We start from the raw sequence: 43,443 nt of genomic DNA, 5'->3' as shown, positions 1-43,443 counted from the left end.
CGCCACAGTTACAACGGTTACCACTCACCTGTAGCAGCGGAAAAGCTGGCGGCGTGAGAACCGAAAAAAATGTCCAAAATTACTGGACCAGTTCAAGCCCGCTCCCACAGGGTTAAAGCGTCAATGTGCCGCTGATGCAGGTCACCACCGAACCGCCAATCCAGATCTCATCCCCCACCTGCTCCACCTGAATGCGTCCGGCGCGGCCCATTGTCAGGCCCTGGCTGACCACGTAGCACGGCGGCGCCAGACCTTCAGCAAGCAACCACTGCGCAATCCCGGCGTTCAGGCTTCCGGTGGCCGGATCTTCCGGCATGCCGTCGCCGGAGATGAACGCACGCACTTCAAACTGCGCATCATCGCCGTCGCGCTCGGGGTGCCATGGCGCGATCACGCCGACGGCCAGGCCCAGCATCTGTGAATGATCCGGTTGCAAATCCAGCACCTGCCGGCGGTCCTCGACCATCACCGCCAGCCAGCCAGCGCCATTATCGACCCACTGAGCCCGGACAATCGCCCCCGGCTCCAGTCGCAGCCCACGGCGCACGCGTTCGACTACGTCGGCGTCCACCGGCCCGGTCCTGATCAGTGGCGGTGCAAGAAAAGCCAGCTCCGCGCCTTGCCTGCGGACCCGCACCAGACCGACACCGCACTCCTGAATGATCTCCTCGCCCATGGGCACGCCACCGGCCTCAAGCCACGCATGGCAAGTGCCCAAGGTCGGGTGACCGGCGAACGGCAACTCGTTGAGGGTGGTGAAGATCCGTACCCGATAGTCGGCGCGAGGGTCGCGCGGTTCGAGGATGAACGTGGTTTCGCTGAGGTTGGTCCAGGTCGCGAACGCCGCCATGCGTTCATCGCTGAGCCTGTCTGCGCCGAACACGACCGCCAACGGATTGCCCTTGAGCGCAACCCGGCTGAAGACATCCACTTGTTTGAAATCGAATGAGCTCATTGCCTGCCTTGGTCTTGAGAGAGTCGAAGAGATTTACTTGGGAATTTCCAGCCCGCGTATCACCGCCGGCCGCGCCAGGAAGCGTTCCAGCACGCGTGTGACATTGGGGAAATCCTTGATGCCCACCAGATCGCCAGCCTCATAAAAGCCGATGAGGTTGCGCACCCACGGAAAGGTCGCGATGTCGGCGATGGTGTAGCGTTCGCCCATGACCCAGTCGCGTCCTTGCAGACGGCCATCCAGCACCTTCAGCAGGCGTTTGCTTTCGTCGACGTAACGGTCACGCGGACGTTTGTCCTCGTAGTCCTTGCCGGCGAATTTGTTGAAAAAACCGAGTTGGCCAAACATCGGCCCGATGCCGCCCATCTGGAACATCAACCACTGGATCGTCTCGTAACGCGCCGCCGATTCCTGCGCCAGCAACTGGCCACTCTTGTCGGCGAGGTAAATCAGGATCGCCCCGGATTCGAACAACGGCAGGGGTTTGTCATCAGGGCCGTGGGGGTCGAGGATCGCAGGGATCTTGTTGTTGGGGTTCAGCGACAGAAACGCGGGGGACATCTGATCGTTGGTGTCGAAGCCCACGCGATGGGGCTCGTAAGGCAGACCGATCTCTTCGAGCATGATCGACACCTTGACGCCATTGGGGGTCGGCAAGGAGTACAGCTGGATCCAGTCCGGGTAGTGGGCCGGCCATTTTTGGATAATCGGGAACGCGGACAGATCGGTCATGGGAAGCATCCACAGGGAAAAACAAGCGCTGATCATAATGGAGGAGCCGGGTCTTTTGCGTATCAATCTTGCTGATGAACAAGATCAAAACATTGCAGTCTTTGTGCGGCACCTCTACGTGTACCGTGTCCATAAATCCGCAACATCCTGTCGATAACCTCTGCTCCAACCCATGCAAGGTTACCGGTACGTTGCTGCGCACCCGCCGGAATCGAACCAAATGGGCGTCAGAGGACTCTGAGAACTGCCCTTTCGGAAACGGACCGGCCCAACGACATGGAAAACACCCGATGCTGGGAGCTCGTGGTGTAAAGGTTTGTCAGCCTTAACCGAATACGCTGAAGATCACCTATTAGATGATGAACCTTTTTAAATTTGCCAAACGCTTCAAGCAACGCGCGTATGTCGTCCTGCCCTCCCTGCTGGCGGTAAGCGCGTTGTTTTTGTCGCTGGAGTCCAGTGAAAGCCGCGCCCAACCGGCAGACGGCACCCAGACCCTGGTGTTCCTGCGTCACGCGGAAAAACCCGCAGGCGGCCTGGGTCAGCTCAACTGCCAGGGCCTGAACCGCGCCATCGACCTGGCCACCTTGTTGCCGGAAAAATTCGGCAAGGCCAATTACGTATTTGCCGCCAACCCGACACGTAATGTCGAGGAAGGCGAGCTGGACAATTCCTACAGCTACATCCGCCCGCTGATGACCATCAGCCCCAGCGCGATCAAGCTCGGCTTGCCGGTGAACATCAACTTCTCGGCCAACGACACCAGCGACCTGGCAGACGAATTGCTCCACGACAAATACCACAACTCGGTCATCTACACGGCCTGGTCCCACGGTTACCTGCCGGAGCTGATCAACAAGGTCGCGGGCGATGCGGTTGGCAAGAAACAGAAGATCACCGAAGACTGGGAGTCCAGCGACTACGACTCACTGTTTGTGCTCACGCTGACCTGGCATAACGGCAAGGCCAGTCTGCAGAGCCGTAGCTACAAGCAAGGGCTGGATAATGGGCGGGAGACGTGTCCGACATAAGCTGTCGAGACCCTTCCAGGCATTAAAGTTTATAGCGCCTGTTTGGGCCTCATCGCGGGCAAGCCCGCTCCCACAGGGATCTGTGGTGAACACAAACCCTGTGGAAGCGGGCTTGCCCGCGATGAGGCCGGCAAAAACAACATTACCCTCGCTGGGTAGCACGCTCGCGCAGGTACTCAAGAACAGCGCCCTTCTCCCCCGCAAACTCAATCCGCGCGCCCTTCTTCTCCCGCTGGAAGGCATACATCGGATCGTAATACTCACGCAGCAACCCTTCGATCCAGCCCCGGTGCAACTCCACCGCCCCGCTGTTCGCTTGCTCCGCCAGCGCGTCTTCCATCAAGATCAACATCCGCCGATGCCGTTCACCGCCCAGACGTTTGTGAACGTTGTTCAAGCTCTCCAGCAGGCGCTCGGAAAACAGCGCAAACCCTTCATCGCCGTGCACGCCGATGAATTCGGCACACAGGTCCACGACGTAATCGCGCAAGATCCGTTCGACCCGTCCTTCCAGGCTGTCTTCCAGCCAGACCATCGGAAACTGCTGCATGCCCTGAAACAGCGGCAAGGGTAACGCGCAACTGCCGATCGCGCGGCTTTCGTCTTCCAGCACAAACTGATCGATGCCGTGGGCGCGCTTCTTCAGCACGTCCACCGCCAGACGGTTTTCAAAGTCGATATTGGACGGTTGGACGGTGGCGCGTTTGCCGAAGCTGGAACCGCGATGATTGGCGTGGCCTTCGAGGTCCAGGCCGTTGCGCAGTTGCGTGAGCACCTCGGTCTTGCCGGTGCCGGTCATGCCGCCCAGCAACACGAAATCGCACTGGGTAACGGCCTGATCGACCGTGTCCAGCAAGAAGCTGCGCATGGCCTTGTAGCCGCCACCGACGCGCGGATAGTCGATGCCGGCCTCGTCCTTGAGCCACTGCTGGACGATCTGCGAACGCAAGCCGCCGCGAAAACAATATAAATAACCCTCGGGATGCGCCCGGGCAAAATCGGCCCAGGCCTGGATGCGTTCGGCCTTGATCTCGCCGGACACCAGTTGATGCCCCAGCGTAATCGCCGCTTGCTGACCGTGTTGCTTGTAGCAGGTGCCGACCCGTTGCCGCTCGTGGTCATTCATCAGCGGCAGATTGACCACACCGGGGAAAGCACCCTTGTGGAATTCGACCGGCGCGCGGGCATCCATCATCGGCCGGTCGTTGAGAAATAGGTCGCGGTAATCGGTGAAGTAGATTGACATCAAAACACCTCGACCGCGTGGGTCTGTCGCTCGACCAGTTCACCGATCGGCTCAAGGGTCAGGCCCAGTTCAGCGGCCACTTTGAGGAATTGCTCGTTGCCTTCAGGCGTGACCGCAACCAGCAGGCCACCGCTGGTCTGCGGATCGCACAGCACCCGTTTATGCAGTTCCTGCACGCGCCCGACCTTGCTGGCGTAGCTGTCGAAATTGCGCAGGGTGCCGCCCGGCACGCAGCCTTGATCGAGGTAATACTCGACGCCCGGCAGACGCGGCACACGGTTGTATTCGATGCGCGCGGTCACGTTGCTACCGTCGGCCATTTCCACCAGGTGCCCCAGCAGGCCGAAGCCGGTGACGTCGGTCATCGCCGTCACGCCGTCGAGCCTGCCGAAACGGCTGCCGGGTTTGTTCAGGGTACACATCCAGTCGCGGGCCAGGCCGATGTCGGCCGTGCGCAACTTGCCCTTCTTCTCGGCGGTGGTGAGGATGCCGATGCCCAGCGGTTTGGTCAGGTAAAGCAGGCAACCGGCGGTGGCGGTGTCGTTGCGCTTCATATGGCGCTTCTCAACCAGCCCGGTCACGGCCAGGCCGAAGATCGGCTCCGGGGCGTCGATGGAATGCCCACCGGCCAACGGAATGCCCGCCTCGTCACACACCGAGCGGCCGCCGCGAATCACTTCCCGGGCAATCTCCGGCGCCAGCACATTCACTGGCCAGCCGAGGATCGCAATCGCCATCAACGGATCTCCGCCCATGGCGTAGATATCGCTGATGGCATTGGTGGCAGCGATGCGGCCGAAATCGAACGGGTCGTCGACGATCGGCATAAAGAAGTCGGTGGTCGAGACCACGCCGCGCTCTTCGTCGATCGCGTACACCGCCGCGTCATCGCGCGAGGCGTTGCCGACCCAGAGCCTGGGGTCGAGGTTCTGCGCGCCACTGCCGGCCAGAATCACCTCCAGCACTTGCGGCGAAATTTTGCAGCCACACCCTGCCCCGTGGCTGTATTGGGTCAGACGAATCGGCTCGCTCATGGGAATACCTCGTGTAGACAATGGGGGCGAGTCTAGCATTGGCGTTCAATCTGAGGCGCAACACCACACGCCTTGTAGCAGCTGCCGAGCAGCGCCTTGTGGCGAGGGGATTTATCCCCGTTCGGCTGCGAAGCAGTCGCGAAATCAAGCAACGCGGTGTATCAGATAGACCGTGCGTTCAGGTTTTACGACTGCTTCGCAGCCGAACGGGGATAAATCCCCTCGCCACAAGGCAGATACAGAAACGTCAGGCCACGTAGCTGACCAAACCGACAATAAACCCCCTGATTTCGTTGATTTTTCATGGATTTGAAATAATTGGCATCTCTTGTGCAAACGTTTGCGAGTCGCTGATGCAGACGTTTTCGCGACATAACCGCGCAAGCCCGAAGAAACGGGCTTTTGATCCGCACGAAAAGGGACTTTTAATGCACCGCACGTCCAGCCGCGTGACTTGCTCGCGCACTCTTGCTGTTTCCTTGCTGCTGGCCAGCGTTACAGGACTACTCAGCAGCACCGTTTTGGCGCAACCCGCGCCCGCCGAAGAATCCGCCCAGGGCGAAACCTTGAGTCCCGAAGCCAGCCCGCCGAAAAAAGGCGTTTACCTGTCGGACTGGTTCAATCAGGACCTGACCGTCATCGGCAGCAAAGACATCAGTTTCGGCCCGCAACCGGCCGACGATATTTACCTGGAGTACGAATACTTCGGGCGCAAAGGGCCGTTCGAGTTGTACGGCTACATCGACATCCCGAAGATCTTCGACATCGGCAACAGTCACGACAAAGGCGTGTGGGACCACGGCTCGCCGGTGTTCATGGAGCATGAGCCGCGGATCTCCATCGACTACCTCACCGGCCGCAGCCTGGCCATCGGACCGTTCAAAGAATGGTACGTGGCGTTCGACTGGATCTACGATCACGGCAGCAACAGCGCCAACCGCGCCAATACGCTGTACAGCGGCTTGGGCACCGACATCGACACTCACTCGCGAGTCAACTTGTCGGCGAACTTCTACGGGCGTTATCAGTGGGAAAACTATGGCGCCAGCAACGAGTATTCGTGGGACGGCTACCGCGCCCAGCTCAAATACATCGTGCCTATCAGCAGTTTCAGCAACGGCGCGTCGCTGACCTACATCGGCTTTACCAACTTCGATTTCGGCTCGGACCTGCACAAGGACAACCCGGCCCGCACCGCCAACGCCACCGTCGCCACCAACGTGTTGCTGTACTCGTTCACGCACCTGCGTTTCACCCTGGTCGGCCGTTATTTCCACAACGGCGGCAACTGGGAGGATGGCAGCGAGTTGAATTTCGGCGACGGCGACTTCCGCGCTCGCTCCAATGGCTGGGGTTACTACGCCGGCATCGGTTATCAGTTCTGAGGCTTGATTGAACCTGGAGGTTTTATGAATGCAATGACGCGTATTTCCCTGACCTGTGCCGCCCTGCTCTCTTCCTCTGCCTGGGCGAGCGAAGCACCGATCCAGCCGAAAGTGCTGCTGATCACCATGTTTGCCCCCGAGGCGCAAAACTGGATCGATCGTCTGGAACTCAAGCAGGAAGTTCGAGTGCCGGGGCTGTCCGCCGAGTACCCGACCATTCGCTGCAACGCGGCGCAGGTGTGCCTGATGGTCACCGGCATGGGCCAGACCAACGCCGCGGCATCGACATTGGCCCTGGCCCTGTCGCCGAAATTCGACCTGCGTAAAAGCTACTTCCTGATCGCCGGGATTGCCGGCATCAGCCCGAAACACGGGACCATCGGCACCACCGCGTGGGCACATTATCTGGTGGAGTTCGGCACCCAGTGGGAACTGGATTCGCGAGACGCGCCGAAAGACTGGCCGACCGGGTACATCGGCATCAACACCCAAGGCCCGAACCAAAAACCGCCACTGGACTACAAGACCGAAGTGTTCGAGCTCAATCCGAAGTTGCAGGCCAAGGCTTTTGCCCTGACGCACAAAGTGGAACTGAGCGAGAGCAAGGAATCGGCGGCATGGCGCCTGAAGTACCCCTCGGCCCCGGCCAATCAGCCACCGGTGGTGACGCAGTGCGACACGTTGGCGGGCAACACGTGGTTTTCCGGGACGCGCTTGAGTGAGCGTGCCGAGGTCTGGACCAAGCTGTTGACCGACGACAAAGGCGAGTACTGCACGACGCAACAGGAAGACAACTCCACCTACGAAGCGTTGCTGCGGGCGAGTCGCGAGGGATTGGTGGATGTGCAACGCCTGGCGGTGGTGCGCGCGGGCTCCGATTTTGACCGACCGGCGCCGGGGCAAAGTGAAGTGGACAACCTGCTCAAGTACGCGGATCAGGGCGGGTTTGTGCCGGCGCTGGAAAATCTGTACCGGACGGGAAATCCGTTGGTGCAGGAGATCTTGAACAATTGGTCGGTGTGGGAGAACGGGGTTCCCGAGGTTTGATCTGACAATACAAAACCCTGTGGGAGCGGCGGTGCGACGATTCGACTTGCCCGCTCCCACAGGAGGTTTATGGCAACAAAATCACCTTGTCGCCAGCCCCTTGATTCACCTCCGCATACCGCTCCAACCCCTCCTCCAGCGGCGATTCAAACAATCCTTCCGGCAACGGCAACACCCCCTGATCAAAGAACTTGCCGAACTGATCCAGCATCGCCGCACACGCCTGCACGCCGTACAGCAACGAATTGATCCCCACCACCGAACCACCCTTGCGATACAACGCCAGCGCCGGCAATTGCACCATGCCGTCCACCGGTGCAGCGATGATCGCGATGCGGCCGAAGGCCGCCAGCGCCGGGACCGAGGCCGGTAGCCAGAAGCCGGTGGTGTCGAAAATCACGTCCGCGCCGCCGGCATACACCGCATTTACCTGCGCCCCCAGATCCTCCGGTTTATCCAGTTGCAGCGTCTGAAACCCCTGCGCCTGCAGATCCTTGACCTGCTCGGGCCGTCGCGCCGCCGCCAGTACTTGAGCGCCACGCACCTTGGCCAACGCCAGCGCGGCACTGCCGACCGCCCCGCCACCGATCACCAACAGCCGCGTTCCGGCCGTCACCAGACTGCGTTCCAGCGCATCCCACGCCGTGGTATATGGCACACCGAGGCTGGCGGCCTGGGCGAAGCTCAGATGGGTGGGTTTGAGCGCCACGCCATTGGCCGGCAGTTTGACGAATTGCGCATGGGAGCCGTCGGCGAAAAAACCCAGTTCACGACCGGTGCCCCAGACCTCCTGACCGATCAGTGCCTGCGGCCCTTCAACCACCACACCAGCGAAATCCCGACCGGGAATCCTCGGCAGGGTTGTGTAGGGAAACCGCCCCAGCACGTTCTTCACATCGCTGGGGTTGAGGCCGGCCGCCTTGATCTGCACCAGCACTTCATCGGCGCCGGGAACGGGGGTCGGGACATCGACATAACGCAGGGCCGAGAGGTCACCGGTCTGGTCGAATTGCAGTGCTTTCATGGGAGTTTCCATCGCATAAAGGAAGGGGTTTCAGGAGACCCAGCCAGCCACCAGTTGCCGCCCCATAGGCCACAACTTTTCGCCGGCGAGCATGCCCAGCAGGCCCACCAGGGCAATGGCCGGTGGAGCGGGAGAACGAAAATCCAGTGCGCCATAGAGCAGGCCGACGCCCAGACCGATGACCAGCGAGATGAGGTAGCTCATGGCAGACTCCGTGGGCAAACAAGGTATGCCTGAAGTCTAGAGAGCGGTGACGGCGTGCATCGGCCAAGTGCTTCTGAATATCGGCCAAAGCGCCGATGCGCGATGCAATGCAAACTGTGTAGCGGCGGAGCCCTGTGGGAGTGAGCCTGCTCGCGATAGCGGAGTGTCAGTCGACATTTGTGCTGCCTGATACACCGCTATCGCGAGCAGGCTCACTCCTACAAGGTTTTCGCTCGGCTATAGGTGTGCGTCATGGCTGGACGGGGTGTTGGCTCGCGCAGAACTGCGAAGGCGCGACACCCAGCGCCCGGCGGAACATGTCGCTGAAGCTGCTCGGCGAATAGCCCAGCTCCCGGGCAATTGTGCTGACCGGCACGCCTTGAATCAGCTCCGCCGCCGCCGTCGCCAGTTGCACCTGGCGCCGCCACTCAGCGAAGCCCATACCCAGGCCGTCCTTGAACAGCCGCGCCAGGGTGCGCACGCTGGCACCGGCATTTTCCGCGTGCTGCTCGAAGGGAATATCCAGCGAGGGCGCGGCCATGACCGCCTGACACAGGTTCATCAGGCGCCGGTCGGAATCATCCGGCAACGGGATTTTCAACAGCGAACGCCTGGCTCGCCTAAGCTCCAACAGCGCCAGGCCGACCAGCGCTTCGTAATACTCGGGCGCGCCATCATCGCCCTGCTCCACCAGCCCGACGATCAGCTCTCGCAGCAGCCCGCCGACTTCAATCACCTGAACACTGTCATCCAGCGTGGCCGCCAGTGAGGGCCGCAGGTAGATGTTGCGCATCTGCAGGTCCGAGACCACACGAATGCCGTGCGGCACGCCCGGTGGCAGCCACACCGCCCGTTGCGGCGGCACCACCAGTGCCTCATGGGGCGTTTCCACCCACATGACCCCGCTCATCGCGTACAGCAATTGGCCCCAGTCATGCTCATGGGGTTCGATGTACAAGCCGCGCGGGTAAGTGCGTGCCAGCGGTTGCACTGGCACATCGGTGTCACTAAGGTCTGGCGGGGCGGCAAGGGCCATGGGCAATGATCATTGGGGTTTTCAGGTCTTGCATGGTAACGGGCCACTCACCTTGTCGCCACCGGCGGCAGCCGTCTGACAATCCGAATGAATTTTCCTTTACCCAAACGATCCTTGTATTACCACAGGGAGGAATACGGGCTTTATGAACAACGCAAAACTTTTCGTCATTGAATACACCCTTCATGGCGCGCCAAAGTCTTTCATTATCCGCCTGGACAAAATGGACAACGCGGAGGCTTGGCACTGGGCCAGCTGTGATGCCGGGGTCGGACGAATCCCCCGCTTCGGCCGAGAGAAGGTGCAAAAAACCAGCAAGCCGCTGGCGGAAAAATTCGGCATCGAAAATGTGACGTGGCGACCGGCTGGCTAAGGATCAAAGGGAGGAACTACCAGACATAAAAAGTGGAGCCCGAGTGGCTCCACTTCCAATTGATGACCTATTTGGCGTGTGCGCACTTGCAGCCCTTGCTCGCACACTCCTCGCCATGTTCGTGGTGCTTGGCGCAGGCTTCACAGCAATAGTGTTTGCCGTGACGCGCTATCGGGTGTTCGCCCAGTTTGCAGGAGCATTTGGGGCAGTCGCAGATACTTTCACTGTCGATCATGAGTCTGACTCCATGGGTGTGGTCGTCGCGTGCGGCAAATGCGCACCTCACTACCAGTGTAGGAGCTACTCAATGGATCGGCGTTACTCGCTTCGGGTGCTGCTGCGATACATGAACAGCAACGCCAGCGCCAGGCACACCATCGCCAGCATCCGGCTGCTGGACAACTCGATCGCCGGGTTACCCAGCCAGCCGAAGTTGTCGATCAACATCCCCATGCCCAACTGCCAGACGATCACCGCCACGGTCGCCACCGCCGTGCCGACCCGCGGCACCGCGCCGACCATGACCATCATGTAGACCACGCCGAACAAGGCGCCGCTGAGTTGCCATTTCGGCACGTCCAGCAGGCTCACGGCATGGGCCGGTTCGAAAAACAGGATCAGCAACCCGGTCACCACCGCGCCTACTGCGAAGGTCAGCAGACTGCTGCGCAACACGCCGACGGTTTCGCCGAGACGCCCGTTGATCGCCGCCTGGATACTCAACACCGCACCGGCAGCCACCACCACGGCCAACAAAATAATCAGATTCATCATCAACCCCGAGCGATCAGAACAAGTGCCGCGACAATCAGCAGCAACGCCAGCCAGCGTTCACCGTTGACCTTTTTGCGGGTGGCACCGAACCAGCCGAAGTGGTCGATCAACACGCTTTTACCGACCTGCCCGGAGAGGATCGCGATCATCGTCATCGCGATCCCGATGTGCGGCGTGGCCAGGGTCAGCACCACCACGTAGATCGGCCCGAGGAAACCGCCGATCAGTTGCCAGCGCGGCAAGGTGCTCAATGCCGGACCTTGCTGCTTGCCGCTGAACAACAGCAGCAAAAACAGAATCGCCGAGCCGACGCCGAAGATGCTCAACGTCGCCCACAAATGCCCGACCTGCACCCCGAGCGGCCCGAGCAAACCGGCCTCCACGGAAAGGCCCATGCCGGCGAGGATCACCAGAGGCAGCAGCAACAGCCGCAGCCCTGGTTTGGCCGCTGGCGCTGTAGCGATGTCGATTGAAGAAGATTGCATAAGAAGAACCTGCCAGTCAGATGAATACGGCCCCTGTAGGAGCGAAGCTTGCTCGCGAAGGCGTCGTATCAGTCGACATTTTCCGCATCTGACACGCCGCCTTCGCGAGCAAGCTTCGCTCCTACAAGGGAGTCGTTGTGGCGGGCATTATCGGCTGGCGATCCTTTGCGATAAATGGGAGCATCCAGACAACACTTTTGCGCAACTCGCACAGCAGGTTCGACTATGCATGGCCTCAACGATCTGGGATTCAAGGCACTTCGGCTGTTTGTCGCGGTGCTCGACCATGGCAGCTTCTCCGAAGTCGCCCGCCGCGAAGGCCTGGCGCCCTCTTCGATTTCCCGGCAGATCCAGTTGATGGAACAGGCCTTGAACCAGCAATTGCTCTACCGCCACACGCGCGCCGTCACACCCACCGAAGCGGGACGCATGCTCGGCCATCATGCGCGGCTGGTGCTGGTGCAACTGGAGGAAGCCGAACAGGCCTTGCAGGAACAGCAAAGCGAACCCAGCGGGCTGGTGCGGATCAACGCGCCGGTGGTCTTCGGGCAACGGCATCTGACGCCATGGCTTGGGCGGTTGTGCGAGCGCTATCCGAAACTGCAACTGGATATCCAGCAAACCGACAGCTACGTCGACCCGTTGCAGGAAGGTGCCGATTTGCTGTTCCGCATCGGCCCGCTGCACGATTCGAGCATGCAGGCGCGGGTCCTCGCGCCCCATCGCTTTCAAATCGCCGCCAGCCCGGCCTACCTCAAACGCCATGGCACGCCGCACCATCCTGAAGAATTGGCGGCGCATCAGTGCCTGGCCTACAAGGGCGGAGCCGGTCAGCAACGCTGGTTTTTCCGCAAGGACCCGCAGGACTGGACGCCCTACTCCGTCAAAGGGCCGATCACTGGCAACCACGCCGACACGCTCACGCAAGCCGCCGAACAAGGCCTGGGACTGGTGATGTTTCCGTCGTGGCTGATTGGCGAGGCGGTGCGCAACGGTACGCTGGTGCCGGTGCTGGGGAAGTATCAGGTGTCCAACAGCCTCGAACCGCAGCAGATTGCGGTGCTGTGGCCGGGTAGCCGACGGTTGTCGGTGAAGGTACGCACGGTGATTGATTTCTTCGTCGAATGCTTTGGAACGGTGCCTTACTGGGACAGGCCCTGACTCCACATAACCTTGTGGGAGCGGGCTTGCTCGCGAAAGCGGTGTGTCACGTATACGAATTGTTTCCTGTAGGAGCCAGGCTTGCCGGCGAAGGCGCCCTCAAGAACGCCTTCGCCGGCAAGCCTGGCTCCTACAGTTGGGTAGACGCTGTCAGATGCGGAACTGGCCGACCAGTTTGCCCAGGCGCTGACCGAGGTCGGCGAGGCTGCGCGAGGTTTGGGCGCCGAGTTGGGTTTCGTCGGCGACGTTGTCCACCGCCACGGCGATCTGATGCACGCTGCGGTTGATCTCTTCGGCCACGGCGGTCTGCTCTTCAGCCGCACTGGCGATTTGCGCGTTCATCGAGTTGATGGTGCCGATCAGCTGGGCCATGGTGTCCAGCGATGCGCCGGCCTCATTGGCCTGGGCGGACGTGCCGTCACCCGCCTCACTGGAACGACGCATCGCTTCCACCGCCGATTGGGTCCCGGCCTGCAAGCGGTCGATCATGCCCTGGATTTCCTGGGTGCTGATCTGCGTGCGACTGGCCAGCGCCCGCACTTCGTCGGCCACCACCGCAAAACCACGACCCGCTTCACCGGCACGCGCGGCTTCAATGGCGGCGTTCAGCGCCAGCAAGTTGGTCTGTTCGGCAATCGAACGAATCACCCCCAGCACGCTGACAATCGACGACACGTCTTTTTGCAGGCTGTCGAGGGACACGCCGCTGCTGCGAATGTCGTCTACCAACGCATGGATCTTCACGATGCTGCCGGCCACCACACGCTTGGCGGCCTGGCCTTCTTCGTCGGTTTGCTGGGCAGCCACCGCCGCGTTTTGTGCGCTTTTCGCCACTTCCTGAGCCGCCGCCGACATTTCATTGATCGCCGTGGCGACCTGATCGGTCTCGTGGCGCTGACGCTCCATGGCCTGATCCGAACGCTGGGCCTGATCGGAGACCTGGTTCACCAGACCGGTCAGTTGCGACGTCATTTCGGTGATCTGGCGTACCAGGCTGTGGATCTTGTCGACGAAGCGGTTGAACGAGCCGGCCAGTTCGCCGAGTTCGTCCTGGCTGGTGATGGTCAGGCGACGGGTCAGGTCGCCCTCACCCGCCGCGATGTCATCGAGGTTGGCTTTCATCAGGTTCAGCGGACGCAGAATGGTGTTGGCCAACAGCATCCCGACCGCCGCGATCACCAGCAACATCACCACCGCAAGGCCGGCGATAGTCAGCACCACGCCTTCCATCCGTTCCTGCACCTTGGCTTCGACCAGCGCGACTTGTGCCTCGATACCGTCGAGGTTCACCGACGTACCGACCGCCATGTCCCACTTCGACAGGTATTCGGTGTAGCCCAGTTTCGGCACCAGCACTTGGGTGTTGCCGGGCAACGGCGAGCTGTATTGCAGGTAGTGAGTGCCGTCTTTGGCGACTTTGACCAGGTCGCGGTTGACGTAGACGCCGTTAGGATCGCGATTGTCCTTGAAGCTCTGGCCCACGCCGTCCGGGCTGTTGGCCTTGAACAGGCGCACGGTGTTGGAGTCGTAGCCGAAGAAGTAACCGTCCTTGCCGTAGGTGATGCTCGACAGCAGCTTGATCACGTGCGCCCGCGCCGCGTCATCGCCAGGGGCGGCCGCGTCGTAGAGCGGTTTGATCGTGGTCATGGCCACGGCCACGTAGCTTTGAAGGGTGGCCTTGGCATCGCTGAGCAGGCGCTGGCGGGTTTCCTCGACTTCCTTGTGGGCCTGCTCCTGCAGAATGAACAGCGTGGTCAGGCTGATGACCAGCGCAAAGAGCAACACCGGGAGGACGGCAAGGGACAGGACTTTAGCCTTCAGGCTCATGCGCATGACGGTTCACTCTTTTGGTTTTGTTGGCGTGGTTAAAGGCTTTAACGGCACGCCAACGAAAAACTGTAGGAGCCAGCGGCGCGGCGATCCGACTTGCCGGCGAAGGCGATTTTGAAGACGCCTTCGCCGGCAAGTCGGATCGCCGCACCGCTGGCTCCTACGAAAGTGAAATCAGAGGACCATCGCGGCGACCCAGCCGAACGCCAGCAGCGGCAGGTTGTAGTGCAGGAAGGTCGGGACCACGGTGTCCCAGATGTGGTGATGCTGGCCGTCGATGTTCAGGCCGGAGGTCGGGCCCAGCGTCGAGTCCGAGGCCGGCGAACCGGCGTCACCCAGGGCGCCGGCCGTGCCGACGATGCACACGATCGCAATCGGGCTGAACCCCAGCTGCACGCACAACGGCACGAAAATCACCGCCAGAATCGGCACGGTGGAAAACGATGAACCGATACCCATGGTCACCAACAGGCCCACCAACAACATCAACAACGCGCCAATGGCTTTGCTGTGGCCGATCCACGAGGCGGAGGTTTCGACCAGGGTTTGCACCTGCCCGGTGGCTTTGATCACTTCGCCAAACCCGGAAGCGGCGATCATGATGAAGCCAATCATCGCCATCATCTTCATGCCTTCGGTGAACAGGTCATCGGTGTCGCGCCACTTCACGATGCCCGACACCGAAAAGATCAGGAAACCCGTCAGCGCACCGATGATCATCGAGTCCAGAAGCAACTGAATAACGAACGCCGCCGCGATCGCGATGCCGGCGATCATCAGGCTGAGCGGGTTGTACTCCACCGCGACTTGCTCGACCTTCTCGATCTTTTCCAGATCGTAGACGCGTTTCTTGCGGTAGCTGATAAACGCTACCGCAAGGCCGACGACCATGCCCAGTGCCGGAATGCCCATGGCATGGGTGACGTTGATGCCGCTGATGTCTACGCCGCTGCGCGCAACGTTGGCCAGCAGGATTTCATTCAGGAAGATGTTGCCGAAGCCCACCGGCAGGAACATGTACGGCGTGATCAGGCCGAAGGTCATGACGCAGGCGATCAAGCGGCGATCCAGTTGCAACTTGGTCAGCACATATAAAAGCGGCGGCACCAGCAACGGAATAAAGGCGATATGTATCGGCAGAATGTTCTGCGAGGCGATGGCCACCACCCACAGCAAGCCGATCAGCAGCCACTTGACCTGACGGCCACCGCTGGCGTGTTGGCGATCCACCATCAGCAGGGCTTTGTCCGCCAGGGCATGGGCCAGGCCGGACTTGGCAATCGCCACGGCGAACGCGCCGAGCAAGGCGTAAGACAACGCGACCGTCGCCCCGCCGCCGAGACCGCTATTAAAGGCTTTCAGGGTGGCGTCGATGCCCAGGCCACCGGTCAAGCCACCCACCAGGGCGCCGACAATCAGCGCGATCACTACGTGCACGCGGGACAGGCTGAGGATCAGCATGACGCCGACTGCGGCTATTACAGCATTAATCATCGTTACCTCAAGGCAAGCGAAATGAGCTCAGCCGGCAGTCTGCGAAGAGCCGCCAGCGGATTGAAGAATGGGTTTTATTAGAGGGCGCGCACTGTGCCGCAGAGTCGGCCCGGTGTCAAAGCGCATAGGCCTGGTGGATGTGCCACGGGTGGTGATGAACCCTGTGGTGAGGGGGCTTGCCCCCGTTCGGCTGCGAAGCAGTCGCAAAACCTGACGATGTGGTGCGACTGACGGAATGCGGGGGGTCGCTTCGCAACCCAACGGGGGCAAGCCCCCTCGCCACAGGTAAGTGCTATTGCCACAAAATCAGGGGCGAGTCTTCGGATTAGCGGCATAAAGAAAGCAGAATTGCAGCCGTTACAGTGCAAAGTCTCAGATAAATATCGAATAAGGACGTCTCTCCATGTCGCTCAGACAACTTTCCATCCAATGGAAAATCACCCTGCTGGCCGGGCTTTGCCTGGCGGGCATCGTGACCCTGCTGGTGGGTCTTTCGCTGTATCGCATGGAGCACAGCTCCGAGATGGTGAAAGCCTCGAGCATGGAGATGCTGACCGAAGCCGCCCAGGCCCGGATCGAATCCCAGGGTGAAAACCAGGCGCTGGGGATTCGTCAGCAGTTCATGGACGCCTATCAATACGGCCACGGCTTTTCGCGTCAGGTGCTGTTCCTGCGCGACCAGGCGGAAAAGCGCTTTCTGGACGCCTTCGACCTGCGTGAAGACCTGACCCGCCAGGTCAAGTCGGCGCTGCAAGCCAACCCGGAATTGCTTGGCCTGTCGCTGGTGTTCGAAGCCAACGCGCTGGACGGCAAGGACGATCTGTTCGCCGGCCAGGCCGAGCTGGGCAGCAACGACAAGGGGCGTTTTGCGTTGTACTGGTCGCAACCGACGCCAGGCAAAGTGACCTCGATGGCGCTGCCGGAAAGCGACATGGCCGACACCAACGCCGGCCCCAGCGGCGAGCCGGCCAACGCCTGGTTCACTTGCCCGCGCACCACGCTCAAGCCGTGCGTGATCGAACCGTACTTCTATGTGATCGACGGCCAGAACGTGCTGATGACCAGCATCGTGTTCCCGCTGATGGTCAACGGCAAAGTCATTGCGTCGCTGTCGGTGGACATCAACCTCAACAGCCTGCAGGCCATGAGTCAGGGCGCGAGCAAAAAGCTCTACGACGGCCAGACCCGCGTCAGCATCATCAGCCCGGTCGGCTTGCTAGCCGGTTACAGCGCGGACGCCAGCAAACTCAGCCAGCGCCTGGACGCCGTGGATACGACCAACGGTGCCGAGCTGATTCGCATGCTCGCGGCCAGTAGCAAAACCGAGAGCCTGCACAGCAACCAGCAACTGAAAGTACTGTCGCCGTTCCAGCCGATCCCCGGCGGCAAATCCTGGGGCGTGTTGCTCGACGTGCCGGAAAAAGTCCTGGTCGGCCCCGCCGAAGCCCTGAAAAACCAACTCGATGACAGCAACCGAAGCGGCACCCTGGTCGAGCTCGGCCTCGGTGGGCTGGCCGCGTTGCTTGGCTTGCTGCTAGTGTGGCTGATGGCACGCAGCGTGACCCGGCCGATCCTCGGCGTGGCGCGCATGCTCGAAGACATCGCCAGCGGTGAAGGCGACCTGACCCGGCGTCTGGCTTACGACAAGCAGGACGAACTGGGCCAGTTGGCCGGCTGGTTCAACCGCTTCCTCGACAAGCTGCAACCGATCATCGCCGAAGTGAAACGCTCGGTGCAGGACGCCCGCAGCACTGCGGACCAATCCTCCGCCATCGCCACGCAGACCAGTGCCGGTATGGAGCAGCAATACCGTCAGGTCGATCAGGTTGCCACCGCGTCCCACGAAATGAGCGCCACCGCCCAGGACGTCGCCCGCAGCGCCGCGCAAGCCGCCCAGGCGGCGAAGGATGCCGATCAAGCGACTCGCCGGGGCCTGACCGTCATCGACCAGACCACCACCAGCATCGACAACCTCGCCGCCGACATGAGCACGGCCATGGTGCAAGTCGAAGGCCTGGCGGCCAACAGCGAGAAAATCGGTTCAGTGCTGGAAGTGATTCGCGCCATCGCCGAGCAGACCAACCTGCTGGCCCTCAACGCGGCCATTGAAGCGGCCCGTGCCGGTGAGGCCGGACGCGGTTTTGCGGTGGTCGCCGATGAAGTGCGCAACCTGGCGCGACGTACCCAGGAGTCAGTTGAAGAAACCCGTCTGGTGATCGAGCAATTACAGAGCGGCACGCAGGACGTGGTCGGCTCGATGAACAACAGCCATCGCCAGGCGCAAGGCAGCGTCGAGCAGGTGGGTCAAGCGGTGACGGCGCTGCGCCAGATTGGCGAGGCGGTGACGGTGATCAGCGACATGAACCTGCAAATTGCCTCTGCGGCCGAAGAGCAGAGCGCAGTGGCCGAGGAGATCAACAGCAACGTGGCGACGATCCGGGATGTGACGGAGTCGCTGTCGGGGCAGGCAAACGAGTCGGCGCGGGTGAGCCAGTCGCTCAATAGCCTGGCGAATCAGCAGCAGAGTTTGATGGATCAGTTCAGGGTCTAATGCCCACTGAAGATCCAATGTGGGAGCGAGCCATGTGGCGAGGGGGCTTGCCCCCGTTGGAGTGCGAAGCATTCCCAAAAATCTTCGATAGGTGTCTAGATTTTGGGGCTGCTACGCAACCCAACGGGGGCAAGCCCCCTCGCCACAAAGGCTCGCTCCCACAGGGGTGCTCAGCGTTTGGGCAATAGGATGGCTACTTTAAGGCCGCCCCACTCGCTCGCCTCCAACCTCATCACCCCGCCCCACGTGTCGACGATATCGCGCACAATCCCCAACCCCAACCCATGCCCATCCGTCTGTTCATCCAGCCGTGTCCCCCGACTGAACACCTGGGCACGCTGCTCTTCGGGAATCCCAGGGCCATCATCTTCCACACTTAACTCAAACCCCTCAGCCGTCTCGACCACGCTCAACTGAACCTCTGCATCCGCCCATTTGCAGGCGTTATCCAGCAGATTGCCCAGCAATTCGAGCAAGTCCTCGCGATCCCACGGCAGCTGCAAACCGGTCGGTGCGCGGTAGCTCAGGTTCAGGTGTTCGCCGTGAATCATGTTCAACGTCGCCAACAGCCCTGGCAGTTCCCCATCACAATCAAACAGCGCCCCCGGCAGCGCATCGCCGGACAAGCGAGCGCGATTGAGTTCGCGATTGAGCCGCTGCTGCACTTGCTCAAGCTGCGCCTTGAGGAGCTTGCGCAGTTCGGGATGCGCGTCGAGCTTCTCGCTGGAAGCCACGCTCAGCAACACCGCCAACGGCGTTTTCAGCGCATGCCCAAGGTTGCCCAGGGCGTTACGTGAACGCTTGAGGCTGTCTTCGGTATGGGCGAGCAAATGGTTGATTTGCGCCACCAGCGGCTCCAGTTCCACCGGCACCTGGTCATCGAGTTGCGAGCGCTGGCCCTGCTGCAGCTGGGCGATTTGCTCACGGGCCTTTTCCAGTGGACGCAAGGCGCGGCGCACGGTGATCCGTTGCAGCAGCAGAATCAGTAGCAACCCCGCCAGTCCCAGGCCCAGGCCGACTTGTTGCATGCGCCGGAAACTCTCGCGCACCGGCGTGTAGTCCTGCGCCACGCTGATCGAAATCGACTGTCCGAGCCGGCGATAGTCCGAACGCAGCACCAGCAATTGCTGGCCTTCCGGACCCAGTTGCAGGTTGCTGTGCAGGCCGGGATGGTCGAGTGGCGGCAGCTCCTGATCCCACAACGAGCGGGAGCGCCAATGCTTGTCGGCAAAATCGATACGGAAATAGTGCCCGGAAAACGGCCGTTGATAAGCCGGCGACAAGTGCCGCTCATCCAGTTGCAACCCCTGCGGCCCGCGCACCAACGCCACCAGCAGGTTTTCACTGTCGTTGCGCAAACCGTCTTCGAGGTAGCGCTGCAACCCCATTTCGAACAACCACAGACTGGTTTGCGCCAGCACCAGGCCGACGACCACCATCACGCTGATCAGCCCCAGACTCAAGCGGCGCTGAATCGACCTCACTGGGCTTGTCCGCCGAACAGGTAACCCTGGCCGCGACGGGTTTCGATCACGCTGCGCCCGAGCTTGCGCCGCAGGTGGTTGACGTGAACTTCGAGCACATTGGAGTCGCGCTCGGTTTCACCGTCGTAGAGGTGTTCGGCGAGGTGGCTTTTGGAAAGGATCTGCTCGGGGTGCAGCATGAAATAGCGCAACAGGCGAAATTCGGCGGCCGTCAGCTGGATGTCGGCGCCGTCGCGGGTCACGCACTGACGACCTTCATCCAGGTGCAGCCCCGCCGCTTTGAGCGTCGGCTGGTTGGCCTGACCGTGTGAGCGACGCAACAGCGCCTGAACCCGCAGGTGCAGCTCTTCGGGGTGGAACGGTTTGGTCAGGTAATCGTCGGCGCCGGCCTTGAGGCCTTCGATGCGCTCGGCCCAGGAGCCGCGCGCCGTGAGAATCAGCACCGGCGTGGCCAAACCACCGGCCCGCCATTGCGCCAACACCTCAAGCCCCGGCAGCCCCGGCAGGCCGAGGTCGAGGATGATCAGGTCATACGGTTCGCTGCTGCCCTGATACACCGCGTCGCGGCCATCGGCCAGCCAGTCCACGGCATACCCCTGCCGGTTGAGGCCGGCCATCAATTCGTCGGCCAGCGGCACGTGGTCTTCCACCAGAAGCAAACGCATCGATCAATCTTCCTTGTCTTTCAGTAAACGGCCAGTGGCGGCTTCGATGTCCAGTTCACGGACCACCCCTTCGGTGGTCAGCAGCTCGACTTCATAAATGTAGACGTCGTGTTTTTCTTCAAGCTCGGCTTCCAGCAGTTTGGACCCGGGATACAGGTCTAACGCCTGCTGCAAAAGCTGCTCCAGCGGCAGGATCACGCCTTGCTGGCGCAAGCGCAGGGCTTCGTCCTGATCGAGATCGCGGGCCATGACGACCGAGCAGAACGCCAAGAGCACCAGCGCCATGCGTGAAAATGAACACACCTTCATTACGTATCCTGATGATCCTTGAGAACCTGCCCGCTGACAGCGTCTAATTCCAGGTCCCACTCAATGCCTTGTGGGTCGCGCAGCTCAACCTGGTAGATGTACTTGCCGTACTCTTCTTCCAGCTCGGTTTCGGTGATTTTGGCACCGGGGTGTTTGGCCAGAGCGGTGGCGTTGAGCTTCTCGAAAGACACAATGGTACCAGCGTCGCGCAGCCGCAGGGCTTCATCGGGGCCCAAATCACGGGCTTGGGCGAGGCTGGCGGTCAGGGTGAGGATGGACGCGGTGAACAGGGCAGTCAGGATTTTCATGGGGTGTCTCCGTATTTTTTATGGGTGTTGCTTACTGGGTGCACCATAACGAGGCGAACTTAACTGAAACTGAATTGCCATCATTGGTAATGACAACGCGACATCACCGGCCTGCACAAAACCCTGTAGGAGCCAGGCTTGCCGGCGAAGGCGTCCTTGAAATTGCCTTCGCCGGCAAGCCTGGCTCCTACAGGGTTTGCATTCATCCAGAAGGTTTTGCATCACCCACCTGTTTATAATCCCCCGCTTGCCAGACATCGAGACCGGTATGACCGCCATCCACATCAAGTTCCCTTCCCTGACCCTCAAGGCTGGCCCGCGTGCCTTGGCGCGCATCCGTGAAAACGGTTTGAGCGCCGCCGATGTCGGTACGCTGCCGGGCGCCGCCGGTGGGCCGAAGGCGTTGGGGATTCAAGGTCTGGACCTGGCGTTGTTCGGCGAATGGCTGCCGGCTGCACCGCGGGAACGTTCGCTGATCGGGGCGTCGGTGGGTTCCTGGCGCTTCGCCAGCGCCTGTCTGCCGGATGCCGCTGAAGGCATCCGGCGCCTCGGTCACCTCTACACCGAGCAGAACTTCGACAAGGGCGTGACCATGGCGCAGATCAGCCAGAGCTCCCGGCGCATGCTCGATGAGCTGCTCGACGGTCGCGATGCGTCGATTCTGGACAACGCCCATTACCGCCTGAACATCATGGTGGTCAAAAGCCACGGCCTGCTCGCGGACGATCATCGCGGCCGTCTCGGGCTGGGCTTGTCGTCGGTGATCGCCGACAACCTGCGTGGTCGCGCGCGGCTGTCGCGGCACTTCGAACGGCTGATCATCCACGACCCGCGCCTGGCCCCGCCGGTCAATGCGCTCAACGATTTTCCGTCGCGCTTTGTTGCGCTGAATGCCGGTAACCTGCGTCAGGCCCTGCTCGCGTCGGGGTCGATCCCGATGGTGATGGAAGGCGTGCGCGATCTGCCGGGCGCAGGCGCGGGGACGTTCCGCGATGGCGGTCTGCTGGACTATCACCTCGACCTGCCCTACAGCGGCAACGACATCGTGCTGTATCCGCACTTCACTGACCGGGTCATTCCCGGCTGGTTCGACAAGACCCTGCCGTGGCGCCGAGCCTGCCCGGCGCGGTTGCAGGATGTTCTGCTGCTGGCGCCGTCGAAGGACTACCTGGCGCGCCTGCCCTACGGCAAGCTACCGGACCGCAACGACTTCAAGCGCTTCATGGGCGATGCCCCGAGCCGGCAGAAATACTGGCGTACAACGATGGACGAAAGCCGTCGACTGGGCGACGAGTTCCTCGAACTGACCGCCAATGGTCGCCTCGGCGAGCGCTTGCTGACCCTTTAGTCAGTGTTTTTCCCAGCGCTCTGGTAAACTCGCCGCCTGCCCACATCGCCGCGGCGATCGCCACCTGACAGAGCTGAAAATCACTGTGGAAATCTTCAAAGAGTTTACGTTCGAATCCGCCCACCGCCTGCCTCACGTCCCGGAAGGCCACAAATGCGGCCGCCTGCACGGCCACTCGTTCAAAGTGGCGATTCACTTGAGCGGCGACCTCGATCCGCACACTGGCTGGATCCGCGACTTCTCGGAAATCAAGGCGATCTTCAAGCCGCTCTACGAGCGCCTCGACCACAACTACCTGAACGACATTCCCGGCCTGGAAAACCCGACCAGCGAAGTGCTGGCCAAGTTCATCTGGAAGGAGCTGAAGCCCCTGCTGCCGGAACTCAGCGCGATCCGAATCCACGAGACGTGCACCAGTGGTTGCATCTATCACGGCGAGTAAACCGCTCTAAAGGACAATGCAAACCCCTGTGTGGGAGCCTTTGTGGTGAGGGGATTTATCCCCGTTGGGCTGCGAAGCGGCCCCCTGCATTCCGACAGTCACACCGAATTGTCAGGTTTTACGACTGCTTCGCAGCCGAACGGGGATAAATCCCCTCGCCACAAAAGCCCGCTCCCACAAGGGGGAAACTGCGTTTCGTCAGTGATACAAAAAACAGCCTTCATTGGCTGTTTTTTTATGCCTATGCTTTTTGGCTCGAACACGCCAAGAGGACATCCCCATGAGGACTGACTGGCCGCTGGCTCAGACCTATCGTTTCAACGGGCACTCCGTTCGTTACGCCGTGCGTGGCGACGGCCCTCCGCTGGTGTTTGTGCACGGCACGCCCTTTTCGTCTTACGTGTGGCGCCGCATCGCTCCGCACTTCATCACCACCCACCGGGTGTATTACTTCGACCTGCTGGGCTATGGACAATCCGAGAAAATCGCGGGCGATGTGTCCCTGGGTGTGCAGAACGACCTGTTGGCGAATCTGCTCGATCACTGGGGCCTGGAGCGGCCGGACGTGGTGGCCCACGACTTCGGCGGCGCCACCGCGCTGCGCGCGCACCTGCTGAACGGCAAGGATTACCGCAGCCTGACCCTGATTGATCCGGTAGCGCTGACGCCGTGGGGTTCGCCGTTCGTGCAGCATGTGCGCCAGCATGAAGCGGCGTTCAGTGGACTGCCCGATTACATTCAGCGGGCCATTGTGCCGGCCTATATTCGCGGGGCGATCAAGCGTGACATCCCCGATGAAGAACTCGCCCCTTATGTTCAGCCGTGGCTGGGCGATCCCGGGCAAGCGGCGTTCTATCGGCAGATTACGCAGATGGACGAGCGTTACACCCGCGAGGTCGAAGGGTTGTACCCGACGGTGCGTTGCCCGGTGCAGATTCTGTGGGGCGAGGATGATCAGTGGATTCCCATCGAGCGCGGACGGGCGCTGCATCAGATGATGCCCGGTTCGCAGTTTCATCCCGTCCCGAATGCCGGGCATCTGGTTCAGGAAGATGCGCCGGAAGCCATCGTCGCGGCGTTGCTCAGGTTTTTACCCCTAATCCAATCCCCCTGAACAAACCGAATCCCCTGTGGGAGTGACCTGTGGCGAGGGGGCTCGCCCCCGTTGGGTCGCGCAGCGGCCCCAAAAATTTAAGCAACAGCACAGATTTTACGACTGCTGCGCAGCCGAACGGGGTGATGCGGCATTCCGACGAGCCCCCTCGCCACAGGTCGCTCCCAAATGGGTTCTGTTTTCTGTCGGGCGCACCGCTTCTGTGCCCTCCCGCGTCAATCCCGCCGGCTCGTCTATACATAACAACAGCCACCCCGCTTGGCACGACCACTGCAACCCCTCCCGCGTCACCCATTCAGCAAGGAACGCCACATGACGCAAAAAGATCCGGGCAACGATTACCCCCTCAGCGAAGTGCCGATGCATGCCCGAAAGGGCCTCGCCTCCACCGCCATGGTGCTGCTGGGATTCACCTTCTTCACAGCCACCATGTTCGCCGGCGGCAAGCTCGGCGTGGCGTTCAGTTTTGGCGAGATGATGGCGGTGATCATCGTCGGCAATCTGCTGCTGGGGATCTACGCCGCAGGCCTGGGTTACATCGCCTTCAAGAGCGGCCTGAATTCGGTGCTGATGGGGCGTTTTTGCTTTGGCGAGGTCGGCAGCAAGCTCAGCGACTTGATCCTCGGCTTCACCCAGATCGGCTGGTACGCCTGGGGCACGGCCACGGCCGCCGTGGTGCTGGGCAAGTATTTCGAACTGAGCGAGGGCACCGTTCTGGGCCTGATGGTGCTGTTTGGCCTGGCATTTTGCGCCACCGCGTATGTCGGGTATCGCGGGCTGGAAATCCTTTCCTACATCGCGGTGCCGGCCATGATGTTGCTGCTGATGCTGTCGATGTGGGTCGCCACGGTAAAGGTCGGCGGGCTCGATGGGCTGCTCGCTGTTATCCCGACGGGCACGCTGGACTGGTCGACCGCGATTACCCTGGTCTTCGGCACCTTCGTCAGCGGCGCCACCCAGGCCACCAACTGGACGCGCTTCTCCCGTTCCGCCCGGGTCGCGGTGCTGGCGAGCCTGATCGGCTTCTTTATCGGCAACGGCCTGATGGTGTTGATCGGCGCCTACGGGGCCATCGTCTACCAGCAACCGGACGTGGTCGAAGTGCTGCTGTTGCAAGGTTTCGCCACGGCCGCAATGGCCATGTTGCTGCTCAACATCTGGAGCACCCAGGACAACACCATCTACAACTTCGCCGTCGCCGGCTGCAACCTGCTGCGCACCGGTCGTCGCAAAACCGTGACCCTGGCCGGCGCGGTGATCGGCACCTTGCTGGCGCTTCTGGGCATGTACGACCTGCTGGTGCCTTATCTGATCCTGCTGGGCACGGTGATTCCGCCGATAGGCGGCGTGATCATGGCGGATTTCTTCTTCCGCTATCGGGGTCAATATCCTCGTCTGGCCGATGCTCGATTGCCGGCGTTCAACTGGCCCGGTTTGACCGCCTACGCCGTCGGCACCGTCGCCGCGTTCAGCTCACCCTGGATCGCGCCACTGGTAGGGATTGCCGCTGCCGCGCTAACGTATGTGCTATTGACCAGCGTACTGGGTGCCCGTGCTGCTGAAGCTCCATTACAAGATCTATAAAAGGATTCGCCTGATGCACATCATCAACGCCCGCCTGCGCAACCAAGAAGGCCTGCATGAGTTGCACCTGGAAAACGGCCTGATCCGCACCATCGCCCGTCAGACCGAAGCCCCGACCCTGGGCCCCGACGACCTCGACGCCGGCGGCAACCTGGTGGTGCCGCCCTTCGTCGAGCCGCACATTCACCTCGACGCCACCCTCACCGCCGGCGAGCCGCGCTGGAACATGAGCGGCACGCTGTTCGAAGGCATCGAGTGCTGGGGCGAACGCAAGGTCACCATCACCGAGGAAGACACCAAGACCCGCGCCAAGAAAACCATCCAGACCCTCGCCGCCCACGGCATCCAGCATGTGCGCACCCACGTCGATGTCACCGACCCGCAACTGACCGCGCTCAAGGCGATGCTCGAAGTGCGCGAGGAAAGCCGTCACCTGGTCGACATGCAAATCGTCGCGTTCCCGCAAGAAGGCATCGAGTCCTACCGCAATGGACGCGAGCTGATGGAAGAAGCGATCCGCATGGGCGCCGATGTGGTCGGGGGCATTCCGCATTTCGAATACACCCGCGATCAGGGCGTCAGCTCAGTGAAGTTTCTGATGGACCTGGCCGAACGCACCGGTTGCCTGGTGGATGTGCACTGCGACGAAACCGACGACCCGCATTCGCGCTTTCTCGAAGTGCTGGCAGAAGAAGCCCGCAGCCGCGGCATGGGTTCGCGGGTGACCGCCAGCCACACCACGGCGATGGGGTCCTATGACAACGCCTACTGCGCCAAACTCTTCCGTCTGCTCGGGCATTCGGGGATCAGTTTTGTCTCCTGCCCCACCGAAAGCATCCACCTGCAAGGGCGCTTCGACACCTTCCCGAAACGCCGGGGCGTGACCCGGGTCAATGAGTTGCTGGAAGCGGGGATGAACGTGTGCTTCGGCCAGGACTCGATCGTTGACCCGTGGTATCCGCTGGGTAACGGCAACATTCTGCGGGTGCTGGAAGCGGGGCTGCATATCTGCCACATGCTGGGCTATCGCAACCTGCAAAGTGCGCTGGACCTGGTCACTGATAACAGCGCCAAGGCCATGAACCTTGGGGACCGTTATGGACTGGAGGCCGGACGGCCGGCGAATTTGCTGATTCTGTCCGCGGACAGCGACTACGAGGTGATTCGTAGTCAGGGGTTGCCACTGTATTCGGTACGCGATGGCAAGGTGTTGATGAAGCGGACGATGCCGGTGGTGGAGTTCAGTGATGATTTGAGCTGAGATTTTCGTTGAATGAGATGGCCTCTTCGCGGGCAAGCCTCGCTCCTACAGGTTCGGCGACCTGTAGGAGCGAGGCTTGCCCGCGAAGGAAATCGTCAATTCAACCCATCAACCGAGCCGTACCAAATAGCCTGACCCGACTCAATTCGCCCCCCGATTCCTCCAACAACACCGGCGCCGTGCCGCCCGGCATGACCACTTTCACCTCACCCGCCGCCACCCAACCGACCCGCCACGCTGCGCACGCCACCGCACTGGCGCTGGTGCCTGACGACGCCGTTGGCCCTTCCCCACGCTCAAACACCCGCGCCACCAAGCGCCCTTTGGATTCAAGCATCGCCCATTGCAAATTCACCCCCGCCGGACACGGCTGCCCTGCCCCGGCTGGCGCGGCGTAGGCAATACGCATCAAGCCGTGCGCCAATGGCGGTTCCCGCATCTGCTCATTGCTCGGCAACGCGTCGGCATCCATCAGCAGCGTCACGCAATGGGGATTGCCGATGCGCACAAACTGGCTGCGGTTCCACACCGGATCAAGCGCCGACAACCGCTGTACATGGCTGACTTCGCGCTCGTTCAGCGTCACGTACTCAACGTCCCGCGCGCCCACCGCTTGCGGCCCGAACAAAGGCTTGCCCAAATCCAGCCAGAACCCTTGCACGCCGTCGACCTCAGCGGCTTCCACCGTGGTTTCCACCGGCGAAACCGCATCGCGCTTGTCGTGATGAACCCGCAGCAGGCACGCCTGCTCCTTGGGCATCAATCCTTGCTCGCTGAGCGCCTGCGAAAAAATCGTCAGCCCATTGCCACTGCGCTCGGCCAAGGTGCCGTCGGTATTGACGATCAACAGATCAAAGGGCGGCGAGGATTGAAACGGCCCGACCAGCAGACCGTCGCAGCGATGGTCTTTGCTGCCCGGCGGCTGGGTGCCGGGTGCCCAGCTGCAGAACGCCTCGATGGCCACCAACGCCCAGTGCTCGCGGATCTGCGCAGCGTCGCTGGCCAGGTCCGGCAAATCGATACCGCGACCGCGCACCTCGCCGGGTGACACAACCGCGTAGATATTGCCTCGAGCATCGTAGAACGGCGTCATGGAACGGTCCTGAAATCAGCCTGAAAAGAGCCTGTACTGTAGGCGTCAACTTCCTGCGATGAAATACCGCCCTGGCGTCACGCCAAACGTTCGCCGGAACATGGCGATGAACGCACTGCCGCGACGCAAGACATTCTCCAGGCGTTGCCGGCGCTACGAACCCTGGGTCTGTTCGAGCTGATGCAGGTACGCGACCCGCTGGTTCGGGCGTTGTGCGAACACGAGCAGGGCGCTCCCCCAGTCAATCAGTTATAAATCCATCGCCGCTTATTGCGAACAAGTCTGCCAAACCTGTCAGTTATGACAGCAGACAAGCCTTCGCGTGCAGGCCAGAGTGAAGCTCTTGATTCACGTTCGGAGGAAGGTCATGAAACGGACTTCCCTGCTGCCACTGCTGGTTGTCCTGGGACTGGGCGCAGTGGTCATCGCCGATCGAAAAGTCGCTGTTCGCAATGGCACAGGTGAGGACGTGCCAAACCCCATGGCAGGAAATAATCACTACGAACCGCTGTTTCTCAGAAGCCGGAACGAAGTGCATCACGATTGTGCCCCCTGCGATAAAGGCCACGCCGTTCTTGATGGCGAAGCCGATCTACAGGTGTTCGAAACCTTCAATGCCCAGTTCATCAATCTGCGCGACCACTAAGGCGAAAGCCTGCACTTCGACGCGCGGCCTGCGAGACATGTTTCAGGCAATCGGCGCCCTGGATAATTCTTCAGGGTCTCGGCACGCTGCGTGAATCGCACGATGAAAATGGTGCAAGGCCGGCTCGTTTTTACCAAATGTCAGAAAGCGCTGCGCGTGGGATGCGTAGCCTTTCTGTAGCTGTCTGGCAATTCGGAAGTCTTCGCCATCCACGGTCTCCATAAGCAGCGTCATGTTTTTGTCCCAATGGGCTTTCTCTTTTGCCGACGTTGGCGCTGTAGGCACATGCAGCGACACTTCGATCAGGCATTGATCGACGCGACCTGGGCCCGCGGGAAATACCCGCCACACTTCCAGATGATCGCCCTGCCAGACCAGCAGCGTATTGGGAAACAGCACGTAGATAATGGCCGAATGCCGGAGCAGGTCCCATTGTTCTTCGGGTCTATCGAACAGTTCGACAATGGAGCGACGCGGCATGATCAGCCGCAAGTGCGTTCCGCAACCTTCGAAATGACTGATCCCCGGTATAAAGATCGGTAACACCGTTTGCCGATGCAAGGTTGAAAAGTGCCAATTCTCCAGAAACGTATCGATCACGACTTTCCAGTTGAAGCGCCTACGTAATCGCCGTGTTTCGTAGTGCGAGTAATGCTGAAACCCGAAATCCCGGATCTCATTGGCCAACGGACCGAGTATTTGCGCTTCATTGATCTGCCCGCCCGGGGTCGGGTGTACCCAGATTAGCCCATGGCGTTCCACAACAGTCAGACGCGTCAGGTTACGTTCGGCGCAACTCAACCCGTCAAAACTGCCGGGCGGATTCAGCCGTTGCAACCGCCCATCCAGCCCATAGGCCCAGCCGTGATACGGACACGTCATCGCACCCGCGATGTTTCCCGATCCGTCCAGCAGCCGCGCACCGCGATGCCGGCAAACATTGATAAACGCGTTCAATGAACCCTCGTTGTCGCGCACGACCAGCACCGGCACACCGCTTAAATCATCGGTCAGATAGTCACCCGGGCAAGGCAATTGCGAGCCAAGCCCTATCATCAACGGTCGCGAGGCAAACAGGTGCTGTTGTTCCTGTTGCAGTTGATCAAGACTGGTGTACGACTCGACAGGGTTCAAGTAAATGGCCTCAGCCATGCTGGTCTGGCGCTGCTCAATCATTGTCAACAACGACTTCAAGAATTGAACCTGAGCGGGATGATCCATATCGCCTCCAATCTGTCCTGAGTGCAAAAGTCGTCGATCTCTGCTGAGCGACAGGCTTTGTTCTATTCGCAAAAAAGCGGGCTGTAAACTGTCAGAACTAACAGGTAGCCCGCCTGTATCGGCCGGACGAGGGCCGCACGGGCGCTCGCGGCACAGGGTCACGCTGTGCAACGATGGTGCCCTGCCTGACTGCAAATCCTCGTGGACGTGATGATCGAACCCTCACCGGTCGATCACTGTCCCTTGGAGACGCGACGTTTTTTGCCAAGGATCGATATGACCAGCCTCAATGCCCAAACCACCCTTGTTCCGGGACGCCTGGAGCAGATGTCCACCCGCATCGCCTTTTTCATTGCCGGCCTCGGCATCGCCGCCTGGGCGCCGCTGGTGCCTTATGCCAAGGCACGGGCCGGGCTCGACGAAGGGACGCTCGGGTTGTTGCTGTTGTGCCTGGGGGTGGGCTCGATTCTGGCGATGCCAATGGCTGGCCTGCTCGCCACGCGTTTCGGCTGCCGCCGGGTGGCAACCGGGGGAACCTTGTTGATTTGCGCGGCGTTGCCGTTATTGGCGACGGTGTCGTCGGTGCCGGCATTGATCGCCACGCTGTTCATGTTCGGCGCGGGCCTGGGCACGGTGGATTCGACGGTGAACCTGCAAGCAGTGATCGTCGAACGCGCCAGCGGCAAGAACATGATGTCGGGTTTTCACGGGATGTTCAGCCTCGGCGGGATTGTCGGCGCGGCGGGTGTCAGCGCCCTGCTCGGCTTGGGTCTGTCGCCGCTGGGGGCGATGGCGGTGGTGAACGTGGTTCTGGTGCTGGCCTTGCTGAAAGCTGCGCCGCATCTGTTGCCTTATGGCAGCGAAAGCTCGGGACCGGCGTTTGCCGTGCCCCACGGCATTGTGCTGTTTATCGGCGGTATGTGTTTCATCGTGTTCCTGGCCGAAGGCGCGGCGCTCGACTGGAGCGCGGTGTTCCTGGCGCAGGAGCGCGGGATCGATACGGCGTATGCGGGGCTGGGGTATGCGGCGTTTGCGCTGACCATGACCGCCGGGCGGCTGACCGGAGACCGGATTGTCCGGCGCCTGGGTGCGACGCGGGTGATGGTGTTCGGTGGCCTGACGGCGGCGGCAGGTTTGGCGTTGGCGACGTTTGCGCCGGCCTGGGAGGCGGCGCTGGTCGGTTATGCATTACTGGGTGCGGGCTGCTCGAACATTGTGCCGGTGCTGTATACCGCCGTCGGTAAACAGACGGTCATGCCTGAGCACATTGCAGTGCCGGCCATTACCACATTGGGCTACGCGGGGATTCTCGCGGGCCCGGCGGTGATCGGGTTCATCGCCCATGGCAGCAGTTTGAGTTTTGCCTTCGGGTTGATGGCGGTGTTGCTGGTGGCGGTGGCCATTGGCGGCAAGGTGTTGAAGGTTTAAAAGCTTCGCGGGCAAGCCTCGCTCCTACAGGGATCACCGAACCTGTAGGAGCGAGGCTTGCCCGCGAATGAAGTCACCTCGGTCTATCAGAACCCGACGCTGGCCTGCACAAAGAACGTGCGCGGCGCGCCGACGTACATCCCCGAGTTGTTGTCGCTGGAACGGGTGAAGTACTGCTTGTCGAAGATGTTTTTCACCCCGGCGCCGACCTTCAGGTTCGACAGCTGCGAACCAAAGTCATATCCACCGCGAACGTTCCAGGTCACGTAACCCGGAATGTCGCCGTACTGACCATCGGCGGTGCCTTCGGTGATGTAGTTGTTGGTGAAGCTGCCGTCGGCGTTCACCGCAACACCCGGTGAGCGCTGCTTGGACTGGGCAAAGCCATCGAGGTTGTAGGTCCAGCGGTTGATGTCGTAACGCAGCCCGACGGTCGCCACTTGGCGCGAGTAGAACGGCAGGTCACGGCCCTTGAAGCCAGGGATTTCACCTTCATACACGGCGCGGGTGTAGGTGAACCCGGCGTTGGCGGTCAGGCCGTCAAGCCGTGGGTCCAGTGCCGCCATGTTGTAGTGCACCGATGCCTCGATGCCTTGGTGCGTGGTCGCGCCGAGGTTGGTCCAGCCCGCGTCGTTGCTGATGTATTGCAACTCTTTATCGAAGTCGATGTAGAACGCCGTCAACTCGCCGCCCCACACCTCATTGTTGTAGCGCGTGCCGACCTCATAGGTCTTGGCCTTTTCCGGTTCCAGGCCATTGGCGGGCTCATCCCCCGTCCCGCCCTGCCCCAGCTGGAAATATTGCAGGCTGCCAAACGATGTTTCGTAGTTGGCGAACAGCTTCCATTCTTCCGACAGGTGATACATCACGCTCAGGGCCGGCAGCGGCTCGTTACTCTCGATGCTGCGGTTCTTCTCCGGTACACGCCTGCCGGCGGTGTCGAGCACGGCGCGGTCGTGCCAGTCGGTGCTGATGTGTTCGAAGCGGATGCCAGGCGTGATGGTCCAGTTACCGACGTCGATTTTGTTGTCGACGTAGACCGAGTTGGCTTCAGTGCCGCCGGTACGATCCTGGTACACATGCCCATCCGAACCGGGACGAATCACCGGCTCGTTGTTGACCAGTGCGAGACGGCTCGCTTGCTCGTGCATGGCTTCCTTGAGGTAGCGATAACCGACACTGACTTCCTGGGTAGTCGGGCCGACGTCGAACACTCGGGACACTCGCGGTTCAATGCCGAAGGTGTAGTAAGTGCGCGGGAACGAGCCCAGGGTTTTCTGATCGCGAGCGGCGATGTTGCTGCCACGGAAGCTGTCGGTGTAGTAAGTCAGCACTTCGGCCTGGGTGCGGTCGTCGAGCTGCCGCGTCCACTTGAACGAGACATCCTTGCGGCGTCCGCTGAAGTTGTCGTTGTTGCGGTCGGACTGAAACGGATTGGCGTCGTACTGCGCCTGGGTCAGGCCGCCGGGCATGTCGGCGCTGGCGTCGTAGTAGTGAAAGTTGAGGCTGAAATCGTCCACATCGGTCGGTGCCCAGTGCGTCTTGAGCATCACGTCGTCGATGTCATTGCCGTTGTTGCGCTCGCGGTAACCGTTGCCGTTCACACCGGAATACAACAGCGCCATGCCGATGCCGTTGTCTGCGGTGCCGCCGAGGAATGCGGTGTCGATGTGCTTCCAGCCGCCGTGCTGGGACGTTTCCAGGGTGGTGCCGATTTCACCGGTAGCTTTTTCCGGGATCGCACGCGTCACGAAGTTGATGACGCCACCGACGTTCTGCGGTCCATAACGCACGGAACCGGCACCGCGTACCACGTCGATGCTGTCGAGGTTGCCGGAGGAAATCGGCGCCATGGACAGTTGCGGCTGGCCATAGGGCGCGAAGGCTGCCGGTATACCGTCGATCAGCACCGTGGAGCGTGGCGACAGGCGCGAGGTCAGGCCGCGCACACCGACGTTCAGGGATATGTCGCTGCCGCCAGTGCCGTTAGCGTCCTGCACTTGCACGCCGGGCACGCGCTTCAACACGTCGCCGACGTTCATCGCGCCTTGCTCGACCATCGCTTCGCGGCGGATCACCGTACGTGCGCCGGGATGGTTCTGCACCACCGCAGCGTCGGCGTCACCGAGCCAGTCGCCGACCACTTTGATGTCGGTCACGCCCAGTTCGATCGGGCCGGCCGTTGCGGAAGTCGGGGCTGGCGTCAGGGTCACCGAACCTTGATCGATCTGATATTGCAGGCCGCTGCCTTGCAGCAATTGGCGCAACGCCTGCTCCGGCGAGAGGTCGCCGTCGACGGCGGGTGCCTGTTTGCCAGCCACCAGCTCAGGACTGAAAAAAACCTGCAGCGACGTTTGCTGACCCAGCTCACTCAAGGCCTGGCCCAACGGTTGCGCCGGAATGTGAATACCGTCGGCGGCGAACGCCTGGGGTAGCGCGGCACTGACGGCCAGGGCGAGCGCGAGCCGCAACCAAGGGGAATTGTTGTTTTTAGCGGTGGTTTTCTTCACGTCGAACATTGTCCTGTAGATCGCAAGCGTGTGCGGCTGTTAATGCAAACCAGTTGCAGTTGGACAAGAAGACGAAGAACTCGAAAAAAACCTGAATCTATTTTGAAATTATTTCCTGACTGCCGTCATCAAGGGTCCGCACGACCACCGGCAGAATGCTCGGCAAGGCCTTGAGCAGCGCATCGGTGTTGTCGGATTTGAACACGCTGGTCAGGCGCAAATTGCCCACTTTGTCGTTGCCGACCGTCAGTGGCTTCTCGCGGTAGCGCGAGACTTCTGCGGCGACCTCGCTGAGGCTGGCGTTGTTGAACACCAGTTTGCCGCTACGCCAGGCGGTCAGTTCCGCCGGATTGACCGCATAAGCGGCGGCAACCACACCTTTGGCATCGACGCGAGTGCCGAGGCCGGCGGTGAGGCTGATGACATCAGGTCCCTGACCCTGGACCTTGACCGTGCCCTGCTCCACCGCCACCCGGGTTTCGGTGAGATCGCGGCGCACATCGAAGCGCGTGCCGGTGACGGTCACCTTGCCGCTGCCCGCCTCGACCACGAACGGCCGACTGCTGTCGTGCTCGACGCTGAACATCGCTTCGCCTTCGGTCAACTCGATGCCGCGACGGTCCTTTTCATAACGCACCTGAAGGCGGCTGCGGCTGTTCAGGTCAATCACCGAGCCATCGGGCAACGCCACATGACGGCGCTCGCCCAATGCCGTGGAATAGTCGGCGGTGTACGTCGCCGGGTGATTCAAACCGCTGAACAACCCCAACCCGAGCGCCACGGCCAGCCCACTGGCCGCCACCGCATAACGCACCAGCGGCTGACGTTTGCGACGTGTCGGCGGCGTTTCGCACAGGGCTTGCAGACGCTTGGCGGGCAGCAGATCGGCCGCCGTCCACAGGCCCTGGAGCACCTGAAATTCGTCGCGATGCTGAGGGTGTTCAGCCAGCCAGGCTTCGAAACGGCGGTACTCCTCGACATCCACGGCCGGTTCCTGCAAACGCACAAACCACCGCGCCGCGTCGTCGCGAACCGTCGTTTGCCCGCACGCACAAGCACGAGTATCCATCATGGAAGTTCCTGTTGGGCTGGGGGTGAGAAGGCGCGACCGATCATGGGTGCAGTCCGTTGAGGCGGTCGCGCAGATGCCGCAAGGTGCGGATCATATACTTTTCCACCATGTTCTTGGACAGTCCCAGGCGTTCGGCGATTTCCGCCTGGGTCAGGCCTTCGATTTTCTGCCAGACGAACACCTTGCGGCAGTTGACCGGCAGCTCGGTGAGCGCCCGTTCGATGGAATCAGCCAACTGGATCGCATGCATGAAATGCTCCGGGTCGCCGGACGACGACGCACTGTGATCAACCGCCTGCGACTCCATGGCGCCCCGCCGGTCCTCGCGCCGATAACCATCCACCGCGATGTTGCGCGCGGTCTGGTGCAAATACGCCCGGGGTTGCTCCACCGCCGACGAATCGGACTCAAGCACCCGCACAAAGGTGTCGTGGGCCAGGTCCTCGGCCTGCTGACGATTTCTCAGGCGACGGGTCCAGGTGCCAACCAACTCTTCGTAATGCTCGAAAAAGCCGTGTCTGCGGGGCAGCTTGGGGGTCATTGCGGTGTGCTGTGGAGAGGGGGCGTGAATAGTAATGCTTCCTATTAACTGGAAGCAACGGATTCCACGTTTTGAAGAGTCGACGTCAATCAGTCAAGCCAACAGCCCCCATTGCAGGGGCCGTTGCAAATCACTCAATCAATGCGCGATGCACACCGACTTCAACTCGGTATACGCCTCAATCACCGCACGCCCAAACTCACGGCCCATGCCCGATTGCTTGACCCCACCAAACGGCATGGCCGGGTCGAGCAGCACATGGGCGTTGACCCACACGGTGCCGGCTTCGATGCGCGGCACCAGGTTCATGGCTTTGCCGAGGTCATTGGTCCACAGGCTGGCGGCCAGGCCATAACGGTTGTCGTTGGCCAGGGCGATCACCGCGTCTTCGTCGTCGAACGGCATCACGCCCAGCACCGGACCGAACACTTCTTCGCGGGCCACGGCCATGCTGTGGTCGATGTCGGCCAGAATGGTCGGCTGCACGTAGAAGCCCTCGCCTTCCAGCAACTCTCCGCCCGACACCACCCACGCGCCGACGACGGGTTATTTCAGCCCGCCAAACCGTCGATAAAAACTTTCGCCCACGTCCGGCAACGGACCGTCGGCGGTTTCCAGTGCACTGTTCAGCCATTCCTCGGCCTTGGCGTAGATCAACCGGTAGATGTTGCGGCACAACTGGCGGGCGGCGCGGCCTTCCCAGTCGCCGGGCAACAACTCGTCCGGCAATTGCGGGTCGCGCAACAGCAGTTTGCGATACTCATGAATAAGCAGGACCCGTGCCAGGAAGCAGTCGGACGGTTGCAGGTTCTCCTGCTCGCGAAGGGCTTGCCAGAGCGGTCGGAACAGTTGGATGAACTCGCTGTAATGGGCCGCCAGTTCTTCGATGCTCCAGCTCTCGCGCACCTGCAGACGCAGGGCCTTGGAGGCCAGTACGTCTTGCGCGGTGGTCTCGAAGACGATGGTGTCTTCCTGGGCGCCGAGGTCGAGCAAGGTCGCGTTGACATCGGCACGGTCGCTGCGCGGACAGGCCAGCACCGCCGGCGAAATCGCACCAAAACCTTGCCACTCCAGTTCTTCGCGCACTTGTTTGCGTTTGTCCTGGGTCAGTTGCGTCAGCATCACCAGGCACCACGAGCCATCCCACGCCGGCACGGTGGAGCTGTAGACGCGCTTGAAGGCCTTGTCGAACCGTCGGCGACCGGTGCCGGTCAGGCTGTAGTAGCTGCGGCGCCCGACTTTTTCGGCGGTCAGCCAGCCTTCTTTGGTCAGGCGGAAAATCGAGGTGCGGATCAATCGTTCGTTGATGCCGATGGGCTCGAGCAACTGAATCAGACTGCCCAGCCACACCGTGCCGCCATGGGGTTCGATGGCATCGCCATACAACGTGATGATCAGGGAGCTGGCGCGGATGGGCGTCTGCTCCTGGAATCGGGTAATCAGGTGGTTCAAGGGTGTCAGGGACGACATGGGCGTACCGGGCTGAAAAAAGAAATGGAATATACCGAATGTTGCCAGTTAATCGCATTCCCCTGTGGGAGCGAACTGTGGCGACGGGATTTATCCCCGTTCGGCTGCGAAGCAGTCGTAAAAATCTATGTTACAGCCGAAATTTTCAGGGCCGCTTCGCAGCCCAACGGGGATAAATCCCCTCGCCACAGTTCGCTCCTACAGGGGATTGTGCTCACACGCTGCTGCCTTTGGGTCGAAGACCGCTGTCGCTAATGCGCGGTCGGTCGGGTTCCGGTTCGCTCAGCGGTTCGCAGACCTGCATCTGTTCAAGGCAGCGCTTGGCCAGTTGCTGATACTCGCGGGTGCCCGCCTGCTTCCACGACACTTCTTCATCGCTGAGGCTGCGCTTGACGCTGGCCGGTGCGCCCATCACCAGGGACTGCTCCGGGCAGTCGAATCCGGCTTTGACGAAGGCGGCCGCCGAGACAAATGAACGTGCGCCAATGCGCGCGTTGTCCATCACCACCGCATTCATCCCCACCAGCGCATCGGCACCGACCCGGCAACCGTGCAATACCGCGCCATGCCCGATATGCCCGTTGCGTTCGACCACGGTGTCGCTGTCCGGGAAACCGTGCATCACGCAGGTGTCCTGCAGGTTGGCGCCCTCTTCCAGCACGATCCGGCCAAAGTCGCCACGCAAACTCGCCAGCGGCCCGACGTAGCAATGGGGGCCGATGATCACATCGCCGATCAGCACGGCGGACGGATGAACGTAGGCCGTGGGATCAACCACCGGGGTCAAGCCATCGAGGCTGTAGCAAGTCATGAGCGCTTCTCTTTATAAGGCATTCACAAAGCGATGCCGATACAGGTTCATTTTGTATCACGTCGGTTTTGCAATCACCAAGCACAAAAACCGTATCACTTATGAATCCTGTCGAACGCCACGCGCCTTCGCGCTAAAAAACGTCGATAAAACCCAATGAAATTGGCTTATTCGGCGTAATCAGTACCCAACTCAGATCACACGCCAAAATCTAAACAACCACCAACGAGACACATTAAATAAATTTTACTATTGCATTTGCGTATCACGTTACAGGTATACTCAGGCCAAACCGGCCTACCGCGCCAATCCAACAATAAGCCGGCATCACAGCCGAGCGTGCACCATGAGGGCCTCCGCCATGCCTCTGACCCTTGCTGTCGAGATCATCGAGCCCGGCGTTCGCCTGATTACCTTGCAGCGCCCGCAAGCGCTGAACGCCCTGACCACCCAATTGCTGGGTGAACTGGCGGATGAACTGAACGCCGCACAAGCCGATCCCGCTACCCGCGTCGTAGTCCTGACCGGCAACCGCAAAGCCTTCGCAGCCGGCGCCGACATCAAGGAAATGGCCGAGCGCAATCTGGTCGGCATTCTCGACGACCCGCGCCAGGCGTCGTGGCAGACCATCACCCGCTTCAACAAACCGCTGATCGCCGCCGTCAACGGCTTCGCCCTCGGCGGTGGCTGCGAATTGGCGATGCACGCCGACATCATCATCGCCGGCGAAGACGCCCGCTTCGGCCAACCGGAAATCAACCTGGGGATCATGCCCGGCGCCGGTGGCACCCAACGTTTGCTGCGCGCCGTCGGCAAGTCCATGGCCATGCAGATGGTCCTGACCGGCGAGCCGATCGATGCCCGCCAGGCCCAACGCGCCGGCCTGGTCAGCGAAGTGACCCAACCGGAATTCACCGTAGAACGCGCCCTGCACCTCGCCCGCAGCATCGCTGGCAAAGCGCCGCTGGCGGTGCGCCTGGCCAAGGAAGCACTGCTCAAGGCGATGGACACCGACCTTGCCAGCGGCCTGCGTTTCGAGCGCCATGCCTTCACCGTGCTGGCCGGTACACGCGATCGCGATGAAGGCATTCAAGCCTTTCAGGAAAAGCGCACACCGACCTTTACCGGGCAATAAGCCCGGATCGCCACGCCACCCCAAAAAAAGAATCGAACGACCTCTCAGAGAGCGCCATGACCATGAACTTCGACCACATCCTGTTTTCCATCGAGGCCGGTGTCGCCCTGCTCAGCCTCAATCGCCCGGAGCAGCTCAACAGCTTTAACGCGCAGATGCATGGCGAAGTGAAGGAAGCGCTGAAACAGGTCCGGCAGAACCCGGACGTGCGCGTATTGCTGCTGACCGGCGAAGGTCGCGGCTTTTGCGCCGGACAAGACCTCAGCGACCGCAATGTCGCGCCGGGTAGCGCCGTGCCGGACTTGGGTGAGTCCATCGAGAAGTTCTACAACCCGCTGATCCGCCAGTTGCGCGACCTGCCGCTGCCAGTGATTTGCGCGGTCAACGGCGTGGCCGCTGGCGCTGGCGCCAATATCCCGCTGGCTTGCGATTTGGTGCTGGCGGCGCGTTCGGCGAGCTTTATTCAGGCCTTCTGCAAAATCGGCTTGATCCCCGACTCCGGCGGCACCTGGACCTTGCCGCGCCTGGTCGGCATGGCCCGCGCCAAGGCGCTGGCCTTGCTCGGTAATCGCCTGAGCGCCGAACAGGCCGAGCAATGGGGCCTGATCTACCGCGTGGTGGACGACGCCGAATTGCGCAACGAAGCCCTGACACTCGCGCGCCACTTGGCGACCCAACCAACCTACGGCCTGGCGCTGATCAAGCGCAGCCTGAACGCCAGCCTGAGCAACACTTTCGACGAACAGCTGGAGTTGGAAAAAGACCTGCAACGCCTGGCCGGGCGCAGCGAGGATTACCGTGAAGGCGTCAGCGCCTTCATGGAAAAACGCAGCCCAAGCTTCAAGGGGCGCTGAGTCATGACGGCATTGAATTCCAACGCGCGCATCGCGGTGATCGGCGCCGGAGCCATGGGCGCCGGCATCGCGCAGGTCGCCGCGCAGGCCGGCCATCCGGTGCTGCTGCTGGACAATCGTCCGGGTGCTGCCGCGCAAGCCATCGACGGCATTGACCGCCAACTGGGCAAACGCGTCGAGAAAGGCAAGCTTTCACCCGAGGCGCGGACGGCGACCATCACCCGCCTGCAGGCAGTGGAAGCCATCGAGGCACTGACCGATTGCGCGCTGATCATCGAAGCCATCGTCGAGAACCTTGAGGTCAAGCGCGCACTCTTCCGCCAGTTGGAAGGCATCTGCGGTGAGCACTGCATTCTCGCCAGCAACACTTCCTCGCTGTCGATCACCAGCATCGCCGCGCAACTGAATCACCCGCAACGTTTGCTCGGCCTGCACTTCTTCAACCCGGCGCCGGTCATGGCGCTGGTGGAAATCGTCTCCGGCCTGGCCAGCGACCCAGCGTTGGCCGAGTGTCTGTACGACACCGCCAAAGCCTGGAGTAAAAAACCGGTACACACCCGCTCGACACCGGGGTTTATCGTCAACCGTGTCGCCCGTCCGTTCTACGCCGAAAGCCTGCGCCTGCTGCAGGAAGGCGCGGCCGATGTTCCGACCCTCGATACGCTGATGCGCGAGGCCGGGGGCTTTGCCATGGGCGCGTTCGAGCTCACCGACCTGATCGGCCATGACGTCAACTATGCAGTGACCTGCTCGGTGTTCGACGCGTATTACAGCGACACGCGCTTCTTGCCGTCGCTGATCCAGAAAGAACTGGTGGACGCGGGGCGCCTGGGCCGTAAAAGCGGCCATGGCTTCTATCGCTATGCCGAAGGAGTCGAGCGCCCGCAACCGACCTCCATCCGCAGCGAACAGACCGTTGAAACCTGCGTTGTAGAAGGTGATCTGGGCATCGCCAACGGGCTGATCCCGCGCCTGCGTGAACACAACATCGAGATCATTCAGCGCGACGGCCAAGGCCTGCTGCGGGTCGGCGACGCGGTGCTGGCGTTGAGCGACGGGCGCATGGCCTGTCAGCGCGCCAGGGAAGATGGCCTGCGCAACCTGATCCTGCTCGACCTGGCATTCGACTATGGCAAGGCCAGCCGCATCGCCATCAGTTACGCGGCAGACATCGATTCGAGCGCCCTCGACCACGGCGTCGCCTTGCTGCAACGGGTCGGATTCGCCGTCAGCCCGCTCAGCGACAGCCCCGCTCTCGCGGTATTGCGCACCGTGGCCATGCTCGCCAACGAAGCCGCCGATGCCGTGCTGCAAGCCGTGGCCTCGGCCGCCGACGTCGACCTGGCGATGCGTGCCGGGGTCAATTACCCGCAAGGTCCGCTGGCCTGGGCCGATGCCATCGGCCTTTCGCTCATCCTCAAGGTGCTGGAAAACCTGCAAGCCAGTTATGGCGAAGAACGTTATCGGCCGTCGCTGCTGTTGCGCCGTCGGGTCGCTGAAGGGAGGACTTTTCATGACCAACCATGAAGCCATGAACCTGGCCAGCGACTGCGCGCAAGCGCTGTTCAAGCGCGACACCGCCAGCCAGGCGATGGGCATGCGCCTGCTCTCCGTCGCACCAGGCTGCGCCCGCGTCGGCATGAGCGTGCGCGCCGACATGATCCAGGGCCACGGCACTTGCCACGGCGGCTACCTGTTCGCCCTCGCCGACTCGGCGTTTGCCGTGGCCTGCAACAGCTACAACGAAGCCACCGTGGCCATCGGTTGCAGCATCGATTACATCGCCCCGGCGCGCCTGGGCGACACCTTGAATGCCGACTGCACCGAGCAAAGCCGCTCAGGTCGTACCGGCAACTACGACGTACGCATCGAAAACCAACTGGGCCAGTTGATCGCCCTGTTCCATGGCAAATCCTACAAAGTGCGCGGCGCTGTGCTGACGCAGGAGAATCCGAATGAATGACGCCTTGATCATCGACGCGGTGCGAACCCCGATCGGCCGCTACGCCGGCGCCTTGAGCAGCGTGCGGGCCGACGACCTCGGCGCGGTGCCGTTGCGCGAATTGCTGCGCCGCCACCCACAGGTGGACTGGACGGCCGTGGATGACGTGATTTACGGCTGCGCCAACCAGGCCGGCGAAGACAACCGCAACGTCGCACGCATGTCGGCGTTGCTGGCCGGGTTGCCGGTCAGCGTGCCCGGCACCACGCTCAACCGTTTGTGCGGTTCCGGGTTGGATGCCATCGGCACGGCGGCCAGGGCGATTCGCTGTGGCGAGGCCGGATTGATGCTGGTCGGTGGCGTCGAATCGATGTCGCGCGCGCCGTTGGTGATGGGCAAGGCCGAGCAAGCGTTTTCCCGTGACGCGCAGGTCTACGACACCACCATCGGCTGGCGCTTCGTCAATCCGCTGATGAAAAAAAACTACGGCATCGATTCCATGCCGGAGACCGCGGAGAACGTCGCCGAGCAGTTCAATATCTCCCGCGCCGACCAGGATGCCTTTGCCCTGCGCAGCCAGCAACGCGCCGGCGCCGCACAGGCCAGCGGTCGCCTAGCCAAGGAAATCGTCGCGGTGGAGATTGCACAGCGCAAAGGCCCGGCCAAAATCGTCGAGCATGACGAACACCCGCGCGGAGACACCACGCTTGAGCAATTGCAGAAACTCGGCACGCCGTTTCGCGAAGGCGGCAGCATCACCGCCGGCAATGCGTCCGGGGTCAACGACGGGGCTTGCGCGCTATTGCTCGCCAGCCCGGAAGTCGCCAAACGCCATGGCCTGAAGGCGCGCGGCCGGGTCGTGGCGATGGCCACGGCCGGGGTCGAGCCGCGAATCATGGGCATCGGCCCGGTGCCGGCAACGCGCAAGGTGCTGGAACTGGCCAACCTGAGCCTCGCCGACATGGACGTGATCGAACTCAACGAAGCCTTTGCCGCGCAAGGTCTGGCGGTGTTGCGCGAGCTGGGCCTGAGCGACACCGATGCGCGGGTCAACCCGAACGGCGGCGCCATTGCCCTCGGTCATCCGCTGGGCATGAGTGGCGCACGATTGGTGACCACCGCCCTGCATGAACTGGAAGAACGTCAGGGCCGCTATGCCTTGTGCACCATGTGCATCGGCGTCGGCCAGGGCATCGCGCTGATCATCGAGCGCCTGTCCGACTAAAGAATCGCGATTCCCGGGGAGCCGAGAGGTATCCTTGGGACATGCACTCTAAGCCCTTGTGCGAAAGGGCTGAAACACAAAAATAATTCGAGTGAAGTCATGAACATGCCAATTGCCAAAGCCGTGCTTGATCCCGTGCTGGACCCGATCGAAACCGCCAGCATCGACGAACTCCGTCAACTCCAGCTGGATCGCCTGCGCTGGAGCCTGAACCACGCCTATAACAATGTGCCGCTATACCGTCAGCGCTTCGATGCCCTGGGCGTGCACCCGGACGACATCAAATCGCTGGAAGACCTGGCGAAGTTTCCGCTCACCACCAAAACCGACCTGCGCGACAACTATCCCTACGGCATGTTCGCTGTGCCGATGCATGACATCGTGCGCCTGCACGCCTCCAGCGGCACCACCGGCAAACCGACTGTCGTGGGTTACACCCAGAACGACATCGACACCTGGGCCAATGTCGTCGCGCGCTCGATCCGCGCGGCGGGCGGCCGGCGTGGCGACAAGGTGCATATTTCCTATGGCTACGGCCTGTTCACCGGCGGTCTCGGCGCCCACTACGGCGCCGAACGCCTGGGGTGCACGGTGATTCCGATGTCGGGCGGCCAGACT

General features: G+C 61.4%; 41 protein-coding genes and 4 pseudogenes (1 of these 45 cut by a window edge). 20 read left to right on the top strand and 25 right to left on the bottom strand.

The window, feature by feature from the left end:
- Positions 1-112: 112 nt before the first annotated feature.
- Complete coding sequence (locus ACIQV9_RS21680; RefSeq protein ID WP_403105674.1) at positions 113-955, bottom strand: PhzF family phenazine biosynthesis protein; 843 nt, start codon at positions 953-955, stop codon at positions 113-115.
- A 33-nt stretch (positions 956-988) separates the two neighbouring features.
- A complete protein-coding gene (locus ACIQV9_RS21675; protein ID WP_403105672.1) occupies positions 989-1,687 on the bottom strand; it encodes a glutathione binding-like protein in 699 nt (232 codons plus the stop codon).
- Positions 1,688-2,043: 356 nt separating this feature from the next.
- Here ACIQV9_RS21675 and ACIQV9_RS21670 point away from each other — a divergent pair, with 356 nt between their 5' ends.
- A complete protein-coding gene (locus tag ACIQV9_RS21670) occupies positions 2,044-2,718 on the top strand; it encodes a histidine phosphatase family protein (RefSeq protein WP_403105669.1) in 675 nt (224 codons plus the stop codon).
- Positions 2,719-2,860: 142 nt separating this feature from the next.
- Here the strand turns inward: ACIQV9_RS21670 and mnmH are convergent, their stop codons facing one another.
- Positions 2,861-3,964, bottom strand: coding sequence for a tRNA 2-selenouridine(34) synthase MnmH (gene mnmH, locus ACIQV9_RS21665; RefSeq protein ID WP_403105666.1), 1,104 nt, complete (start codon positions 3,962-3,964; stop codon positions 2,861-2,863).
- Positions 3,964-4,998 (bottom strand): selenide, water dikinase SelD, encoded by a 1,035-nt coding sequence (gene selD, locus ACIQV9_RS21660; RefSeq protein WP_403105663.1) that lies wholly within the window; start codon positions 4,996-4,998, stop codon positions 3,964-3,966. The genes mnmH and selD overlap by 1 nt, the downstream gene beginning before the upstream one ends.
- Positions 4,999-5,426: 428 nt before the next feature.
- On the opposite strand from selD, the gene ACIQV9_RS21655 reads away from it, so the two are divergent.
- Entirely contained in the window at positions 5,427-6,383 is a 957-nt protein-coding gene (locus ACIQV9_RS21655; RefSeq protein ID WP_403105660.1) for a nucleoside-specific channel-forming protein Tsx, read from the top strand.
- A gap of 24 nt (positions 6,384-6,407) precedes the next feature.
- A complete protein-coding gene (locus ACIQV9_RS21650) occupies positions 6,408-7,430 on the top strand; it encodes a purine-nucleoside phosphorylase (protein WP_403105657.1) in 1,023 nt (340 codons plus the stop codon).
- A 67-nt stretch (positions 7,431-7,497) separates the two neighbouring features.
- On the opposite strand, the gene ACIQV9_RS21645 is transcribed toward ACIQV9_RS21650, so the two are convergent.
- The 3 genes from ACIQV9_RS21645 to ACIQV9_RS21635 all read right to left on the bottom strand — a co-directional run bounded on the left by ACIQV9_RS21645 (position 7,498) and on the right by ACIQV9_RS21635 (position 9,694).
- On the bottom strand, positions 7,498-8,454 hold the full coding sequence (locus ACIQV9_RS21645) for a zinc-binding alcohol dehydrogenase family protein (RefSeq protein WP_403105654.1): 957 nt from the start codon (positions 8,452-8,454) through the stop codon (positions 7,498-7,500).
- Between the two features lie 30 nt (positions 8,455-8,484).
- Entirely contained in the window at positions 8,485-8,658 is a 174-nt protein-coding gene (locus tag ACIQV9_RS21640; protein ID WP_010458583.1) for a DUF1427 family protein, read from the bottom strand.
- Positions 8,659-8,908: 250 nt separating this feature from the next.
- Positions 8,909-9,694, bottom strand: coding sequence for an AraC family transcriptional regulator (locus tag ACIQV9_RS21635; protein WP_403105650.1), 786 nt, complete (start codon positions 9,692-9,694; stop codon positions 8,909-8,911).
- 145 nt (positions 9,695-9,839) lie between these two features.
- Here ACIQV9_RS21635 and ACIQV9_RS21630 point away from each other — a divergent pair, with 145 nt between their 5' ends.
- On the top strand, positions 9,840-10,067 hold the full coding sequence (locus ACIQV9_RS21630) for a DUF6555 family protein (RefSeq protein WP_010458578.1): 228 nt from the start codon (positions 9,840-9,842) through the stop codon (positions 10,065-10,067).
- 67 nt (positions 10,068-10,134) lie between these two features.
- On the opposite strand, the gene ACIQV9_RS21625 is transcribed toward ACIQV9_RS21630, so the two are convergent.
- The 3 genes from ACIQV9_RS21625 to ACIQV9_RS21615 all read right to left on the bottom strand — a co-directional run bounded on the left by ACIQV9_RS21625 (position 10,135) and on the right by ACIQV9_RS21615 (position 11,326).
- Positions 10,135-10,302: a metallothionein gene (locus tag ACIQV9_RS21625; RefSeq protein ID WP_150766720.1), complete on the bottom strand. Its 168-nt coding sequence runs from the start codon at positions 10,300-10,302 to the stop codon at positions 10,135-10,137.
- 83 nt (positions 10,303-10,385) lie between these two features.
- On the bottom strand, positions 10,386-10,841 hold the full coding sequence (locus ACIQV9_RS21620; RefSeq protein WP_403105646.1) for a DMT family transporter: 456 nt from the start codon (positions 10,839-10,841) through the stop codon (positions 10,386-10,388).
- The gene (locus ACIQV9_RS21615) at positions 10,841-11,326 is read right to left on the bottom strand and encodes a DMT family transporter (protein WP_403105643.1); all 486 of its coding nucleotides are present in this window, start codon (positions 11,324-11,326) and stop codon (positions 10,841-10,843) included. The genes ACIQV9_RS21620 and ACIQV9_RS21615 overlap by 1 nt, the downstream gene beginning before the upstream one ends.
- A gap of 225 nt (positions 11,327-11,551) precedes the next feature.
- Here ACIQV9_RS21615 and ACIQV9_RS21610 point away from each other — a divergent pair, with 225 nt between their 5' ends.
- Positions 11,552-12,487, top strand: a complete 936-nt coding sequence (locus ACIQV9_RS21610; RefSeq protein WP_403105640.1) for a LysR family transcriptional regulator — start codon at positions 11,552-11,554, stop codon at positions 12,485-12,487.
- 150 nt (positions 12,488-12,637) lie between these two features.
- Here ACIQV9_RS21610 and ACIQV9_RS21605 read toward each other — a convergent pair.
- From ACIQV9_RS21605 to ACIQV9_RS21595, 3 genes and pseudogenes are all read right to left on the bottom strand, one after another.
- A pseudogene (locus tag ACIQV9_RS21605) lies at positions 12,638-13,225 on the bottom strand (methyl-accepting chemotaxis protein); the annotation flags it as partial.
- A gap of 318 nt (positions 13,226-13,543) precedes the next feature.
- A pseudogene (locus tag ACIQV9_RS21600) lies at positions 13,544-14,314 on the bottom strand (cache domain-containing protein); the annotation flags it as partial.
- 177 nt (positions 14,315-14,491) lie between these two features.
- Entirely contained in the window at positions 14,492-15,808 is a 1,317-nt protein-coding gene (locus ACIQV9_RS21595; protein ID WP_403105690.1) for a Na+/H+ antiporter family protein, read from the bottom strand.
- Between the two features lie 406 nt (positions 15,809-16,214).
- Between ACIQV9_RS21595 and ACIQV9_RS21590 the strand changes: the two are divergent.
- A pseudogene (locus ACIQV9_RS21590) lies at positions 16,215-17,504 on the top strand (HAMP domain-containing protein); the annotation flags it as partial.
- 102 nt (positions 17,505-17,606) lie between these two features.
- The gene (locus tag ACIQV9_RS21585; protein WP_403105687.1) at positions 17,607-18,362 is read left to right on the top strand and encodes a methyl-accepting chemotaxis protein; all 756 of its coding nucleotides are present in this window, start codon (positions 17,607-17,609) and stop codon (positions 18,360-18,362) included.
- Positions 18,363-18,532: 170 nt separating this feature from the next.
- On the opposite strand, the gene ACIQV9_RS21580 is transcribed toward ACIQV9_RS21585, so the two are convergent.
- The 4 genes from ACIQV9_RS21580 to ACIQV9_RS21565 are packed head-to-tail and all read right to left on the bottom strand — an operon-like array spanning position 18,533 to position 21,128.
- Positions 18,533-19,846 (bottom strand): sensor histidine kinase, encoded by a 1,314-nt coding sequence (locus ACIQV9_RS21580; protein WP_403105637.1) that lies wholly within the window; start codon positions 19,844-19,846, stop codon positions 18,533-18,535.
- Positions 19,843-20,511, bottom strand: coding sequence for a response regulator transcription factor (locus tag ACIQV9_RS21575; protein ID WP_109633283.1), 669 nt, complete (start codon positions 20,509-20,511; stop codon positions 19,843-19,845). The genes ACIQV9_RS21580 and ACIQV9_RS21575 overlap by 4 nt, the downstream gene beginning before the upstream one ends.
- A gap of 3 nt (positions 20,512-20,514) precedes the next feature.
- Positions 20,515-20,820, bottom strand: coding sequence for a PepSY domain-containing protein (locus ACIQV9_RS21570; protein ID WP_403105633.1), 306 nt, complete (start codon positions 20,818-20,820; stop codon positions 20,515-20,517).
- A complete protein-coding gene (locus tag ACIQV9_RS21565) occupies positions 20,820-21,128 on the bottom strand; it encodes a PepSY domain-containing protein (protein WP_403105630.1) in 309 nt (102 codons plus the stop codon). Before ACIQV9_RS21565 ends, ACIQV9_RS21570 begins: the two co-directional genes overlap by 1 nt.
- Positions 21,129-21,396: 268 nt before the next feature.
- On the opposite strand from ACIQV9_RS21565, the gene ACIQV9_RS21560 reads away from it, so the two are divergent.
- The 5 genes from ACIQV9_RS21560 (at position 21,397) to codA (ending at position 26,877) form a co-directional block, all read left to right on the top strand.
- Entirely contained in the window at positions 21,397-22,476 is a 1,080-nt protein-coding gene (locus ACIQV9_RS21560; RefSeq protein ID WP_403105627.1) for a patatin-like phospholipase family protein, read from the top strand.
- Between the two features lie 85 nt (positions 22,477-22,561).
- Positions 22,562-22,918: a 6-carboxytetrahydropterin synthase QueD gene (queD, locus tag ACIQV9_RS21555; protein WP_008152165.1), complete on the top strand. Its 357-nt coding sequence runs from the start codon at positions 22,562-22,564 to the stop codon at positions 22,916-22,918.
- A 280-nt stretch (positions 22,919-23,198) separates the two neighbouring features.
- The gene (locus ACIQV9_RS21550) at positions 23,199-24,032 is read left to right on the top strand and encodes an alpha/beta fold hydrolase (protein ID WP_403105622.1); all 834 of its coding nucleotides are present in this window, start codon (positions 23,199-23,201) and stop codon (positions 24,030-24,032) included.
- A gap of 312 nt (positions 24,033-24,344) precedes the next feature.
- The gene (codB, locus tag ACIQV9_RS21545) at positions 24,345-25,616 is read left to right on the top strand and encodes a cytosine permease (RefSeq protein WP_403105619.1); all 1,272 of its coding nucleotides are present in this window, start codon (positions 24,345-24,347) and stop codon (positions 25,614-25,616) included.
- A gap of 13 nt (positions 25,617-25,629) precedes the next feature.
- A complete protein-coding gene (gene codA, locus ACIQV9_RS21540; protein ID WP_403105617.1) occupies positions 25,630-26,877 on the top strand; it encodes a cytosine deaminase in 1,248 nt (415 codons plus the stop codon).
- Between the two features lie 100 nt (positions 26,878-26,977).
- Here codA and ACIQV9_RS21535 read toward each other — a convergent pair whose 3' ends face one another.
- Positions 26,978-27,970: a diaminopimelate epimerase gene (locus ACIQV9_RS21535; RefSeq protein ID WP_403105614.1), complete on the bottom strand. Its 993-nt coding sequence runs from the start codon at positions 27,968-27,970 to the stop codon at positions 26,978-26,980.
- A gap of 367 nt (positions 27,971-28,337) precedes the next feature.
- Here ACIQV9_RS21535 and ACIQV9_RS21530 point away from each other — a divergent pair, with 367 nt between their 5' ends.
- Positions 28,338-28,616, top strand: coding sequence for a hypothetical protein (locus ACIQV9_RS21530; RefSeq protein ID WP_403105611.1), 279 nt, complete (start codon positions 28,338-28,340; stop codon positions 28,614-28,616).
- 42 nt (positions 28,617-28,658) lie between these two features.
- On the opposite strand, the gene ACIQV9_RS21525 is transcribed toward ACIQV9_RS21530, so the two are convergent.
- Entirely contained in the window at positions 28,659-29,999 is a 1,341-nt protein-coding gene (locus tag ACIQV9_RS21525) for an SRPBCC family protein (RefSeq protein ID WP_403105684.1), read from the bottom strand.
- Positions 30,000-30,113: 114 nt separating this feature from the next.
- Here ACIQV9_RS21525 and ACIQV9_RS21520 point away from each other — a divergent pair, with 114 nt between their 5' ends.
- The gene (locus ACIQV9_RS21520; RefSeq protein WP_403105608.1) at positions 30,114-31,265 is read left to right on the top strand and encodes an MFS transporter; all 1,152 of its coding nucleotides are present in this window, start codon (positions 30,114-30,116) and stop codon (positions 31,263-31,265) included.
- 86 nt (positions 31,266-31,351) lie between these two features.
- On the opposite strand, the gene ACIQV9_RS21515 is transcribed toward ACIQV9_RS21520, so the two are convergent.
- From ACIQV9_RS21515 to paaY, 6 genes and pseudogenes are all read right to left on the bottom strand, one after another.
- Positions 31,352-33,775, bottom strand: coding sequence for a TonB-dependent siderophore receptor (locus ACIQV9_RS21515; protein ID WP_403105605.1), 2,424 nt, complete (start codon positions 33,773-33,775; stop codon positions 31,352-31,354).
- A 97-nt stretch (positions 33,776-33,872) separates the two neighbouring features.
- Positions 33,873-34,847 carry a FecR family protein gene (locus tag ACIQV9_RS21510; protein ID WP_403105602.1) on the bottom strand — a complete coding sequence of 325 codons (975 nt, stop codon included), beginning with the start codon at positions 34,845-34,847 and terminating at the stop codon, positions 33,873-33,875.
- 40 nt (positions 34,848-34,887) lie between these two features.
- Positions 34,888-35,388: a sigma-70 family RNA polymerase sigma factor gene (locus tag ACIQV9_RS21505; protein ID WP_403105599.1), complete on the bottom strand. Its 501-nt coding sequence runs from the start codon at positions 35,386-35,388 to the stop codon at positions 34,888-34,890.
- Positions 35,389-35,526: 138 nt separating this feature from the next.
- Positions 35,527-35,925: pseudogene (locus tag ACIQV9_RS21500) on the bottom strand (aldehyde dehydrogenase family protein); the annotation flags it as partial.
- Between the two features lie 9 nt (positions 35,926-35,934).
- Positions 35,935-36,858 (bottom strand): phenylacetic acid degradation operon negative regulatory protein PaaX, encoded by a 924-nt coding sequence (gene paaX, locus ACIQV9_RS21495; RefSeq protein ID WP_403105596.1) that lies wholly within the window; start codon positions 36,856-36,858, stop codon positions 35,935-35,937.
- A gap of 214 nt (positions 36,859-37,072) precedes the next feature.
- On the bottom strand, positions 37,073-37,669 hold the full coding sequence (gene paaY, locus ACIQV9_RS21490) for a phenylacetic acid degradation protein PaaY (protein WP_403105593.1): 597 nt from the start codon (positions 37,667-37,669) through the stop codon (positions 37,073-37,075).
- A gap of 361 nt (positions 37,670-38,030) precedes the next feature.
- Between paaY and paaF the strand changes: the two genes are divergently transcribed.
- The 6 genes from paaF to paaK all read left to right on the top strand — a co-directional run.
- Complete coding sequence (paaF, locus tag ACIQV9_RS21485; protein WP_403105590.1) at positions 38,031-38,804, top strand: 2,3-dehydroadipyl-CoA hydratase PaaF; 774 nt, start codon at positions 38,031-38,033, stop codon at positions 38,802-38,804.
- Between the two features lie 62 nt (positions 38,805-38,866).
- Complete coding sequence (paaG, locus tag ACIQV9_RS21480) at positions 38,867-39,658, top strand: 2-(1,2-epoxy-1,2-dihydrophenyl)acetyl-CoA isomerase PaaG (protein ID WP_403105680.1); 792 nt, start codon at positions 38,867-38,869, stop codon at positions 39,656-39,658.
- Positions 39,659-39,661: 3 nt separating this feature from the next.
- Entirely contained in the window at positions 39,662-41,185 is a 1,524-nt protein-coding gene (paaH, locus tag ACIQV9_RS21475) for a 3-hydroxyacyl-CoA dehydrogenase PaaH (protein WP_403105587.1), read from the top strand.
- Positions 41,172-41,621 (top strand): hydroxyphenylacetyl-CoA thioesterase PaaI, encoded by a 450-nt coding sequence (paaI, locus tag ACIQV9_RS21470; protein ID WP_403105584.1) that lies wholly within the window; start codon positions 41,172-41,174, stop codon positions 41,619-41,621. Before paaH ends, paaI begins: the two co-directional genes overlap by 14 nt.
- The gene (pcaF, locus tag ACIQV9_RS21465; protein WP_403105581.1) at positions 41,614-42,825 is read left to right on the top strand and encodes a 3-oxoadipyl-CoA thiolase; all 1,212 of its coding nucleotides are present in this window, start codon (positions 41,614-41,616) and stop codon (positions 42,823-42,825) included. Before paaI ends, pcaF begins: the two co-directional genes overlap by 8 nt.
- Positions 42,826-42,924: 99 nt before the next feature.
- Positions 42,925-43,443, top strand: partial view of a phenylacetate--CoA ligase PaaK gene (paaK, locus tag ACIQV9_RS21460; RefSeq protein ID WP_403105578.1) — the beginning only. 807 nt of this gene lie beyond the right edge of the window; only the first 519 of its 1,326 coding nucleotides appear in the window; it begins with the start codon at positions 42,925-42,927; its stop codon lies beyond the right edge, outside the window.

Source organism: Pseudomonas sp. NPDC099000 (genome assembly GCF_044759925.1).
Lineage (GTDB): Bacteria > Pseudomonadota > Gammaproteobacteria > Pseudomonadales > Pseudomonadaceae > Aquipseudomonas.
The sequence above is the reverse complement of the archived record's forward strand: the minus strand, read 5'-3'. Positions and strand labels throughout refer to the sequence as shown.

Excerpts from the sequence above, each read along its gene's own strand:
- ACIQV9_RS21680 (WP_403105674.1), bottom strand. The coding sequence starts at position 955 with ATGAGCTCATTCGATTTCAAACAAGTGGATGTCTTCAGCCGGGTTGCG.
- ACIQV9_RS21675 (WP_403105672.1), bottom strand. The coding sequence starts at position 1,687 with ATGACCGATCTGTCCGCGTTCCCGATTATCCAAAAATGGCCGGCCCAC.
- ACIQV9_RS21670 (WP_403105669.1), top strand. The coding sequence starts at position 2,044 with ATGATGAACCTTTTTAAATTTGCCAAACGCTTCAAGCAACGCGCGTAT.
- mnmH (WP_403105666.1), bottom strand. The coding sequence starts at position 3,964 with ATGTCAATCTACTTCACCGATTACCGCGACCTATTTCTCAACGACCGG.
- selD (WP_403105663.1), bottom strand. The coding sequence starts at position 4,998 with ATGAGCGAGCCGATTCGTCTGACCCAATACAGCCACGGGGCAGGGTGT.
- ACIQV9_RS21655 (WP_403105660.1), top strand. The coding sequence starts at position 5,427 with ATGCACCGCACGTCCAGCCGCGTGACTTGCTCGCGCACTCTTGCTGTT.
- ACIQV9_RS21650 (WP_403105657.1), top strand. The coding sequence starts at position 6,408 with ATGAATGCAATGACGCGTATTTCCCTGACCTGTGCCGCCCTGCTCTCT.
- ACIQV9_RS21645 (WP_403105654.1), bottom strand. The coding sequence starts at position 8,454 with ATGAAAGCACTGCAATTCGACCAGACCGGTGACCTCTCGGCCCTGCGT.
- ACIQV9_RS21640 (WP_010458583.1), bottom strand. The coding sequence starts at position 8,658 with ATGAGCTACCTCATCTCGCTGGTCATCGGTCTGGGCGTCGGCCTGCTC.
- ACIQV9_RS21635 (WP_403105650.1), bottom strand. The coding sequence starts at position 9,694 with ATGGCCCTTGCCGCCCCGCCAGACCTTAGTGACACCGATGTGCCAGTG.
- ACIQV9_RS21630 (WP_010458578.1), top strand. The coding sequence starts at position 9,840 with ATGAACAACGCAAAACTTTTCGTCATTGAATACACCCTTCATGGCGCG.
- ACIQV9_RS21625 (WP_150766720.1), bottom strand. The coding sequence starts at position 10,302 with ATGATCGACAGTGAAAGTATCTGCGACTGCCCCAAATGCTCCTGCAAA.
- ACIQV9_RS21620 (WP_403105646.1), bottom strand. The coding sequence starts at position 10,841 with ATGATGAATCTGATTATTTTGTTGGCCGTGGTGGTGGCTGCCGGTGCG.
- ACIQV9_RS21615 (WP_403105643.1), bottom strand. The coding sequence starts at position 11,326 with ATGCAATCTTCTTCAATCGACATCGCTACAGCGCCAGCGGCCAAACCA.
- ACIQV9_RS21610 (WP_403105640.1), top strand. The coding sequence starts at position 11,552 with ATGCATGGCCTCAACGATCTGGGATTCAAGGCACTTCGGCTGTTTGTC.
- ACIQV9_RS21585 (WP_403105687.1), top strand. The coding sequence starts at position 17,607 with ATGGAGCAGCAATACCGTCAGGTCGATCAGGTTGCCACCGCGTCCCAC.
- ACIQV9_RS21575 (WP_109633283.1), bottom strand. The coding sequence starts at position 20,511 with ATGCGTTTGCTTCTGGTGGAAGACCACGTGCCGCTGGCCGACGAATTG.
- ACIQV9_RS21570 (WP_403105633.1), bottom strand. The coding sequence starts at position 20,820 with ATGAAGGTGTGTTCATTTTCACGCATGGCGCTGGTGCTCTTGGCGTTC.
- ACIQV9_RS21565 (WP_403105630.1), bottom strand. The coding sequence starts at position 21,128 with ATGAAAATCCTGACTGCCCTGTTCACCGCGTCCATCCTCACCCTGACC.
- ACIQV9_RS21560 (WP_403105627.1), top strand. The coding sequence starts at position 21,397 with ATGACCGCCATCCACATCAAGTTCCCTTCCCTGACCCTCAAGGCTGGC.
- ACIQV9_RS21550 (WP_403105622.1), top strand. The coding sequence starts at position 23,199 with ATGAGGACTGACTGGCCGCTGGCTCAGACCTATCGTTTCAACGGGCAC.
- codB (WP_403105619.1), top strand. The coding sequence starts at position 24,345 with ATGACGCAAAAAGATCCGGGCAACGATTACCCCCTCAGCGAAGTGCCG.
- codA (WP_403105617.1), top strand. The coding sequence starts at position 25,630 with ATGCACATCATCAACGCCCGCCTGCGCAACCAAGAAGGCCTGCATGAG.
- ACIQV9_RS21535 (WP_403105614.1), bottom strand. The coding sequence starts at position 27,970 with ATGACGCCGTTCTACGATGCTCGAGGCAATATCTACGCGGTTGTGTCA.
- ACIQV9_RS21530 (WP_403105611.1), top strand. The coding sequence starts at position 28,338 with ATGAAACGGACTTCCCTGCTGCCACTGCTGGTTGTCCTGGGACTGGGC.
- ACIQV9_RS21520 (WP_403105608.1), top strand. The coding sequence starts at position 30,114 with ATGACCAGCCTCAATGCCCAAACCACCCTTGTTCCGGGACGCCTGGAG.
- ACIQV9_RS21510 (WP_403105602.1), bottom strand. The coding sequence starts at position 34,847 with ATGATGGATACTCGTGCTTGTGCGTGCGGGCAAACGACGGTTCGCGAC.
- ACIQV9_RS21505 (WP_403105599.1), bottom strand. The coding sequence starts at position 35,388 with ATGACCCCCAAGCTGCCCCGCAGACACGGCTTTTTCGAGCATTACGAA.
- paaX (WP_403105596.1), bottom strand. The coding sequence starts at position 36,858 with ATGTCGTCCCTGACACCCTTGAACCACCTGATTACCCGATTCCAGGAG.
- paaY (WP_403105593.1), bottom strand. The coding sequence starts at position 37,669 with ATGACTTGCTACAGCCTCGATGGCTTGACCCCGGTGGTTGATCCCACG.
- paaF (WP_403105590.1), top strand. The coding sequence starts at position 38,031 with ATGCCTCTGACCCTTGCTGTCGAGATCATCGAGCCCGGCGTTCGCCTG.
- paaG (WP_403105680.1), top strand. The coding sequence starts at position 38,867 with ATGAACTTCGACCACATCCTGTTTTCCATCGAGGCCGGTGTCGCCCTG.
- paaH (WP_403105587.1), top strand. The coding sequence starts at position 39,662 with ATGACGGCATTGAATTCCAACGCGCGCATCGCGGTGATCGGCGCCGGA.
- paaI (WP_403105584.1), top strand. The coding sequence starts at position 41,172 with ATGACCAACCATGAAGCCATGAACCTGGCCAGCGACTGCGCGCAAGCG.
- pcaF (WP_403105581.1), top strand. The coding sequence starts at position 41,614 with ATGAATGACGCCTTGATCATCGACGCGGTGCGAACCCCGATCGGCCGC.